This window comes from Acinetobacter junii CIP 64.5, assembly GCF_000368765.1.
Classification (GTDB): Bacteria; Pseudomonadota; Gammaproteobacteria; order Pseudomonadales; family Moraxellaceae; genus Acinetobacter; species Acinetobacter junii.
Window position 1 is genome coordinate 750,400 of record NZ_KB849654.1, and the last position, 57,671, is coordinate 808,070.

Genomic DNA, 57,671 nt, shown 5'->3' on the forward strand with positions numbered 1-57,671 from the left:
AGTGCCAATCATCCATCTGATTTGGCATAAAGTGGCTCAATCCAATCCATCCCGATTGATTTAAGCCAAACATTAATCCAAATCCAAACAACCAAAATACTAAGCCCCCGATACAGGTATCCATATAGTTCTTCATCAGTACATTGACGGTATTTTTACTACGCACTGAACCACTTTCGATCAATGCAAATCCTGCCTGCATGAAAAACACCAAGATCCCCCCAATAACCACCCAAACACTATCGAGTGAAATACGAATTTCTTGAATATTCGGTGCTGTTGAGGCGGATACTGATGTTGAGAGAAATATTAAAAATGTAGAAATCAAAATTATATTTTTCATTAAATTCCCCTTAAAAGATCATTCAATCCAATGCAAGGAGAATGCCAAGATAAACATATATTTCTTTTTAGATTTTCAAGTATTTATATTTATTCAATGTAAAAAATAAAAACTTAGATATGCCATAGATATCTTGTAGAAATCACATTGAATATCAGTCTCTTCATTGACAAATACGCATCTCAAATAAATATGAATCACCTTACGCACAAAATTGACATGACAAATTGTCAAAATTAAAGCAATATAACAATGCTTTAAAGTTTTAGAAATATAAGTATTGCTGGAGCATAGAAATGAAAATTTTAATTACAGGTGCAAATACTGGGATTGGTTTCGCTACCGCTGAACAACTTGTGAAAAATGGACAACATGTCATTTTGGCTTGTCGTAACCCTCTAAAGGCACAGGCTGCACTGAAAAAGTTACGTGCATTAGACCAAGGGCAAGTGGATTTTATTTCTCTAGATTTAAATAGCCTAGAACATACACGAAAAGCAGCGGATGAAATTTCGGATCGTTATGGTGATTTAGATGTATTAATTAATAATGCAGGATTGTTTGCTAAGACCAAACAACTCACTCAAGATGGCTTTGAACAACAATTTGGTGTGAATTATCTCGGTCACTTCTTGTTGACCCAAAAGCTTCTCCCAGTTTTAGAAAAAGCACCTAAAGCTCGCATCATCCACCTTGCTTCAATTGCACATTGGGCAGGTTCAATCAAACCTAATAAATTTCGCGCAGAAGGTTTCTACAATCCGCTGTTTTATTATGGGCAATCTAAGTTAGCGAATCTTTTATTCAGTAATGCTTTAGCTGAACGTATGGCCAATAGCACCATTACCAATAATGCTTTGCATCCAGGTGGCGTTGCATCAGACATCTATCGCGAACTACCAAAGCCTGTTTATGAAGTAATGAAAATCGGTTTAGTATCCACTTCTGTTCCTGCTAAGTTAATTACAGATATGGCTATTGCAGATCATTGGGCAAATCGTAATGGTGAATATGTCAGTGCACATATGCCAGACTGGAAATCACCACACGCAAAAAATCAACAACTCGCTCGTGAACTATATGATCAATCCATGGATCTTGTTGAAAATTTTCTTTAATTGATGAGAACGAAATAAAAAAGCCACCCGAGGGTGGCTTTTACAATCTTGAGCGAGGTCAGATTAGTGACCACCACCATTGATTGCTTTCGTCATATCTTCAACAACTTTCTTCGCATCACCGAAGATCATCATTGTTTTTTCATTGTAGAACAAGTCATTGTCTAAGCCAGCATAACCTGTTGCCATAGAACGTTTGATTACCATGATTGTACGAGCTTTGTGAGCTTCAAGAATCGGCATACCATAGATTGGTGAACTTGGATCATCTTTCGCCGCTGGGTTCACTACGTCATTCGCACCAATCACAAGTACTACGTCTGTTGCAGGGAAGTCTGAGTTAATCTCATCCATCTCTAAAATGTCTTCATACGGTACATCAGCTTCTGCAAGCAATACGTTCATGTGACCAGGCATACGACCCGCAACTGGGTGAATCGCAAAGCGAACTTTTACGCCCTGTTCTTTTAAGATTTCACATAATTCTTTAACTGCATTTTGTGCACGACCTTGCGCCATACCATAACCAGGTACAATCACAACGCTGTCAGCATTTGACATCAGGAAGCCTGCGTCATCTGCTGAACCAGAACGATAGTTACGTTGAACTTGTTCGCCTTTGTCCGCTGTAGCAACTGCTGCACCACCCATTGCACCACCAAACAATACGTTGATGATTGAACGGTTCATCGCCTTACACATGATGTAAGAAAGAATCGCACCAGAAGAACCTACAAGTGAACCAGCAACGATTAACATATTGTTTTCTAGTGTGAAACCAATACCAGCTGCAGCCCAACCAGAGAATGAGTTAAGAAGCGACACCACAACTGGCATATCACCGCCACCAACTGGCGCAATCCAAACCCAACCAAATGCAAGTGCAAGTGCTGTCATCGCCCAGAAAGCAGTCATGTTATTCGTCAAGAAGAACATGATGCCTGCCGCAAGCATTGCAGCAAAGATAAGCGCTTGAACAGGTTTAACCCATGCACCAGAAATCGTTTTTGCCCATTTCTTAGCAGCTAATTTACCGTAAGCAAATACTGATGCTGTAAATGTAATCGCACCAACGAAGCAACCTACAAACAATTCAAATAAATGAACTTTGCTCATATGAGCATGCTGTACGCCAGCAGCAGTCAAAGCAGCTTCATTTTCAGCAAACAATGCTGTTAATTGATTGTTGTGTAAAATCGCAGCAATCGCAATTAATACCGCAGCCAAACCAACCAATGAGTGCATTAAAGCAACCGTTTCAGGCATTTGTGTCATCGGAACAGTTCGCGCACGAGCGATACCAACCACACCACCAAGTACCATCGCACCAACGATCATCCAAACAACTGGATGTTCTGCAACAAAGAATGTTGTCACTACAGCAATCGCCATAGCGATCATGCCGTAACGGTTACCTGCGATTGCAGTTTTAGGACCTGACAAACCACGCAAAGTTAAGATAAAAAGGACGGCACCAATCAGGTAGAACCAATCCGCATAGTCTCGAATAAATTCCATCTATTAGCCCTCTTTTTTCTTTTGCTTCGGTTTGAACATTTCAAGCATACGAGCAGTTACAGCGAAGCCACCAAAAATGTTGATACTTGCCAAGAACACAGCAATTGCACCCAAGATGCTTACAACATTTATGCTTTGGAAAGCTACATTGGCATCAACACCAATCACAGGCATACCCACGGTTTGGATCATTGCCCCAACGATAATGATTGAAGACAATGCGTTCGTTACCGCCATAAGTGGTGTATGTAACGCAGGTGTTACTCCCCAAACTACGTAGTAACCTACGAAGATGGCAAGGACGAAAATTGTAATCGTTTCAACCATGAGAACTCTCCTTAACCGCGCTTGAGCAGTACTTGACCGCCATGAGTCACGAGTAACGCTTTTTGGATTTCATCTTCTTGATTGATCGCAAAGTTTTTGTCTTTGTCGAATAATGTTTCAAGGAAGTTGAAAACGTTACGTGCATACAATGCAGATGCTTCTGTTGCAACTGTGCCTGGAATATTTGGGATACCCAAAATTTTCACGCCATTTTCAGTAACAACAGTCTCGCCTTCTTTAGAACCTTCAACGTTACCACCAGTTTCAACAGCCATATCCAAAATAACAGAACCTGGTTTCATCTTGGCAACAGTTTCAGCCTTGATTAGACGTGGAGCATTACGACCTGGAATCAATGCAGTTGTGATTACGATGTCAGCATTTGATACCGCTTTATCTACAATCGCAGCTTGATCCTTGATGTATTGCTCACCTGGCTGCCAGCCATAACCGCTTTTCGCAGCTTCAGCAGCACGTTGCTTTTCTTCATCTGACATTGGTACGTCTAACCATTTACCGCCTAAAGACTCAACTTGTTCTTTAGCCGTTGGACGTAAGTCAGTTGCTTCTACAACTGCACCTAAACGTTTTGCAGTCGCAATCGCTTGAAGACCAGCAACACCAACACCCATGATCACGACACGCGCAGGTTTTACAGTACCCGCAGCCGTCATTAACATTGGGAACATACGTTGATATTCAGCCGCAGCTAACAATACAGATTTATAACCAGCCAGGTTTGCCTGAGAAGAAAGTACATCCATGTTTTGTGCGCGTGAAAGCGTACGAGGAAGTAACTCTAAAGCAAAAGCAGACACTTGCTGAGCAGCAAACTGGTCTAATTCTGGATTGCGGTAAGGGTCAAACATTGCTACTACAGTAGTGTTAGCCGCAAGCTTTTGAATCTCGTCACCTTTCGGAGCACGTACTTTCAAAATAATTTGGCTACCTGTATATGCATCGTCCGTAATGGTTGCGCCAACTTGTTCATAAGCACTGTCAATATACGCAGCTTTAACACCAGCACCACGTTCAATGACAACGCTATGACCTGCGTTAATCAACTTCTTTACTGTCTCAGGTGTAGCAGCTACACGACTTTCACCGACGACAGTTTCGGTTGGGATTCCGATCTGCATGAGCGTTCCTCAAGCTAGTTTTTCTTAAGTAAACATCGCTGATAGCAATGTTTCCCCCAGGAGTATTCTTTGTAGAATTTTGGATTCTAATGGAAGTTTTTTAAAATTCCACCCAATATTTATTTAATAAATACCTATATTTTGAACTGATGATTCATATTTGCATTTAGACCTTGTATGCTCAGCACGTTTGTCTTCCGGTTAAGCAACGATTCAAATTTATACAAACAAAATAATTCGATTTGATTATTATCAATACAGCTCAATTCTTGCCTAAGCTTTTATTGATATAAAAGCCTGTATAGCGATATCTCATAAATAAACTAAAACCCGCTCTCACTATCTCTGATACATAAAGATTGCAGATCGTCTCTGAATGATTCGATTCGCTTATGTAGGTATCAATTGATTAGGTCAATTTGCATCTTAATCATGCATTTAATGATAAGGATTGGCTTCTTTAAAAGTTTTACTGGTTTTAAATGCGACTTTTCTATCAATTTATCTGATAACAACAGCTTATTTCGCTTTCACTTGATTCATTTTTCTTAAGATTGGGTTGATCTCACTACGCAAAAAAAGATTGGAAAACTAAAAAAGAAATGTAAAAAGTTTAAATGGCATTTTCTCAAGTGATATTTATAGGTGATTGTCTTACTAAAAGCACCATATTGCACAATTTTAGTGCAAAAATAGACATTATGTTGAAATATCAATGTCATCTTGATTCATCAAAAACAAAATTTTTTGAAAATGTGCTCCCATTGCTTCTTCAGCAAGACAATCGTCAGGGTTTCGTAAAGGACATTGTTCCAGAGATAAGCACCCACATCCAATACATTGATCTAACTGCTGTCGCAATTGGAGTAACATCATAATTTGTTGATCCAGTTGTCCTTGCCACTGTTGAGACATGATTTGCCAATCTTTTTTTGTCGCACTGCGATGTTTAGGTAAAGTTTCGAAGGTTTGCTTGATTTGTTGTAATGATATTCCAACTTACTGCGCTATTTTAATAATAGCAATACGTCTCAGCATTGACCTTTGATAACGACGCTGATTACCTGTCGTTCGTATCCCCCAAATTAATTCTTTTTCCTCATAAAAGCGAATGGCAGGAACACTTACACCGCTTCGCTTTGAAAGCTCACCTATCGTTAGCCAACTTGGAGATTGTTGTTTTTTCAAAATCTGCTTGACCTCAAGTTAACTTGAGCTTTGATACTAACATTTTTAGAATTTCTACGAACGGTTTAGTCACGAAAGATTCAGATTCTCTCGCATTCAAACTCATTAATCCTAATGGGCTGTATGATCCTAGCCTAAATGGATATAGTCACATTGCTGTCGTTCAGCCTAATATGAAGATCATTCATATCTCAGGACAAGGCGGAGAAAATAATAAAGGTGAACTTTCACAGAATTTTGACCAACAGGTACAACAAGTCTTTTATAATATTCAAACAGCACTCAATTCAGTACAAGCACAGCTCAAAGATATTGCTGTTTTGCGCGTGTTAATTGTCAATCACAATGCTGAAAAACTACATTTGCTCACACAGACTATCCAACACTTTTGGAGAAATGATTCATTTCCTGCATGTACGCTCATTCCGGTGTCGTGTTTAGCGTTGGAAGGTATGCAAATTGAAATCGAAGCAACTGCATATACTGTGTAAACCAGTTTAAGAGAACATTATGCCTAACACTCAAGATATTAGTGAAAATAAAGCCTTACTCTGGTTTATGGCGGCTGCATGTGGTCTATGTGCCGGTGCAAACTATTATAGTCAACCACTGATCCACTCCATACAGCAGTATTTCTCTGTTAGTCAAAGCCAAGCTGCTCTTACAGTTACCTTTGCGCAAGTTTCTTATGCTTTCGGTTTACTTTTTATTGTCCCTATGGGCGATGTGGTGAATAAAACCAAATTTATTCCACTCTTAATGAGCTTATGTGCAGCGGGATTGTTTATCAGTGCATTCTCTGTGAACTTACCGATGCTTTGGGTCGGTACCATTATGGCCGGATTATTTTCTGTAGCAGCACAAGTATTGATACCGTTGGCAACGATGACTGTTCAACCTGAGAAAACAGGTGAAGTTGTAGGTTTTTTAATGAGTGGGCTATTGGTCGGCATCCTTTTGTCGACCAGCTTAGCTGGCTTATTCTCGAACTTGTTTCACTGGAAGGTAATTTATATCGTCAGTGGAATTTTGATGCTGTTTCTTGCCTTTGCACTTAAAAGCCGTCTGCCATACGTCATGAAGATGAAACTGAATTATGGGCAAGTATTTGTTTCAATGGGGCAACTATTAAAACAAGAAAAACGTTTAGTGCTGAGAGCGCTGACAGGTGGTTTTGCTTTTGCAGCAGTGAGTATCTTGTACTCAACGATTGCTTTACTACTTAGCTCTGCACATCAATTACCTGATTTATTTATTGGTATGGTGACTTTAGTTGGTATTTTTGGTGCTTTATCAACCCAATATATTGGTAAATATGCGGATCAGGGATTTACCAATCAACTCACTTGGATGGGTTGTGGATTGTTTATCTTAAGTTGGATATTTTTTTATTTTGGTCAGCTCTATTTATTTAGCTATATCTTGGGTTTTGCACTGATTCAGTTGGCGCTTGCATTGGTCCACACAAGCAATCAAAGCATAATCTTTCGCTTACGCCCTGATGCAAAATCACGTATTAATGCCATTTATATGACTGCTTATTTTACCGGTGGCGCGTGCGGTTCTGCTTTAGGAATTTTTGCATGGAACCATGGTGGTTGGACGATGACTTGCTTTGCAGGTATTGGCTTAGTGCTAGCATGTATGATCTTTAGCTTATTAGATTTACTACTCACTCGAAAAACACTGCAATGCATCAACTTTAGATAAACCAATATTTAGATTTCTCAAGGATGAAGATGATTGGTGAATTTTTCGTAAAAATCGTATAATGCTGCCCTTTCTTTTCTTGTCCACATCCGAGAATATTTTATGCAACCACTTGAATCATTAAAGCCACGTATTTCCGTTGCCCCAATGATGGATTGGACACTTAAAATAAAATAACAAATTAATATCAACAACTTAAATTGTATAAAATAATTTATGGTGTAAATTTGGCGTAAATTCTATTTTATGTACCAAAACTTAACTCTTCAACATTCTCACTTCCAAAAAGATTACTCACTGTAAGAAGTGCAGTGTCTGACAATGACTGAGTTGCCAGCACAGCAAGTCTCGTCATTGGGCGAGATATAGATACATAGAAAAGATTCCGAGCACGATAGAAACCTTTCATATTTGTCTTAGTCAGCTTTTTAGTTTCAAGTAGCTCAAGAAGCTGAGGCCAATTATAATGATTCCACCCTCCACCTAAGATTACCAATACATTATCAAACTCAGCACCCTTAACACTATGCTGGGTTGCAAAAGGGGTTAACTTTTCAATAAATCTTGTAACCTCGATAACTTCTTTATACGGGATTTCTCTTAATTTTTTATAACGTTGTGATCTTGAAGACATTTCAACTTCAGGTATGCCCATCAATGAAATAAGCTCTTCCTCTCTTCTAAGTATACGATCAGGCAGAGATGGACGTTTAGTAATCTTTAAATGGTCTATAATTTGACCAATAGTCCCTTCTATTCTCAACTTTAGCAATCGATCCATATCTCTACGCCACAACATTTTATCTTCATGTTTTGTAATAGCAGGTCTAGCACCCAATATCTTAAACATATCTCCGTAATGTGATGAACTATAAGCCATGCACATTGGCTCTATTACTTCAGCAAAGAACCTAATGACCGGATCTTCCTTTTTTGTAAACTGTTCTGTACGACCTCTAAATAATTCAACAATTTTCGGATAACCTTGTTCAACTGCCAAAACATTGTGACTAAGCATTAATACTTTTGTCTTTTTTAAGTCCCACCCCTCTACTCTTAACCTAGCCATCAACTCTTCACGACAACTACGTGCTATGTCAGAAGGTAAATCTTCCTTTGAATGTGCTGTATTCGTTCTAGGCCCATTATAACTGTTAGTATGGAAAAACCGAGCTTCACCTTTGGCTTCTGGTAAGCTAACAACTTGTGGAAGCTCTGGGCGTAAAGCGTTTAGAACATTTACTACAGCAGGAACTGATCGAAAATTTGAACCCTTTGCAATTTCTTCAATTGGGTATTCAGCTAATTCATACTCACTACTATAAATAGTCTGCCAATGATCTCCGAAAAGACCTATGATTGGTCCAGTCTTCGACTTTAAAAAATAATCAGTAATAGCATCCATAAATTGACGATGAGTATCTTGATATTCATCAATAAAAATTACTGGAAATTGCTGACTAAATAACATCCGAAACTTTTCCTTAGCTAAAAGCATTGCCATCAATTCAGGAATATCATCATGATTAAGTGTAATGCGCATCTCATCTACACTAAAGAATCCCAGATCATATTCTACTAACTGTGATCCAATCCCCCCACTTTGTTCAACTTTCTCTTTTTTATCCTTTAGTTCAATTACCAAATCACGTATTGCCTTCTGAAATTGACGAATGAATGCCCAACAGAAGCCATGAATTGTGCCAACAAGAATTGCCGGATGATCTTCAATTTCTTGAGCAATCTCATTGCGTGCAACTTCTGTATAAGTAATACAAGCAACTTTTTTGCCTGACTGTACTAACGTTGAACCACGTTCGTCGATTAGTCTCTTGAGTGCAGCTACCAAAGAATATGTCTTACCTGCTCCCGCACCTGCTTCAAGTCTAAAACTATAACCCGCATCTAGAGCCTGATTGATCTTTCTCTGAGCTTCTTGTGCAGCAACTAGTGCAGGATTTTCTTTAATCTGACTCATGCTGCTCCTCCTTTGTCTAATGGTTCTAAATTTTGTATAGGAACATCAGATTCAGAAAGCCAAATCAGGCCTTCTCGAATATATCGAGGTACAACCCATTCTTTTACACGAATTGCATATTCTAAAGCGAAATCCGCTTTAGTAAGTCCCTGCGCATATTCCCAAGCTTCTGTAGCAACATCGTCTTCACTTGGTAATGGAAATTGATTAAGGTTCGCTAAAATAAGAGCATCTTCATAGCTTCTTGCACAAATATTAGTTTTTGGATCTTCAGGGATTTGGTAGGCAATTCGACGAAAGTTAACCTGCTTTTCTATGGCATTTTTAGCAATTAAATCAGCTGGAGATATTTGCCAAATTACTTTTTCATCTAAATCTTTAGGACGAAACCAATCCTTGATAGCCGCATTAGAGGTTCTCTCACCTTGAGCTACTGGACATTTTTCCCATATTTTGGTTTTTACTTTCTTCTTATTTTCTTTTTCCACCATTTTAGTTGAGTCTAAATCGGTAATGACTAGAGTCTTAAGTTCAAGAAAGTCGAGGAGTGGATAAAAAAGATGAGCATGAGCCCCTCCAGCTTCAATACAAGTTACATACTGGCTTGCTAATTTTTGATGTTCTGGTAAGGATATATCAACTAATTCTCTGAGGCGAGGCATTAATAACCGTTCAGTTGTCCCTTCAACCATAATCACTTTATCTGCAAAATAAAGATCACACTTAGTCAGAGTCATGTATTTATGCAAGAACCCTTTATCAGCAGAAGATATTGTTTGCATGCCCTTTTTAAAATCTTTAACTTTAGTATTTCTAATACTTTTCACTGAATCTTTCTGGTTATAGAAATATCTTACTGCATCAAAACATGCCGCATTAGCAACATGAGAAGAATGTGTAGTAATAATAAACTGAACATTCCAAACGTCTTCTGCTGGATAGGCACTCGAAAGCTTTTGAATAGCAGCATTTAATTGATTAATGAAAACTTCCTGCATCTGTGGATGCAAATGAGCTTCAGGTTCTTCAATGAATATCAAATGGGCTGAAGGGCGAGTAATTTGAGATCGGTAAATTTTGTGATAGCTTTCAAGTTGTAGCAGCATATAGATTAAATTTCGCGTACCAAGACCATTATATCCCTCAGGTAAATGCACACCATCTGTACCGCTATAAACAACTTTTGTATGCCCAGACAAAAGTGCCTCTACATTTAATGAAGTTTCAGGCCTTAATTCAGTATCATTAAGACTTGGAAAACCCATCACCCCCATAACAGGTAATAACTTTTTGAGCATTTTGTCAAAATCACTTTGAACATTAAGCTCAATATCTTCAACAGATTTCTTTAATTTCGCAGCTAACTCTTGATCAGATTCTGTAGCCGTTGGTGCAGCAGCTGTTTTAAACAATTCACTAAGTAATTTTCCGATAACATCAGCCTCACCAAGCTTTGTCTTATCAAGAGTTCTTTGTGCTTGAACAAAGTTACATTGTAATAATGCTGCGAATGCTGAAGTACCCTCGAAATTTCTCTTATTAGACTTATCCGTCGGATCTATCGCACTAACATGCACTTCGTAAATTTTTGATAAGTTATTACGTAAACACTTAAAAAAATGTATTTGAGGTTCCATACCTACTGGTGGTTGAGGTAAATCAAACAACAAATGCATTTTTGCTAAGACAGGCCTATATTCAATACAAGCAATCGCTGTTGTAGAGTCCATATCTAAATCAATGATAAATGGTGAAAGAGGTCCTAAAGTCGGGGCATCACTATCGTATCGAAATGTCAAAGAAAGAGTGATTATAGGCAGTGTATTATATATCTGCTCTGGACTTGCCCCCTCTTCTTTCAATTTTCTTGCATTTAAAAACTTCTCACGAGACAAACTAGAAAAATCTTCCAACCTAAAACGGGCTCCTGACTCACCACAAAAACAATCAAATATGCTAGTAAAAGATGTTTTTCCGCTATTATTTCGCCCAACAATCACAGTTGAATTCTTTTCTAATACAATCTCAATATCTTCAAGAAGTCTATACCCCTCAACTCTAACTTTTTCGATACGCATTGTTCCCCCCAAAATACATTGGTTATTGTAACTTTATCTATTTTTTCAAAGGTTTCGCCCAAGAAGAGCATGTAAATTATTTTGTGTAAATTACGTTCTTTATAAATGATTTTTTAGCTAGTCGTCCACGCATTCGACAACTGCTCAGCTTGCTTCATCACCAACTCAATCGCTTCAGCTGCTTTATCAGGCGGGTACTTCCAACGCTGCAATGTACGACGCACAAGAATTTTAAGCTGAGCACGCACACTATCCCGAACCTGCCAATCGACCGTCGTTGATTTCCGTAGCTTCTCTGTAATCTCTCGTGCGATCTGTTTCAGCGTATCGTCTCCAAGCTCTCTGACCGCACTTTCATTGTTTGCCAAAGCATCATAGAAAGCGATTTCATCTGGATTTAACCCAAGTGAAGCTTCACGCTGCATCTCTGCCTGAAATTCTTTTGCCATTTGAATGAGTTCTTCAATGACCTGAGAAGTTTCAATCGCTCGGTTATTGTATTTCCTCAAGGTTTCCTGCAAACGGTCAGAGAAGCGTTTTTCCTGTACCACATTGTTTCGTGTCTTTGCCTTAATGCCATCATTGAGTAACTTTTCCAACAGTTCAACTGCCAAGTTACGGTATGGCATCTGCCTTACATCTTCTAAGAACTCATCTGAAAGCAAGCCAATGTTAGGTTTATCCAAACCACACATTGCAAAGACATCTGTTACGCCATCAGCAATGACAGCATTGTCCAGAATCTGTTTTAGCGCACTGTCCTTTTCAGCTTGCGACAGTTTACGATCTACAGAGGTATGCTTGCTAATGACCGCTTTAATGGCTGAGTAAAAGGCAATTTCTTTGTGCAGGTTCTTCGCTTCATCCAAGGTGCTGCATAAAGAGAAGGCTTTATTGATTGCTAAGACTAAATCAAGAAAACGCTTTTTACCATCCTTCAAGCTCAGCACATAGTTAGCTGCGGGGATAATCAGTCGGTGTGCCTGAGTTTCGTAAGCACTCAAATCCATACCTGCCTGTTCGTTGGTTTTGGCGAACATTCCTCGTATTACATCCATCTTTTCAGCAAGAACTGCATATGCTTCTTCTGCACGTAAAGTCGGCTCACCTTTCCCTTTGGCATCGGTATAGGTTTTTAAGGCCTGCTTCAATTCATTAGCAATGCCGATATAGTCAACAACTAGTCCACCCTGCTTATCTTTAAAGACACGGTTCACACGTGCAATTGCCTGCATGAGATTGTGCCCCTTCATCGGTTTGTCGATATACATGGTATGCGTGCATGGTGCATCAAAACCTGTAAGCCACATATCTCGGACAATCACTAGCTGCAAAGGATCTTTGACATCCTTAAAGCGTTTCTCAAGACGTTTTTTAGTTTGCTTATTGTAGATATGCGGCTGTAATAATGGTTTATCTGAAGCTGAACCCGTCATCACAATTTTGATTTTGCCTTTTTCAGGATCAGGGTCATGCCAATCTGGACGTAAGGCAATAATCTCATTGTAAAGGTGGACACAGATCTCGCGGCTCATGGTCACAATCATGCCTTTACCCGCCGTGGCTTCGGTACGGGCTTCAAAGTGTGCAACCAAATCGGCAGCTATCTGTTTCAGCCGTGGTGAGGCACCCACCAGCTTTTCTAGTCGGCTCCACTCACTTTTAGTCTTTTCTCTGTTACCAACATCTTCTTCATCTTCTACAACCTCATCGACTTGATCAGATAGCTCTTCGATTTCAGCCTGATTAATATCTAGCTTTGCCAAACGTGATTCGTAATAGATGGGTACAGTTGCACCATCATCAACGGCATCCTGAATGTCATAGATGGAAACATAATCACCAAAGACAGCTCGGGTGTCTTTATCCTCACTCGAAATCGGCGTTCCAGTAAAGCCAATAAAAGCAGCATTCTTTAAAGCATCACGCATGTGCTTGGCATATCCAAACTTGTACGTGCCATCATTGCTTAGTTTTGCTTTCAAACCATATTGGCTACGATGTGCTTCATCTGACATCACAACAATATTGTGGCGTCCATTCAATAATGGATGCTCACTCTCACCTTCCAATAATGCAAACTTTTGTACTGTGGTAAAGATGATGCCACCAGACTCACGCTCAGCTAAAAGCTGTCTCAGCTCATCACGGGTATTGGCTTGTACTGGGGTTTGTTTTAATAGTTCTTGAGCATTGCTAAAGGTTTCAAAGAGCTGTCCATCCAAGTCATTACGGTCGGTTACGATTAACAAGGTTGGGTTGTGCATGGCAGGCTGCTGTAAGAGTTTGCCTGCATAGCAGCACATGGAAATACTTTTACCCGAGCCTTGGGTATGCCACACAACGCCTGCCTTCTTATCCCCATTCGGATTGGCTGCTGCAATGGTCGCCTGTACCGCTGCCCGAACCGCATGGAACTGATGATAGCCAGCAATTTTCTTAATGGTCTTTTCGCCATCTGTTTCAAATAACACAAAGAATCGGATGTAATCTAAAAACAATTCTCGGTCAAAGAAGCCCCGAACAACTGTTTCTAGCTCCCATTCTAAAGCAGGTTTATCATCTTCATGCTTAATTGTACGCCACGGCAAAAAACGTTCCTGATTCGCTGTGAGTGAACCTACACGTGCTGTTACGCCATCACTCACCACCAAGGCTTCATTAAAAACAAACAGATCCGAGATTTCTTCTTTGTAGGTTTGCAGTTGGTTAAAAGCATCCCAAATATCCGCGTTTTCATCGGTTGGGCTTTTTAGCTCCAACACCGCAAAGGGAATACCGTTAATAAAGCAGATGATGTCAGGGCGTCGCGGCTGCTTCACACCTAGAATGGTAAATTGATTGACCGCAACAAAACGGTTTTGCTGCACATGGTTGAAGTCCACCAAGAAGGCATGGTCATGTACCCAATCGTCCTGTTTCTTATAGGTGACAGGTACACCTTCCAATAACATACGGTGGAAAGCACGGTTATTAATGACTAAATCCAAACTTTCAGGCTTGCTCAGTTTTAGCCAAACCTGTTCAAAACAGCTTGCAGGCAAATGTGGATTTAAGCGTTCAAAAGCCGCCTGTAAATCAGCTTCGATTAAAATCTGTTTATAGTCGTTGCGTAAAGGGTTACTGCTATCGGGCGCAATATCAATACCATGAACGACTCCCCAGCCATTTTCGGTGAACCAGTCGAGGCAGAGATTTTCGAGTTGCGTTTCGTTCATGGATTCCCCCTATTCATTTAAACTTTAAATTCTGGTCTCTAATTACTATTTATATAGACATTATCTTTTGTAACTGCTATTGCGACCCTATATCAGTTTACTTATAATGTGCCTAGCTCATCTACCTAGTGTAGAAGGAGTATACGAAGTCCTTATATAGCAATATATCGGGGCTTTAGCCTTTTTTAGGGGTATGAAAACTTTCATATTCTTTTCTAAGTTTCCGTTTTGTATGCTCTCTTAGGCAATACGCTGTTTTCAATAAATAATATTTTTCATCTAAATCTGTTTTACGCTTAGCTAAAATAACAACAAAATCCAGATGTTCCGCCCAAATAACAACATGTGTTTCTCTACCGCGCTGATTTTCCCAATATAGAAAACCTGCTTGATGTGCATTCGTTATACACCAAGCCACCCACCGAATTCTCTCACAACGCTTTAGATCTGGAAGTCTGTCCTCTTCATTTTTATTATTTTGATCTGCAGCTTCAGAAATCAAATGCCAAAAGCCAAAAGCTTTATCTTTTGTTGTCGGACGAAATCTGACTTTTACGGGTGTATTTAGAAACAATAAGTTGGCATTGACGACTGTTTCTAAATAAACAGCATAGATTTCATTTTCATAGTCATTCCAGCTATCAAATCCCGCAAAAGCAATCAGTTCAGGAGGAGTATTCAATATTGAGGACTCCATATAAACAAATTAAACTTTTCCGCTTTAAGCAATGTGCTTATCTGCAAGCTCAACTGTGAACGATTTTGTAAATAATGAATGAGTTCAAGCTTCGCTTCACTCGTCTTTAGCCCTCTATGCAAATACGATAAGGCACCTATAAACAAGTCTGCTAGCTGTAGCAACAAAACATCATGTGATTGCACCAAATCTATTGAATGGATAATAGTGCGATCGAAATCATAATTCGCATTGCATAAAACCTCACGCAACTTTGTTACTTTCTCTTGTCCCTTAGTATCTTTGATATCTAAATAGATTTTGTAATTATGATTTGGTGCAATTAAACGATTCAGCAGTAAGTACCATTGCTTATAATAAAAATCATCGTGACTCTGCATAAAGTTTGCATGATTTAATTTACTTTTATCTGGAATCACAACGCCTCTAAAATAAAGAAGAGGTTCATCAAAAAATAAATCTACGAGTGCTTTATAAAATGGGAGTTTGCTTTTAGAAACTTTCGTCCATTTAATTTCATTATTTGCAGAGATCTCAAATTCTTTTTTGAGTTGCTTAACTTTTCTTGCTAAATACTTATGATGTGAATCTGGGCACCATATTGCACCAAGTACCATTGCAGCAAAACCATCATTTTCGAGATGACAGCTTTCATCACAATAAATATTAAAAATACTCACGCTCAAGCCACCTCGTCCTGCACACCTGACACATCTAACTCACCCGACAATAATTTGGGTAATAAGGTATCCCTTAAAGCTATTAAGCTATTATTTTCATATAAATTATTTTTTATATGCCCCATAATTTTTTCAACTTTAGACTCAAACAAGTCCATCATTTCTATGCTTGGTTTAATAGAAGTAACAGTATCAAATGTTGATTGAGTAATGGTATCAAATACAGCACCATGAGTATTTTTCTTTAAAACCTCTACTGCATTTTTTATCAAATAGTAGGTCATAAATTGCCTTACACCATTTATTCCTTGAACACCATAACAAGATTGGTTCATAGCCATTTCATAACCAACCAATGCTATTTTTCCTACAGTGCCTCTAGCAGTTATAATTGTAGTTCCTACAGGGAGTAATTTCGTTGAACTTTTATTTAAACCAAGTTCTGAAATTTTTTCTTGTGTAGTAATAACAAAAACTTCACCTTCATTTGGAACATCTTTTACAGAGAACCAGAAAATATCACCATTCCAATAATTTGGCTCAGATCTTTTAGGCGTTCCCCCACCAATTAGTGTGATCATTTTTGATAGCGAATATTTATCCCACCCCTTCGGCACTTCCCCTAGCTCACTTTCTACCAACTCATCAGGAAACAGTGTAGCTGTCGCTTGTAACTCTGCAAAATCTTCCTTTGCCATCTGTTCAACCTCAGCTTCGCTTTTACCGCTAATCGCACACATCGCAGCAAGTTCAGCGTCTTTTCCTTCTTGTTTTGCTGCAATTTTGGCACGAACAGGGTCAAAGTCGATAAACCAACTTTTAAAAATGGTTTGAGCAATAGATTCAAGGGTTTGGTTGATTTGGTTATTTAGATGGATTTTGTCGTCTAGTGATTTTAAAATTTTACCTATTTTTTTCCGTTTACCTTTCTCTGGTAATCGTAGATTAAATTCTGCCAATGCTTGCCAAGAAACTCTTTGTCTTCCAGAAGTTCCTTCCATTCTTGAAATTGCGTAACTTCTAAAATCAGGTAATCGTGCGAGATAGTAAACAAAATCTTCGTCGTCTTTTGACTTTGCTGACAAAACTATAAACTCTGTTGAACCGTGGGCGATACAACCTACTGGTAAATTTTCGACTTTAGCTGTTTTACCATTTTCTAAGCATGGAGTGATTCGTGCAAATAAGGTATCACCATTTTTAAATTTTGCTCCGCCACCATTAAAAACTTTATTCGAAACTTCATTAATATCTCTGCCATTTACAGGTAAAGATGCCATATCAATAAAAGGAAATTCCTTACCTTTAGATAACGGACGGCTGGGATTAAAATCCACAATATCCTTTATTGTCTCAAAACTCACACCTCACCCCCAAATTCTTTCTTAATCGCCCAATAGCCACGTGTTCCACCCACACGCTCAAGCCAACCTGCATCTTTTAAACTCTCTAAATGCTTCTGTATGGCTGACTTATGAATGCCCAATTGCTCAGTCATTTGACGATAAGAAATTTTCGGCTGTTGTTGGATTAAGCCTAATATCTGGATTTGCCGTTCAGTTAAAATATAGCTTTCGGTTGTACCACCTGACTCCGCGATTGTACCACTGACTGTACCACCTAAATCCTCGATTGTACTACTGACTGTACCATCTACCATATCACTGACAGATTCGATTACAGGGCGATACAACTTCACATCGAAGAAATCACCCGTTTCCGAAAACTCAGGTGTTGTGAGTCCTTCCACTTCACACATTTGTATAATACGCTGCAAGCCACTGCCCCAGTGCTCAATGTAGCCCAACTCTCTAAACACACGTGCCAATACCCTATTACGAATTTCCGAACGACCATACAGCAAATCATCTTCAGTTAAACCATTAGGTAAACCACCTGGGGAGACGATATTGACCAAATCATCATAAACTGCGACTTTAATATTACGTCCAAAGTTACTGTAATCTCGATGTACATAAGCATTAATCAGTGCTTCACGAATGGCACTTTCGGGGATTTCCAAATAGTCGTAACGCTTTAAGCCACGAATTTCGGCACGCAAAGATAAATGATTTTTAATAAAAATTTCTGTTTGTTCAATTTGTGAAAACAAATCACCTATGTATTCTTTACGGTCTAAAAACACACTCATATTGGTGCCTTTAAATCGGGCGCATTGAGTCATCACATGCTCATATTGACCGAGCAAGATCAATAAACCATGACTGGCATAACGCTGTCCTTGCTCTTCAATCACCAGTTTCAGATTCAACATCTTTTCTAAAGTCAGTGTTTTATCAGCAGCTTTGAACGCTGCTTCCAAAACTGTTAAATCGAGCTTTTCCAAAGGGTATTGATAATTGGCTAAAGCATCGAAACTTACATTCAGACGCTGCAATTCTAATTGCTGAATGTTTTCTGGTGAAGCAACACGATTGCTAGCACCTATGCGTATATACGTACCTTGCTCACGTCCCATGGGTTTAAGGTAATATGGAAATAAACTTCCTCGAGCAACCTCGACCACCAACAACTCGATACCATCTATATTCTCAACATAAATTTGTACAGCAAGTTGCGGAACGCATAACTCATAAATCATCGAGGTGATTTTATCTTGCAGGTCAAAAATATCTTCTTGAATACCTACTAATTGTCGATCATCAGTCACCCCAATAATTAACTTTCCGCCACTACTATTCGCAAAAGCAATTAATGTTTTGGCAATCTGCTGACCTTTAGGTAACTGCTGCTTAAATTCTAACGTTTTACTTTCGCCTTTCTGAATCTCAAGCAGCAAGGGTTGCTCAGAATTCATAACCTAAGCCCTTTAAATTCTTATTAATCTCTGCTTCTAAAACAGCACTTTCAGCAAACTGCTGTTTAAGTTGTCCTGTTAAGCGTGCCATTTTCTCAGCAAATGGCTCGCCATCATCTTCCTGCTCGACTGCACCGACATAACGCCCCGGAGTCAGTACGTAGTCGTGCTTTTGTATATCTTTGAGCTCAGCAGAGAAACAGAACCCTTTCTCATTTTGATACGCTTCGCCTTCAAAATTTTCGCCTTGTTGCCAAGCATGTAAAGCATTGGTGATTTTAGCAATATCTGCATCGGTAAAGTCACGCAGTACGCGATCTTTCATATAGCCCAAATTACGGGCATCGATGAACAGAGTCTTGCCTTCACGGTTGGCTTTCTTTTTATCTAAAGACAAGCCATTCTTTTTGTCCTTGGTTAGAAACCAGATACAGGCTGGAATTTGCGTGTTGGTAAACAGTTGTCCCGGTAACGCGACAATACATTCCACCAGATCGGCTTCAATCAGGTTCTTACGGATCTCACCTTCATTATTGGTATTTGAGCTCATCGAACCATTGGCAAGTAGCAATGCCATACTGCCTGTAGGTGACAAATGGTGCAGCATGTGTTGCATCCAAGCAAAGTTAGCATTACCTTGTGGCGGTGTACCATACTTCCAGCGCACATCATTTTCTAGAGAAGCATGCCACCAATCCTTGATATTAAAAGGCGGATTGGCCATAACAAAGTCAGCACGCAAGTCTGGATGCTGATCCTCTAAAAAGCTGTCTGCATTCTTTTTACCGAAATTAAAATCAATCCCGCGAATCGCCATGTTCATGGCAGCCAATTTCCATGTGGTCGGATTGCTTTCCTGCCCATAAATAGAAATATGCTTTTTCTGTTCGGAGGCTTTGTAATGCTTTTCCTGAGCATGCTGTTCAATGAACTTTTCACTGGATACGAAGAATCCACCTGAACCCATTGCAGGGTCATACACACGACCTTTATAAGGCTGCAACATTTCAACAATCAAGGTGACGATACTTTTAGGCGTGTAGTACTGCCCACCCTGCTTGCCTTCAGCCAAGGCAAACTGTCCCAAAAAGTATTCGTAAACATGCCCGAGAATATCTTTACTGTGTAGACTGAGTTGCTCACCGTTATATTCTGGATTAGTAAAACTGGTGTCAGAAAAAGTATTGATCAGATCAAGTAACTTGTCATTGTCCAGCTGGTACTGTCCAATACGATTCAGAATGCCCTTAAGTTTTGGATTGGCTTTTTCAATTTCATCAAAGGCATTATCAATCAGCCAGGATACAGAGCGTAGTTTGACGTCTGCACCTTGTTCATCCTGCCAAATGACTGAGCCAATTGGTAAAGCGGCTGCATCACGGATATTTGACCAGCGGCCTGCTTTTGGCACCCAAAACACGTTTTTTTCTTGGTAGTAATCCAGTATTTCTAGTTCGTCAGCAATAGCCTGTTGGTATTCTTCTTCACTGTCGTACTGATCGCGCGGCATGTAATAGATGTTGTGATCGTCTTTTTGTGCAAACAATTCTTTGAGTTCAGATTGCCGTTCATCAAAAGCATCTGATACGTACTTTAAGAAAATCAGTCCTAAAACAATATGCTTATAGTTGGCTGCATCTAGACTGCTGCGTAATTTGTCGGCGGCTTTCCAAAGCTTGTCATCTAAGTCATTTAGAAATTTTTGTTCCAATGAATGCATTTTATTTCCTCAATCTAAGATCAACCGCTTTGGTTTTATACTTAATGTTAAACAATGTTGCTAAGTTAGCATATCTACGACCTATTAAAAGTCATGCACTTAACAAAAAAAAATAGAGATTAATTAAGTCTTGTTATTTTAACGGGATAACTATAGCTAAAATAGTACTTTGACGACTCCCACGACTAATACTGTCGTAAAAAAGAGCAAACTAGAAAGCTGCTCTTTTCCAACCAACCGATTAGTTGACGGGTCTGACTGATTGCTGCAACCCCTGCTGAATATCCTGCACAAACCCTTCATGCGAAGCTTGTTGCTCCACCGTTCGGTTTTGTTCTTGTTCAGGGTAGTATTCCTCCAGCACCTCTAACCCTTCCTCTATATCCGTTTCAAACCGCGCATTGGCAAAACCCTTCCTTGCCGTAAAGTCCAAAGCCTCCTGATAAAACCCAGCTTGTTTACTCTGTTCATCAATTTGCTTCGCCTGAATAATCGCCTCATTCAGACTAATGCCCTCCCGTAAAGTCAGATCCACGTAGTACACCGGCTGACGATAACTTTGCGTTGTACTTTTACCTCGTAACATCAATTGCAGTGGCAAGCATGAAAGCAATCCATTCGATGCTGCATGGTAATAGCTCAAGCGTGCTGCCAAAGTCCGTATGCTGTTAAAGCCTGTTGTTCTAAAAATGAATGTGCCAAATTCATCCGACTCATCTAAATTTACATGCAAACGTCCATAGGGCTTGCAATGCCCACCCTGAGCCAATGGACACAAATCAGGTGAAGGACACGGATGCTGTTCAACGCCTTGATTGGTTAACCGCTGGCAGGTTTCTCCATTGCCGACACAGATCGGACGGCCAGTCTGTCGATCAAACAGACTATATTCTGCACGTAGGTTTAAGTCAGGATCATTGAAAATCATTCTGACGGGTATTGAGCGCAGCTTTTGATTGGGGGTATTGGCTCGAAGCTGTTCATCCAGTGGATGTTTCACCCATCCTTCTTTGCTTTGAATTTGGGACGTAATGGTGAACTGATCATCTTTTTCCGGTAGGCGTTTGCCGTTCTTTTCTACTACCCGACCAATACTGATACGCCCCAAGATGGGTGGTGTGATTGCTAGACCTTTAATCATATTGAAATTCCTCTGTCGTTGAGATGTTTAGATGTGTTGCACTGTTTGCTTAAATTAAAATCGGCATAAAAAAATCCCATGCAGGGCTGCACGGGATTTCAGATTGCTTCTTGCTGAGTGATTAACTCTAAACTTTGAGCTAATCGTGATAAATGTTGAAACGACGGCTGCCTGCTTTCTGCAATGGGTATTGTTGGATGAGTTCAGGTTGGTGCTGAAGTAAGGACTTGGTATCTAGGCTGATACTGTCCTTGCTCTTCTTCCATGTCACTGAACCTTGCTGAAATACAGCACGCTCATGCTCCTGCATCAGTGCCTGAACACGGTGTTTGAGTAGATCAAACTGACTTTGGTGTTGTTCAATCTGCTTCTTTTCTTCAATCAGTTGATCAAACAGTTCATTAGCAAGTTTCACCTCCGTTAGATCAACACAGCTCAGTGGGGTATGTTCAGGATAGAGCTGCTGTAAAGCTTTGGCTGCCGATTCACTGGCATCCACTGCTGGTGGAACGTCATTTTCAACACATTCCCAAAATAATCGTTCTGCCTGAATGATTTGTTCAATCAGGGCTTCATTACGACTGACTTTGTAGATTTTGGTTTCCTGCCCACACAGCAACACACAAATATGTGCCGCTTGTTTACCTGTCACCGCCAGTTGATGTTGTACCTGACACAGTACATACAGAGGTACACCCAACTTCCACAACTTGGCTCCATATTCACCTGCGGTTTTGCATTCTAGGATTTGCACGTCTTCATTGCCCACCACGGCATAATCCAAGTTTGCCAACATAAAGGCTTTATCAGGATCAGGGTGCTGTAACACCGCATTGACCCGACGGACTTTATTATTGGTGTGCATGCTGTAGTATTCTGCGACCAAGGGTTCTAACTGCTTGCCCCAATATAAAGGTGCATGTCCTGAGCTTTCATCTTCAATATTTTGCTGTACCCGTCCTGTTTTAATCATCCACAGTTCCAGCATCGACATATAGGGATTCAAGCCACAGGCAGCTGCGGCATCACTGCTGCCTATTCCCTGTTTACGCACTTCCAGCCATGCCTGATAGTCCAGTTGTTTGGTGTTGATCAGACGTTTGGCATTTAAGCTGCGTTTTGAACCTAATTGACTTTGTTTAGGCTTGTTATTGGCTATAGTTGGTAAATACTGAGATTGAGACGTTACTGTTGGGTTTATAATCTGATTCATGGGTTTATCCTTCTATCATTGATTTTAAAACGGCATAAAAAAAGCCACATCCGAAGATGTGGCAAAGAGGGATACAAGATAAAATTTAGGCTGCAAGATATAATGCTTGCTCTAATCCACGTTGCTTTAATGCTGCCCCTGCACCAAACCAAGCAGAGTCAAGGCGGTGATCAGTACTCATCGCACGACGTTCATGGTCGACAAACTCGGTGATCGCACAAAGTAGTCCATAGGCGGTGTCTTTGGCTGAAGATAAGTCTGCTCCACGTCCCTGCCCATTAAACATATTCATGACTTTGGTCATGGCACGTCCATTCGGTTCAGTTTTATTGGGTTGTGGATTGGCTTGAGACGCGACATTACGGTAGTACTGAATAATGTTATCCTCCTGTTCCATCGCACTTAGGCTATTGTTGTTAAATACCGCATCAAAATAAGCCGCTGCTTCTTTCTGGGTGACTTTACGTTGGGTGAGTTGTTTCATTTCATACATGTGGTCGTACCATGTTTTCACTGAAATACCGAGTTGATCTTTGACTTTGTCGGCATCAAACTTAGTACTGTGCGGTACTTTGACCACGCCTGCATTGGAACTCTGCCCTCGTAAGGCAATCGCTAAGGTGTTGTTGCACACCACACGGATATTGGTGAATTGTGCTGTGGTCGCCAACGTACCGTCACATGCGGTTGCTAGCAGAATATAGCCATTGCTGACATCTCCACCTTTCAATTCTGCAGTTTGTCCTGTACGCGCCAAGGCCCAGAACTTTTTCCCGCCTTTTAGGACACCTGCGGTTTCCAGTTCAAAGCCGGATTGCTCAGTCAGATCACGGTAGAACTCCAGAATTTCCATCGGTTGGACTTCTTGATAACGCTGACTCACCACCGATAAAGGAGCATGGGTATCTGAACGGTACAGTACCCGTTGTTCTTCATACGGCATGATGATGCTTTGTCCACGCGCGTTTTGAGCCATGTAGCTGACATTAGATGATTCAATGCGCCAGTCCATACCTGCTTGCTTGGCCCAGACTTCAATCGGTTGGTTTTGGCTAAGTTGATTGCCCAGACCATGCCACGGGGTTTGTCCGACATACGCCATTTGTTCAATTTGATGTGCCATTTTGATTATTCCTTAAATAAAAGTGAAAGATGTAAAAATGCAGAAATGCGCTGTAAGGGTTTAAACAATCCATCTATTCAAAGATGTAACCGTGTAAAGTCAGAGATGCGATTACGGCACCCATGCAAACGCTTGTTGGCAATCCAAACAGAGATACTGCTCGGCATTGCTGTAATATTTTTCATAGCAGTACTGACTGACAATAACCAATACACCACCCACCACAACACCGATGGCTGCGCCTGTAAAAGGCGGGAATCCTGCCTTTTTGGCAAGCTGCATGCCGAACAGCGCCATCTGTGTCGGTGAAATACAGCGTTGCAGTTGTTCGAAATAGTTGGCGTTTGCATGACTTGAATCAGTCTGTCTGACATGGGTGGACTGACAATAGGGGCATTGAATTAAGGACATTGAATATTCCTTGTTAAATGAATTGGGTACGAAAAGCTGAATTGAGGGCATAAAAAAACCGTGCCCATTGAGGACACGGTTTGATTTGGTGTTTCATCTAAATTTAAATGCTGTGTTTTAACATTTAGAATGCAAGACGGTTATTGAAAGCTATAGCTTGCAGTGCCTTTATCTGTTTCGACATCAACCTGCACCACATTACTGTAGCTACAGTCTGTTAATTTCAGTCTTAAACGTTGCCCCATCTTAAAATGCTGCGGATATTCCAATGATCGACGATAGCCTTCATAACGACATTGTCCATGATTGACAGAAACATGGCTGACATCGATAGGCTCTGCAATATTGGAACGGATGGTCAATACCGTAGCGGATTGATTTTGGGCATACCAGTTACTGGTATCAATTACATCGAGTTCGACTGTAAACGTGTTTGGATCAAGGCCAGCATTACAGCCACTCAACATGATGCCTGTCGTTGTAGTCACTGCGAGGAGTAAGGGTTTTAAAAGTTGTTTCATCAAGTTCATCCTTAGCAGTAGTTATAGCTCACGCCATAATCACCTGTATTTAAATCAATGCTGGCCAGATGGATTTCACAGTCTGTGCCGTTATCAAATTTATAGACGTAGTAGCGATTACCCGCTTGCTCCGACTCCAGTGCGCCATGTTCTTGCAAGCTAAAGTCTTGCACTGATTTGCCTGTATCTTTTGCGGCTTTGGCAAAGATATAGCGCTGATACTTGTCTATATTGTCCTGCTCAAATTCAGGCAGTTCATCATAAGGCAGCATCGACAGTAAGGTATCCACTGCCTTAAGGTTTTGATCAAACTCAAAACTCAGCAATTCAGGTTCATGATCTGATGGACTCAAACGCTTGCTTCCCATGGTCAATTCTTTGACATCGATCCCATCCACTTCTGCTGCTGCAATCTCAGTGGATACTGCTTCTGAATTGGCAGATTCTAAAGGTTGTGCAGAGCTGACCTCAGAAGTGTTGGCTGGAACCGTTTTTTCAGTTGCGTGTTTAGGGCTAAAGAAGTAGAAGCCTGCGATGCTGATCAAGGTCAGGGCTAAGATTGCCGCCAAGCCCAATATGGTTTTTTGGGTCATTTGAATGTTCCCCTCATTTAGTTGGGCACAGTGACTTGACCATTCTGCGCATTAAAGTGAACAAAACGTGGACAACCACCTTGAAAGTTCACCGTGAAATTACGCCAACCACGGTTGCCAGGATTGGTTTTATAAAGACATTGATAAACCCCACCGCCTGTATGACGTGCTTGAACAAGGTAGGATTCACTGGCTTGTGCAAACCAGCCTGCCTGCGCCAATGATGCGCCTGCAAGTAGGGATGAAATCAGGGCAGTTTTTAGGAAAGTTTTAAACATCATCATTTTCTCTTTTTTTATAGGCATCACTGGTCTTGGTCTTAATCAGACACAGTGTTCCCCATGTCATAAATGTTGGAATGAATATCTATGTTTTTTTGAAGTGTTATAGACGATAAAGCACACAAATCTATGCCCCTCAAAACAGCATGAGAGATTCATCTTCATATCGGTAATATGTACTTGAAAAAGTTTTATTCTTATAAAGTGATCGACACAGCAATGCATGAAATACACAGCATCAGGTCACATTACCCCTGTGGTGTAGATCGGGCACACATAAAAAAGAGAAATATAAAAGACGGTCTTGATGTAAGCGCATGGCGTACTCCTAGATGATTTAGAAGTTCTACCAAAATCACTGTCAAATAATGGTGGTAGAACGAGAAAGGGTTGACAGACCAGTCATCTAGGAACCGGCACGCACAAGGCGTCCCTCCCTCGCCCTACCGCAACGAAGGGGGACGAACGAGTTCGCCACCAAAAAATTACTTTTTTGATGTGCTAGATGATAACGGTCTGTCAAAACCGACTGACGATGTAGGTCAGCAGGCTAAGGATAATCTGCACGCTGTAGAGCGTCAAGCAAGTGCAGGACTCTGATATAAATTTTCAGCGCCGTACAGGTGCTCCATCAAACCATTTAAATCCTTTAGGGTAAATGCAAATTCTATTCGGAAGCCCAAACTGACCCGTTTGATTCTCCGGCATGCTATTTAATGCACCCAAAGGACAGCCCCCTTCTTCTTGCATAGTCCGCTCAACCCTCAGCGCTTTTTGTGCATCAGCATCGGAAAGCTCATGATGCATTTCTGGATAAACGCATGTGCCCAGATATCCAGTGCTCTCTGCTATCATTGCAATATCCCAAAGGATCAGCATAGAGTGATCGGTTAAAGCTCAGATAAAAGTGGATCACATACCGCTGCTGAACATCATCACGCACAATCCGATAAAAACGATAGACCACCTGCGTTCGATACCAAAATACTGTGGCTAAACTATTTTGGAAATTTGATAAAAATCGCTCTAACTGTCGCAAATCGATAATTTCATTTCCACCCTCATTTAGACTTAGTTCCAGTTTTAAATCCGCTGCATCAGGATAGATCTGGCTTGTATTACGGTAGGATTCTCTCAGCTTTTCAATCCGCTTCTCGTAGCGCTCAGCGCGCACAATAAACACAATCCAAGACACTGATTTTTAATAAATTTCATTAATTCTTGTTCTACATTTACCGTAAAAACTACCGCAAAAAAGATCTGTACACTACCCGAAAATTTCTTAGATATAGTGATGATCCATACGTATATCAGCAAACAATATATCAGATTTCCTGAATAACAAATTCAGTATAAAAATTACCACAATTAAATAAATTGTTATAACCTATACAAAACTTGTAAAGTTTATAACATGAATATAAGCATCCTCATTTCTAGCCTTTCCACACAAAACTCTTCTGCTCGAATGAGAATTTGGCGTTCCATCAAAAGCTGTGGTGCAGCAACTCTGCGTGATGGTGTATATGTTCTACCTAATGAACAAAAGCAGCGCTTTGACCCCATTATTGACGAACATCAAAGTGCCGATGGCATTGCCTATCTATTCGATTCCGTTAGCAACAATAATTTAGACTTAATTCAACTATTTAATAGAAAAAGTGAATACTCTGAATTTTTGCTACAACTGAATGAAATAGAGAGTTCACTGAATGTTGAGCAAAAAAATGAACATTTAAAAAGCATTAGAAAATTAAGAAAGCAACTTTCATCTCTCATCGATATTGATTTCTTTCCTAATGAATTACAAAACACAGCCTTAAACGCGATATCAAAACTCGAACTTAAAATTCATCACCTAGGGGAATCAAATGAGCCCTCTTCTATAAATAGTGATCTACCTTCTCTTAATCTTCATGACTTCCAATCTAAAACTTGGGCTACGCGAAAACGACCTTGGGTGGATCGTTTAGCTTGTACGTGGCTCATTCAAAAATTTATTGATAAAGACCCTACTTTTATTTGGCTACAAGATATTAAAGATTGTCCAGCAGATGCTTATGGTTTTGATTTTGACGGTGCAACGTTTACCCATGTTGGTGAGCTTGTGTCATTCGAAGTACTTTTACACAGCTTTAATTTAGCCGATAAATCACTTCTGAAAATCGCTGAAATTGTCCATTACCTAGATATTGGCGGAAATGAGCCACCAGAAGCACTTGGGCTAGAAAAAATATTACAAGGACTAAGAAGCAGTATTCATGCTGATCAACAGTTGGTGGAATTATCCAATCACATTTTTGATGGTCTATATACCAATTTTAAAGGCGAGAATTCATGAATCAATTGCAAGAAAACGATTTCGAGCCCAATCCAGAGGTTAGCTTTAAAGAGGCCATACTGTTTTGGTTAAAACTCGGATTTATCAGCTTTGGCGGGCCTGCAGGCCAAATCTCTGTCATGCACCAAGAATTGGTAGAACAAAAAAAATGGATCTCTGAAAAGCGATTTATGCATGCGCTCAATTACTGCATGTTGCTTCCGGGGCCTGAAGCACAACAATTAGCAACCTATATTGGCTGGCTAATGCACAAAACAAAAGGCGGTATCATAGCCGGACTATTTTTCATTTTACCTTCCCTTTTTATTCTCATCGGTCTTTCATGGGTCTATGCAAAATTTGGAAATGTACCTGTCATTGCAGGGCTTTTTTATGGCATTAAACCTGCTGTCACCGCTATCGTCTTTCATGCAACCTATCGTATTGGCAGTAAGTCACTGAAGAATAAATATATGTATGCTATTGCATGTGCCGCATTTATTCTCATTTTTGCCTTTAATGTTCCGTTCCCCCTTATTGTGCTGCTGGCTGCTTTAAGTGGTTATCTCTTAAGTAAATTTGACCCAAAATTATTCACTAGCAATGTTCACGCATCAAGTCTCAAAGACTACGGGAAAGCAATTATTGATGATGATACTCCCACACCTGAACATGCCATTTTCAAATGGTCTCGCTTGATTAAATTGCTGGTTGTTGCAATTATTTTGTGGTGTCTCCCTATAGCATTACTGACAGTAGCTTATGGCTGGTCTCACGCTTATACACAAATGGCTTGGTTTTTCACTAAAGCAGCCTTAATGACATTTGGTGGAGCTTATGCGGTTTTACCTTATGTATATCAAGGTGCTGTTAACTTCTATGAGTGGCTTAAACCAACCCAAATGATCGATGGTTTAGCGTTGGGTGAAAGCACACCCGGCCCACTCATTATGGTCGTTGCTTTCGTTGGGTTTATGGGCGGGTACAACCTTGACCTATTAGGGCCTGAACATAAGTTTTTAGCTGGTGCTTTTGGAGCAACAATTGTTACTTGGTTCACCTTCCTATTTTCGTTTGTGTTTATTCTCGGTGGAGCACCCGTAATCGAATCCACTCACAATCAAATCAAATTTACTGCACCACTGACAGCAATTACCGCAGCCGTTGTCGGCGTAATTCTTAATTTGGCCCTCTTCTTTGCTTACCATGTACTATGGCCAAAAGGGTTTGAGGGGCAATTTGACTACATAGCTGCAGTAATAACCATACTCGCTTGTATTGCTCTCTTTAAATTCAATCAAAGTGTATTAAGAGTCATCGGTGCTGCTGCAATTTTAGGGCTTATCATTAAACTAAGCATATAAAAAAAGAGCAGCTCAAATGAGCTGCTCCTTTTTATCTATTTTTATACTGCAGCTTGGAGTCTAGAACTTGTATTAATTTCTACTGAAACGTGCACAATTTCCTCATGAATAGATAAGGCTTTTCTGACTTCATCTGCCGTGATATTTAAACTGCTTACATCTAGTGACAAGATACAAGAAAACTTACCTTTACCTACCTTCCATACATGAATATCAGTAATTACGATTCGGCTATCTAAGTCATCAATGACTTCCTGAATTTCTTGAACAACTGGATGTTCCATTTCAGCATCCAGTAAAGTTTTGCCTGTCTCGCGAATAAGCCCCCAAGACCAATGTGCGACTAGAAATGCACCTACAATACCCAAAACTGCATCTAAGAAATCCCAGCCAAAAAATTTACCTGCAAATAATGCAATGATCGCTAATACAGAAGTCACAGCATCTGCAACGACATGTAAGAAAGCCGCTTTCTGGTTTAAATCATGTTCATGATGCCCATCTTCATCATGGTGATGGTGTCCATGATCATGATGGTGATCATGTTCGTGGTGATGATGGTGATGATGCCCACTATCGTGTAGTAACCAAGCACAAATAAAGTTCACAGCAAGACCAATCACTGCAATTGATATTGCTTCGTTATAGTGAATATTGACGGGATTAAATAGGCGCTCCACCGATTGTATTCCCATAAACAATGCCACAACCATGAGTAAGATCGCACTAGAGTATCCAGCTAAAATTTCTATCTTCCATGTACCAAAACAGAATCGCTGATCTTGTGAATATTTACGTGCCATTCGGTATGCGAAATATGCTAAGCCCAATGCCAGCATATGTGAACTCATGTGCCAGCCATCTGCAAGTAAAGCCATCGAATTAAAGAACCAACCTCCAAAAATTTCAAAGACCATCATGACGCCCGTCAGGATTGTCGCAATTAAAATTTTCTTCTGCGCTAGCGGATTTCCTTCATCGAATTGATGCGTATGGTTGCTTTTAACATTACTTAGATATTGCATTTTTTTATGCCATCAATAATACTCCCCTACAGTATATTTAGTTTGGACAGAAATGCTATGTCTCATTTGCATCAAGACAAAAAAATTTTAAATCGGGTTAAGCGTATTCAAGGACAAATTGATGTGGTTCTAGGATTTTAGACCACGCCTATAAGTGATAATCTACTCCCCAATAAGCATGGGAAATGCTTGTTTTTGGAGTCAACCATGACACGAAGAAAACGTCGTAATCATTCAGCAGAGTTTAAAGTTAAAGTTGCTCTCGCAGCAATTAAAGGCGACCACACACTCGCTGAACTTTCTACTCAATTCGATTTACATCAAAACCAAATCATCGATTGGAAAAATCAACTGCTTGAGCAATCAGTCAATATTTTTTCACGACCAACAGCACAACAAGAACCAGAGATTGACCTCAAAGCTCTACATGCCAAGATAGGACATCAGGCATTGCAAATTGATTTTTTAGAAGGTGCGCTCAGAAAAATAGGGCAGCTGAGCGGCAAAAAATGATCGATAAGACCCATCAACTTTCGGTACGACAACAATCGCAATTGATTCAAATCAATCGCAGTACGTTGTATTACAAGTCCAAAGAGATTTCATCAACTGATTTGAGTTTGATGCGCCTGATCGATGAAATTCATCTCGACTACCCCTTTATGGGCAGTCGAATGATACGAGATATGCTACAGCGTCAAGGGCATCAAATAGGTCGGCGTAAAGTCCGACGTTTAATGCGCTTGATGGGAATACATGCCTTGTATCCAAAACCCAATACCAGTAAGCCTAATCTTGCACACCGTATTTTCCCATATCTGTTGAAAAACATGGTCATCGATCACTCTAATCAAGTCTGGTGTACAGATATAACGTACATTCCTATGGCTAAAGGCTTTGTCTATCTGTGTGCAATTATAGATTGGCATAGTCGTAAAGTACTGGCTCATCGTGTATCGATCAGTATGGAAACAGGCTTTTGCATAGATGCGTTGCAAGAAGCAATTGTGAAATATGGTTGTCCTGAGGTGTTTAATACAGACCAAGGCAGTCAATTCACAAGCGAGGCATTTTTGAATGAGTTAAAATTGCGAAATATCCGTATCAGTATGGATGGGAAAGGACGATGGATGGATAATGTAATGATTGAGCGTTTATGGCGCAGCGTGAAGCATGAGGAAGTCTATTTGAAGGCTTACGATACGGTTAAACAAGCGAAACAATCAATTGCTGAATATTTGGATTTTTATAACATGATACGTCCTCATTCAAGTTTGAATAAGGCAACACCGGATGAATTTTATGATCAACATTTACTAAAAGTAATGGCAGCATAATTTAAATATTTAGAGCGGATTTATCACTTATAAAACTGAATTGAGTGGTCTAATTAACGGAACCACATTAAAATCAACGCCGTTGAGCAGAGTTTGGCCGACCCTAACAAATCATGCATAGAAGTACTGCAACAGGTCGCTGCAGTCCGTGGTGCTGTGAATGGATTAATGAATCAATTGATTGAAGCACATCTAAAAGAGCATGTAATCAAAGATAAAGATGCGATTAATAAAGAAGAGTTAAAAGAGTTTTTAGCATTACTCAGCCGCTATCAATAAAATGACATGATAAAAAATCTCTTTTCAATTTTTATAGACTTGATATGATGAGTACATCTTTATTGCTTAATAGTTTATATGCGACCCCGAATACGTAAGTTTTTAACTTCTCTTTATTCAACTCCAGATTCAAAAGCGCTCGAAATAAAGTTCAATTTAAGTCATCACTGTGACTTTGAACTTTTTAAAAGGTTTAAAAAAACCAACTGCCAAAGCATAAAAAATGCGATTCACAGTATCCTTTATGAGCGAGGCTATACAACTGCCGAAATCTCCGTATTAACAAACTAATTTTTAAAGTTAGCCTCATACTTTGTATGGGGCTTTTGCATTAATGATTACATTACTATTTTATTTCAACTCATAAAAAAGAGGTCTTTTGACCTCTTGTAGACTTTAATGACAGTGGTAATCACCTGTTTTGCTGTTAGTATGGCAACCTTGTTTATTTGTACCACCCGAATGCGCATTTGTATAAGTTACAAACATTCCCAGCACACAAACTAAAACTATTTTTTTCATTTTTGTATCTTCCCCGAGTTGAATAAAACTTTTAGATTATAGAATAACCAAGTTCCTTTTTTTATTAGAATATATTTCAAGCAACCTCTAAATAGATCATGTAAACAACGATATATCTTAAAAATTTAGCCGTGAAAACCAAAATTATAAATATAGTAAATTTTTCCTTTAAAACTCCACTGACTAACGTAATTGGATCACCAATCACAGGCACCCAACTGAGTAATAACATGGGTGAACCATACTTTGCATATAAGATTTGAGCCTTTAATAAATGCTTCTCTGATACTGGAAACCAACGCTTGTCTTTATAGACTTCTAGCTTGATACCCAACCACCAGTTCACACAAGAACCAAGTACATTCCCAACTGTTGCTACAAGTATGAGCAACAGCTCAGAATGCCGACCTAACAGAAAAAAGCCTGCTAACACTGTCTCAGATTGCAGGGGCAATAGTGTTGCTGCACCAAAGGCACTTAAAAATAATAAAACATAGGCCATCATTTATTTCGGCCATCTTTGATGGTTTTCATCTATCACATAGTCATGTGAATGCTTTCCATCATGGTTGTGACTGAGTAGATGTTCATGATCCACAGGTAAATCATCATGTGAATGTACGATTACGGATTCATCTTGTTTTGGCCAAATCATAAAGGCAATACTCATTGCTACTAGAGCAATGACCGCCATAGGCACAAATGTAAAGAGTGTTCCAAAATTGGTACTCAGCCAACCCACTAAAGGGTAAGCTATCAACCAGCATGCGTGTGAAAAAGCGAACTGCGCGGCAAATAATGAAGTTCTATTTTCAATAGATGCAGATTTACGAATTAACCGGCCTGTAGGTGTTTGAGATACTGAGTAACCTATTCCCAAGACAAACCATAAAACTAATAGTCCGTTGTATGAGTTAATAAAAAACCCACAGAATAAGCCAACGACTAGTACAGCTGTGCCGCTCAGCATCACAGCTCGATCGTTAAATTTATCCAGAACATTAGGCAATATAAATGCCGAGAGCATAGACCCTAAGCCAAACAAGCCAAAGGCCCAAGTGGTGGCATGTTCATTTAGCTTAAAGGTTGATTGAACGAGTACAACCGTATTTACAATCACTACAGCACTGGCTGACGCAATCGCAAGGTTTAACGCTAGGAGTGCCTTTAAACGCGGAGTATTAAAATAAATTTTTGTCCCCTGCTTTATTCTGTAATACACCCCTTTAAATACAGGTACTTTAGCAGCAGGCAATTTTGCACTGACAACAAAAAGTGCTGAACCAATAAAGCCAATGACTGTGCCTAAAAATAGATTGTGATAGCTTATAAATCCAAGTAAAAATCCTGCCAACATTGGGCTAATAATATTCTCTAAATCATAAGCCAAACGAGAAAGAGACAAGGCATTGGTATAATCTTTTTCTTCAGGCAATACATCAGGAATCATGGCCTGAAAAGTAGGTGTGAATGCAGCTGATGCAGATTGCAGAATAAAAATTAGAATATAGATTTGCCAAATTTGGGTCACAAAAGGCAGGCATAAAGCAGTTAAAGCACGGATGATATCCAACCCCACTAAAACTTTTTTACGTGGCAGCCTTTCTGCAAATGCTGAAGCAATAGGTGCTACCCCAATATAAGCAATCATCTTTATCGCCAATGCTATGCCTAAGACCTGAGCAGCCTCCCCTTTAGCAATATCATACGCCTGTAAAGCCAAAGCAATCGTAATCAGCCCAGTTCCAATAAGCGCAATGACTTGAGCTAAGAACAAATGCCTATACGTTGTATTTTTTAAAACTTCTAGCATTTTTGGGACCCCTTTTAGAACCTATTTTTTATTTCTAAAATCAATGCCAATTAAAATCTCCTTGGATTTTATTCCAAGGAGATTTTTTTAAAGCTTAAAAGACTTTCTTCATATCACTGAATTGGCCTTCAACTTCCAATGTCACTGAAACAGGACTTTCAGTTCTATTACGCCAGAACCAGCCGTGTTTACCATCAAAAGCTGCTGTTAATGTACCTGTTTGCTGAGTTTCATTACGTCCTTTGCCATAACCATGGTAAAAGCCCTTAGGAGCGCTCACTGGATCACCATGCGTGTCATAATTTAGACCACCGCCTGATGTTGTCCATTTAAAATTCACGCTAGCACTTTCCGGCATCGCCAACTTAATTTCAGTGGCTTGTCCGGGCTTCAACTCAACTGTCATCTGTTGCTTTTGAATTGCAGGCATTAGCATTTTTTCTGCTTCACCAATTGGCATAGATGATTGAATATTAGGGTCACTTGCAGCTTCACTCGATATCGTGTTTGAAACTGCCTCTCCCATACCATTTTCAGACTCTTGAGCCAAAGATTGCTTAATTTCACCCATCGTTGTTAAGCCTAGAACTTTACCAACCCCAGTAGGATCAATATTGTATTCAGCTGGCATAACAACTGTAACTAAGACAACTGCAGCACTCACTGCAGCGATAATGGTTGATTTAACAAGTTTCTTTGCAGAAGGTAATTCAACATCTTGTGGAATTTGAGCGTTGTACATATTTGAAAATCCTTATTGAGTAACGAAGCCAGTAAGCTGAAAGCCCACAAGTAAAAAGCCAAGGAACATTAAAAAAACGTTGCTTTGATAAGCTGTTTTGAAGAAATACGGCGTTTTTCGCCACATTGTCATCAACAGCAAAATCATCGCTAAAGCCATAAATTGACCAAGCTCTACCCCGACATTAAATGCAATGAGGTTTGCCAATAGACCATCTGCCGAAACTTCATACTCTTGAATTTTTACCGCTAAACCGAAGCCATGAATCAGACCAAAAATTAACGTCGCTGCTTTAGTGTTGGGCTGGAAACCAAACCAACGCTGATATGCACCTAAATTATCCAAAGCTTTATAAACAATAGAAAAACCAATAATTGCATCAATAATGTATGCATTCATGGAAATGTTGTAATACACCCCAATCAGCATTGTCACAGAGTGACCAATCGCAAAAAGGCTGACATATAAGCCAATATCTTTCATGCGATATAAGAAAAAGATAATCCCGACGAGGAACAGCAAATGGTCATAACCTGTAACCATGTGCTTTGCACCAAGGTAAATAAAGGGAATGATGTGTACCCCATAAATTTCTTGAATATAGCCTTTGTCACCTTCTGCCACGCCATGGGCAAAAAGTGCAGGACTCATCAAAACAGCACTTAAAGTAATCAATAACTTTAAAAATGCCTTGAGTCTCACCCATTGTGAAAAAATAAATTGCATGTAAATCAAACTCCAAAGTTAACTAAAAAGAAAAGTTTCTAGCGATGTTTTGGGAGGTTTGAAAATACGACTGATCATGAGATAGAGATAATTTTTCACTCTATCTAGGATCAAAATAAAGGCTAAAGTAAATAACAAAGTCATCGATTGACCAGACTGATATTCACCAAAATGCTCATGAAAATTATCATGATGAATATGGTTTTGCTTTTGATGCACATCATGAAAATGTACACTTTCAAACTCATAAACCGCATGTTCTTGGTATGCAGTCTCTGCATTGTGCGTATTAAAATGCAGGCATAGTGCAAGACTGATGATGCAGACGAACCACATCATCAAATTTCTAAACTTTTTATCTCTCACTATGCCTATCATTGTTTCACCTAGGCTTCTTGCTGCTCAGAAAAATCATCTGATTGCTTTTTACGTCCTTGGTTAAACCAAACGTATAGCGTAGGCAAAATAATCAACGTCAATAAGGTCGAAGATAAGATTCCGCCAATCACAACAGTCGCAATTGGTCGTTGCACTTCAGAGCCAATCCCAACATTCAATGCCATAGGGATGAAACCTAAAGATGCCACTAAAGCCGTAATTAATACTGGGCGAAGTCGTTCCAATGCACCGTGTCTAACAGCTTCGAGTAGTCCTTCACCTTGATCTCTCAATCTCTGGATTGCAGACACTAGAACTAAGCCATTCAGTACAGCTACACCCGACAGTGCAATAAAACCAACGGCTGCAGAGATAGAGAATGGGATATCACGTAAGGCTAAGGCAATCACACCGCCCGTTAAGGCAAATGGCACACCCGTAAAGACCAGCACGCTATTTCTGACATTTCCTAATGCCATATAGATCATGGCAAAAATTAAGATCAAAGCGAGAGGTACAACAATCATTAGACGATTTGAAGCTGATTCCATTTGTTCAAATGTACCGCCCCATGTCAGCCAATAGCCTTCAGGTAATTTAAAGTCAGCATTCAACTTAGTCTGTGCTTCTTCGATATAGCTACCAATATCTGTACCACGGACGTTCGCTGTAATCACAATTCGGCGTTTACCGTTTTCACGTGAAATTTGGTTTGGACCCTGAACATTTTTCAATTCGATCAGTTCAGATAAAAGTACGCTTGAACCATCAGGCAAATTCACTGGAACTTGATAAAGCTTTTCTAAATCCGTAACAGAGTTTTGGTCCATTCGAACCACAATATCGAACTTACGATCTCCCTCAAAAACCTTACCTGCTGTTTGCCCCGTAATCAGACTGGATACTTGCTTTTGTACATCTTCAGCATCAAGACCGTAGTTGGCGATCAGGTCTTTTTTAAGTTCAACAGAGACCATTGGAAGCCCACTCATCTGTTCAACTTTTAAGTCGGCTGTTCCATTCACACCTTCTAAAATTTTCGCTGCAGCATTTGCAGATTCAAGCAACTGATCTAAATCATCACCATAAATCTTCACTGCAACATCTGTACGGACACCTGAAATCAGTTCGTTAAAACGCATTTGAATCGGCTGAGTGAACTCATAGTTGTTGCCATAAACGCCTTTTGCCACACGTTCAATATCGGCAACGATAGCTGATTTTTCCTTGTCAGGATTCGGCCATTCGCTACGTGGTTTCAATATCACAAAATTATCAGCGACGTTTGGTGGAACTGGGTCAGTCGCAATTTCAGCTGTCCCCACTTTGGCAAACATGGTTTTCACTTCAGGAATTTTGACGATTTCTTTTTCAAGCGCATACTGCATTTCAACAGCTTGAGTTAAAGAAGTTCCAGGAATTCGAAGTGCATGTAATGCCACATCACCTTCATCTAATGAGGGAATAAATTCGGAACCTAAACGAGTTGAAAGACTCGCACTGAATACAAAGAAAATTGCTACGAACGCGATCAGCTTATAACGATGACTCAAAGACCAATCTAAAATTGGGCTATAAACTTTCTTAATGAAATGAACAATCTTCGATTCCTCTTCCTTAATTTCGCCTGTCGTGACCAAAGCCACCATTGCAGGAACAAAAGTAATCGAAAGAACCATTGCAGCCACGAGAGCCATAACAACTGTAGCTGCCATCGGTGTAAACATCTTGCCTTCAACACCAGTAAGCGTCATGACAGGCAGATACACTAAGATAATGATCAATTGACCATAAAGAATCGCTTTTCGAGATTCTCTAGTTGCTTCAAATACGGTAATAAAACGTTCTTTACGCGTCAGAATCCGACCCAACTCTTTTTGCTTCATCGCTAATTTTGCAAGTGAAGCTTCAACAATAACGACAGCACCATCGACAATGATCCCGAAATCTAGCGCCCCTAAACTCATTAAGTTTGCACTTATTCGTTGATTCACCATGCCAGTAATGGTCATGAGCATAGATAAAGGAATCACCATCGCAGTGATGAGCGCTGCACGGAAATGTCCAAGGAATAAGAAGAGAACAACAATAACGAGGATTGCACCTTCAAGAAGGTTTTTCTTTACTGTGTCTATCGTTGCATCAACCAAAGTTGTACGGTTATAAACGGCTTTCGCCTCAACACCGTCTGGCAATGACTCTTGGACTTTTTGTAACTTTTGATCTACTGCGTGAGCAACATTTCGCGAGTTTTCACCAATCAGCATAAATGCAGTACCTAGGACAATTTCTTGCCCATCTTTAGTTGCTGCACCTGTACGTAGCTCGTGACCAATTGATATTTTTGCCACATCCTTCAATCGAAGAATGTAACCGCTACTTGCCGTAATCGGGATATTTTGAATTTGCTCAATTGAGTTAATTTGAGAATCCGAGCGAATCAAATACTGCTCACCATTCTTCTCAATATAACCAGACCCTTTGTTCATGCTATTTTTAGAAATAGCATCCAAGATATCCTGCTGATCTAAGCCAATGCTGCGTAAATATGCATAATCCGGCTGTACCACGAATTGTTTTAAATAACCGCCAATGGTATTGATTTCATTCACACCTTCAACATTTCGAAGCTGTGGTTTAATCACCCAATCTTGCAAGGTTCTTAATTCAGTCGGTGATAATGGGTTTGGATTATCTTTTGCGTTCTCAACGGTGTACATAAAGATTTCGCCAAGCCCTGTTGAAACAGGTCCCATTGAAGTCGATATGCCACCCGGAAGTGTTGATGTGACTCCTTGCAACTTTTCATTCACAAGTTGTCGAGCAAAATAGATATCCGTGCCTTCCTTGAAAATCGCCGTAACCTGAGATAAACCATATCTCGATACAGAACGTGTGTATTCCAGATTAGGAATACCAGCCAAAGCCGTTTCAATTGGATAGGTCACTTGTGACTCCATCTCCATTGGAGATAAGCCTTGCGCTTCACTATTGATTTGGACTTGTACATTGGTAATGTCAGGTACAGCATCAATCGGCAGTTTAAAATAGTTATAAACGCCAAATGCACCGATAAACAGAAAGACAATCAGTACAAGCCATCGATTCTTGATCGAGAGCTTAACAATTTGATCAAACATAGTCGCTACCCCTTAGTGATCATGAGTAGCGCCAGATTTACCCAGCTCTGCTTTTAATAAATAAGAATTACCTGCTGCATAAATCTGCCCTGCTTTTAGACCAGATTTAACTTCAACAAAACCATTAAATTTATCGCCTAACTCTAGAGGACGTGCTTCAAAGTCATTCCCGACACGAATAAACACCACATCCCAATCACGGAAGTTTTGCAAAGCATCTTCACGGACAACCATCGGTTTCATGCTCTGGTTTTCAAAGATTTGTGCAGTGATTAACTGTCCTGAACGCCATCTGAACTGGTTGGGAATTTCAATAAAAACTTGCGCAGTACGTGTTTTCGGATCAATCACATCACTAATGTATTTAATCTTACCCAGTGCTTCCTCCGTACTTTCCTGTACTTGAGGTTTAACGGTTACTTTTGCATTTGGATTAATTGCATTCAGCTTATCAGCCGGCACATTGACCACTGCAAGCAACTGTGAGGTATTGGCAATTTTAAAGAGTGGTGAAGCTGGTGTTACATTTGAACCAACCGCAGCAAGCACTTGTAAAACTGTGCCCGACATTGCTGCTCTTACCTCAATCGTTCCATTACCTGAACCACCGTAAGAGCTGATTAAGCTATTCAGCTCATTGGCCCTAGTCTGAGCATTTTCAAATTCACGTTTTGCATTGATATAGTCAATTTCAGGCGATACACGTTTTTGAAATAATGCGCGTTCCTGTTCCATTTTTTTGCGAGAAAACTGCAAATTATCCAAAGCAATAGATCGCTCAGCATTTAAACGGATCAGATCTTGGCTTTGAACAGTCGCTAACAGATCACCTTGGCTGACTTTATCACCAATCGTTCGATAAGTTTTGATTAGTGTTCCGCTTGCTTTAGGTGTAATAAAACTTTCAAAATTATCGGGAAATTTAAGCTCGCCTTTGAGCTCAAGCGCATTCTCAAAAGTCATAGGTTCAACTTTAAGAAGTTCTAAACCGCTGCTTTTGATACTGCTATCCAGCATCGTTACACGGCCTTCTTTGGTATCCCATTTCCAGCTGTGTTTCTTGCCTTGATAATCAACATTTATCACCATCAAGAACGAATGCGGTTCATAAACAATTTCATCGCCAATCAAGTAATCACTTTCAGGTTTGAAGTGAATGGTTTGCTCAGCATCTAAACGCTTAATAAAAATATTCGCGTTAATCTCACTCGGCTTTAAAGGCTGATCTTTGTAGTAGCCATAGACACGTAAATGCGGCTCTACACCTTCTTCAAAAATTTTTACCTCTGCCGAAAAGTCTCCATCACGATATAAGCGACCACCATGTGGACCTTTTTCATCACCTGCGACAGCAGCTTTTTCTTCGATAGCTTCACCATGTGCTGAAGACGTCTGTGATTTGTTTCCTGTTTTATACCAAGCCAGAGCACACAACATGACAAGTAAAGCTATAACGCCTGTAGCAATTACTGTATTCTTTGGTTTATTCATATTCTCTGCCCTTATTCTTGATCTAAATTCGTTACATAATTTCGTTCAACTTCTGCAATCTGATTTTGCAAAGCCAACCACAGATCAAATCGAGCGAGATGTTTGTCTAACCAAACTTGTTTAATGCTATTAAATTCCAATAATGAAATTTTTCCTGCCTGATAACCCATTTCTGCAATGCGTAAACTTTCTTTTGTTGCAGGTAAAACAGATTGGTCATATTGCTTGATTGCATCAATCAAACTGGATACCTCAATAGATTTGTTATCCAATTCAATCTTTGAATTTCGATTGATTAATTCTGAACGAGTTTCAGCATTGGTTTGCTGTGCTTGAGCGAGTGCAATATTTCCACTGTTGCGATTGAATATCGAAAGCGGAATAGAAGTGGAAACCAAAAAAACTTTGTCATCTGTTTCTTGATAATTACGTACACCAACGCCAAGCGTGATATCAGGAACCGCTTCTTTTCTTGCTAATTCAAATTGAGTTTTTGCCTGCTGCTTTTTTAGTAAAGCCTGCTTTTCAGATAAGCTAACCTTGTCAGTGAAGTTAATCGTTAAAGGAACATCTATAGCATTGGCTGGCAAATCAAAAGCAAATTTTGAACAGAGATTTTTCTGAAACTGAACCTTTTTCAGCTCATTTTGATAACGTAACTTGGACTCAGCAGATAAAGCTGAATTAAGCTGAACATCAGATGGAATCACACGTCCATACTTTAGCTTTTCATTTAGAACTGTTGCTTGTCTTGCACTCAGCTTGCTATCTGCAGCATAAATTTCTGCTCGCTGAGAAGCTGCATACCAATTAGACATACAGATTCGAAAATCAGCTTTTAACTCTGCTTGTCGTTGAGTAATCTCAAATTGGTTATTATTTCCTTGCAAACCTGCCAATTGCTTACGCAAAGCGAGTTTATTATTCAACGGAATTTCTTGGGACAAACCCATGAATGCAGTTGGGCCATCCAAATCTTTCAGCTTAGAATTACCCAAATTATCCAATTCGACATTGAAAGTTGGATTGTTCATCCGACCAGCATATTTTTGATTTACATCATAAGCTTGCTGAGATTGCTGCAAACTTTTTAGAACTGAATCATTTGCAATAGCTTGCTGCTGTAACTGTGCATAATTTGTTCCTGCTAATAACTGAGGAGCAATGATGACTAAGCCACAGGCGAAAATTACCTGACTTTTTTTAGACATGACTATACCTATACAAAAAATGAAAAATATTTTTGTATAGTTAAATCAATTCCTTAGAACAATGAGAGTTTTGGTAAATGCGTAGGTATTACAAAGAAAGGGAATCCTTTTCCTAAGCTTAAAAGAACGAATTGGGCGTTCAAATAAACCTAAAAATAAGAGGATTAAAGGTAAAGCAAAACTAAGGAAAAAGACTGGATCAATTGAGAAATGATCATCAGCTTGAATTGGTTTTACTGAATGATGAAATGCGGGTTCATCATAACTTGTCCAGTTATGATTTTTTTTATCTTGATCTGCTGTATTCAGAACTTCATCATGATGAACTAATGACCATTGGCTAGAATCTTCTGTTTCTACAGAAATACTCAGTTCATGATGATGACCTAGATTTTTTGCTATTACAGGCGCCCACGTATAAATCCCCGTCGTTGTTATAGCAAACAAAAACAGGACTGATACGAGAATAAGCTTAAAAAACTTATTAGCCAACATAGCAAGTCAGATCAAAATGAAACGTGAAAAGAATACTGAATAGCTTCTAGAAAGTAAATCCTATATGAAAATATATCTCAAATTTACAAGCTATCTCTTTATCAATGGATAGCTTATGGGTAATGAAGCTTTATTTAGTTATTTTCTGGAACTGTATTAAAAGGATTTAAGCTGTACCTAGTTTGAGTTAGTACAAAGTAAGCTTACTTATCTTAGAGGTGGTGGCAATTGAACTCATCCAAAATCTCCAATGAAATCTAGTCATTAAATGTGTGATTCATAGACATCATTTCAATATAATTGGTGTCTATGAACAGAGAAATTCAACAAAGACTCGTATGGGTTAAATTATTTGAAGAGACCAATGATGCTGGCCTAGTCTGTCGGAGATGTGGCATTTCTAGACCAACATTACGCAAGTGGTGGAAACGATATTCTGATCAAGGTATTGATGGATTAAGTAGTCAGAGTAAACGCCCATTAAAATCTCCAAATACTAAAATCAATACTGAGCTAGAGGCCTTAATATTGGAAATGCGCTCGGCTAGAAATCTGGGTGCTCGACGTTTGCAAACAGAATTGATGAGAAGGATAATCTGCGCAATCTAGAGCGTCAAGCAAGTGCAGGACACTCATATAAATTTTCAGCGCCGTACAGGTGCTCCATCAAACCATTTAAATCCTTTAGGGTAAATGCAGATTCTATTCGGAAGCCCAAACTGCCCTGTTTGATTCTCTGGCATGCTATTTAATGCACTCAGCGGACATTGGACGTCTTCTTGAATAATTCGATCAATCCGAAACATCTGTTCAGCATCAACCACACTATTTTGATCTGTCAGACTAAGGCAACTGCAGGTACCCATATAATTCGTGACCTGGGCCCAGCAACGCTCTATGACACTGCAATAAAATAATGGATCAGCATAGAGTGATCGGTTAAAGCTCAGATAAAAGTGGATCACATACCGCTGCTGAACATCATCCCGTACAATTTGATAAAAGCGGTAAATGGCTTGTGTTCTATACCAATACTCAGCTGCTAGACTTTTTTGGAAATTTGATAAAAATCGCTCTAACTGTCGCAAATCGATAATTTCATTTCCACCCTCATTTAGACTTAGTTCCAGTTTTAAATCCGCTGCATCAGGATAGATCTGGCTTGTATTACGGTAGGATTCTCTCAACTTTTCAATCCGCTTTTCGTAGCACTCATTCAGCTTATGCATTTCTTCAGTTAAGCTGGTGCTTTCAAACAGCACTCTCAGCCGCTTTACGATCTTATCGATATAAAAACCAGCGCTTCTTTGCGCCGTGACCTCAAAGAACCGAATCTGCTCTTCCTGTAATACACTGCAGTAAGCCTGAAAGAACTTGTCTGCCCAAAAGGAAAAAGACAAATGCTCATGAATGCCAACGGCCATCATTCTGCGCCATGCTGAAAAATAACCAGACAGTTTCCGCTTGAACTCCTGATCTATATTTTTTTGATGAGCATCGTAATCAGTACCTTCTGGAATTGGAGCAAAGCGAATCGTTTGGTAATGCTCTAAAACGTCTTGTTCTAATCGGGGTGCTGTAACAAACTCTAACTCTGAATGGCTCATGTGTTGTCCTATGAATGGATTGATTTCATAGAACTGGCATATTCATAATTTTTTAAACCAAATCTCCTCTTCCAGCTTTGCTAAAGCGGTCTGCGCATCCCATTCTTTGATTCTTCTATTTTCTTCTGTATCAGGTATTGGGCGACCATGATGCTGATAATCCCCCTTATAAAACGTTTTACGCCCTCGTGGTTTAACCAATAACGTCTGCTCGTATTTATCAGGGTCACTGAGATAAGCAACTGCACCCAAAGCATTGTTGCCTTGTTCGGGTGTCGTTCGACGAATATCTCCAATACCTAAACGACCTTGCTTCTCGTAGTTGTCTTTATTCGCTGTCGTGTTGATGTTCCGCCCAAAACCCTTATCGAATGTGATTTCCTTCCACTTATCGATCACTCCCTCAGCAATTTTATAATCACTCTGATGCTTCGATCTATTAATCACCAATGTTAAATGAGCATGAAAGCCTTTGGTTATACCCTGCTCCAGTGCGATCGCATAGGTCAAAAGTGCATCAAAATATCCATTTTTATCAGTGATCAAATCACGTAGTTTTCCGATATGCTGATAGAAGTCATTTACAGTAATTTCACTCATGCTGTCCTTGCTATAGCTCAAATCCACTCTGATCACTAGAACCGAATGATACCCCTTAATTGCGCCTTCGAACTCCTCAAGTAATGCCACTCGATTCAATTCTTTCCGTCTCACAAAGCTTTTGATCTCATCACGTATCAGCCCTCGATGCGCATGCAGGATTCGTCTTAATGCCTTAATTTCCCCTATTGAAAGCCCTGTCAGATATTCAGCAAAGCTAAGCATGCCACGTTGGCTATTGACGTATTCAGTAACTGCAATAAACGCCCTAAGCGATGCTGCATACTCAAGCCCTTCTTGTTTAAACGCTTCAAATGCGCAATACAAGCGTTCTAAGTTGAAAATGAATGCTTCGTCTGAAATATCAAAATTAAGACATACATCTACAAAGCGATGAATGGTATACATCACCCCTGCCTGATCATCTAAATCCAATGGGAACACGTTGAACTTCCTTAACTATGATTCACGTCATAGTTAAGCAATCGACTTATTTTTTTAAATAGTGTTTTTATCTAGAGTAAGAACAAGTCATCCACTATCCGCATATATCGAATAGTGCTCTCATTGTACATGGACTATTGGTCCCTATCATCATCCATATTGGGTATATATTCATATCTGCATGACATGTCTAACTGTTCTTGTTATCTGTATGAGTAACAGTGATTGTATTGATATATCTAGTATTTATAGTTCTATACGCTACAGTCATTAATCTATTATTAGTATTAATCTATATATTAATAATATATAAAACCGTCTTAGCGTAAAAGCAATAACCATAGCCTAGCCAATCAGCAGAATTTCCAGACCTTCGGCTAAGCTAGGCTTTTTATATATTTTAGCGTTACGATAGTTAGGTCAGAAAAATGGTTTTTTCAAAAAAAACTTAGCGCAAAAAAACTATTCGAATAATGACAAACAGTGATGATGCAGCAGTCCGTAATCTTTAAGTTCTGCCAGTGTTGGTGAAATTTCTGTTATTTGCTGTGTAGGAAAATCAAAGCGAGTTCCATCCTGAAAGGGTTCTTGAAACGCCAATTCACTTAAGACATACCTGTTAGCTTCCGCGTGCTGATCAGGGACAAAGCAACAGCTGTATGTATTCTGTATAAATGACCGAGGTAAAATCCTAAAAGGCGTCACTATTTCAGTTGCATTTACCAATGCCCTTCCCAAACTACTTTTAGTTGCACTGAGCTTTTGGTCAATATCAGAATGTTTCCGCATACATTGCTGAAAAAAATAAATTTGGTTATATGCAATCAGATCCATAAGGGCCATTAAAAACTGATGAATTCTGGACTGCTCAGCATTTAACTTGAAGGTGATCATTGATTCAATTTTATCAGACTCATTTTTTAGCGTCATATTCTCTTTGATTGTTTTGATTTGAGTGGCTTGCAATGAATACGGATAGAGAAAGTCTGTGCACCCTAAACGCTCAAAGCTTTCATCATCGATTACTACTGGGTTAGCTTCTTTCAGCATTTTAAAAAGCGATTTATTCTGACAGTATATTTGGCAGCACCACTGCTCAAGCAAGCTTTGAAAAAGACCTAAGCGGTTGTTCATCCCGCTGAGTTTAGTATGCTGGATAGATGCTAAATGATCCAAAACCGCCTCATCCTTCAAAATATTTTCATGCGGCTTTAAATAAAACGTCGCTGATAATGGGTTCTCTGGATGTAACCGCTTTAGCTCGACATAATGATCATACAACTTCATTATTTCCTGCTGTTGTAACACAACATAATTTGCATAACCTACAGCATCACGAGACCGAAGAATAAACGGTTTCATCCAGCACAAAGGATCATGTAACAAATAATAGTTTTTGCAATTCAACACCTTCAAGCCAACATCTGAATCTTCACTTTTAGTGTTTGACAACAAGTCGCTCTTTGGATTCAGCATAGTAAAAATAGAGGCCACTTTCTGAACTTCAAAAACATGCGGCTGGGGGTACTTCAAAATATAAAATTTGCCGTAGATCGCAGCATCCCCCCAAAACCTATGCGAAAGGTTTAAAGCGTATATTGGAGACTCTGTTTGAATAAAACTATTTCGAATTGCGCCATCCGCTTGGCAGCGGATAAATCCGTTTTTTTTAAGCTGCTGTATAGCGCGATAAATAGATTGTTTGCTTAAACCCGTGGCTCGCTCAATTTCACCAATTCCACACCCTATAACAATCCCAAACGAGTCTGCACCGTAAAGCAACCGTAATAAAACAAGATAACTTCGATAATCAAGATAGCAGTCGATCTCTATTTTTTTAGGTGAATTGCTAATACTTATGCCATCACTCTTTATAAATAAAGTCTGAAGTAATTTTAATAAAGGGATCTGCCTAACCACACGCTTATTACTATTTTCTAACCATTCAATAGACGTGGCTGAATCAAGCCTTATATAAGTAAGATTAAGTTGTAAATGACGAACTCTAGACCTTTTTCCAGTTTCAGGAAAATCTATTTTTAATATTCCCTGTTGTTCCAACTCATTCAATACACCCCGTAATTTTTTAATCTGTATGCCGATCACTTTTGATAATTCACCGAGTGGCAATGATGTACTTCCGACTCCAAAATTTCTGATAAACGTGATTAATGCCCAAAAAGCATAGGCTGAAATTTGCCCCTCCACCCTTTGATAGAAAGCCATAAATAGCGCCAAAAAGCGCTGTTCAGAATCGTGGATACTCATGCTAAAAAATCCCACTCATCAAGTTCTTATTTGTGTATAAGTATTTTACAGTAATAATGATAGGCATGAAATGATAATTGAAATTTGTTTTTTTAACAGTTAATGCATAATTAATATTTACTTAATATTTAATTACTGATATATAAATGTTAAGTAAATATTTATGAATTGTAAAATGGCACGACCACATTTAACCTTAGATAAATGGTTATCGACTGATACGGACTTAAAAAAAAATTTCTTGGATCAAGAGAGCTACATGAAGGAAAGTCTATTAACTAGGCTTGATAAACCTGGCCAAAAGATTGTTTACACATCTACAAATCACCCCCAACCTAGATCAAATGAGAATTTAATATCAGATTCTCTAGAAAATCTGGCTAGGCCATCCCACATAAACGAAATATTTACAAACCCTCTCATATGTGAGACAACAAATTTTATTATTAATACTAATAATGAACATTTTGCACTTTTAAAAAAGAAATTCCTTTTATTTAAATACCACTCTGAGAAAAAGAAAGCCAACCGTATCACCAAACAAATCACAATGGACGAAAATACATTAAAACAACTTGAGAAAATTAAAAAAAATTGTAAGTTTAAAAGTCTAGATAACTGCTTAGAATTTTTAATTGATGCACATAATTTTAAATTAAGTGAAAAAGATAAAATAATATCAAGACTCAAAAAAGAGCAAAATTTAAATCATGATTCTAATTTAAAGCAAGAATTGAAATTAAAGGATGAAAAAATTACACAACTCGAAAAAGAGCTCGTGCACCAAAAAAATATCATCCACGAAAACATGAGCAAATCTGCAAAAGAGTTTGAGGAATACCTAATTCAATTGGCTACAAATCAAACCATTGAATTAGAGAAAATTAAAGCTTTTTTAGGCGAGATTAACGAAGCAGATCAACAAAGCATTAACCAAACTCTTGCACCCGAAGCACTTAGCGAAATTGAAACTCAATTGAGAAACGAATGCGCAAAACAAAAGCAATTTTTAACAATCAAAAATCAACCAAATACCAATTATGCTTTAGGATTTGATCAGCATCATCAATATGGCAGTACCGTACAAAATGACGATGAAGTTATACCAGCTCAAACCTGAGCTAACAGGTAAGCATCCGGCTAACACAGCCTTACCAAGCGATCCTATAAGCCTTAATTTAGTTCCCACCTAAAAACAAGTGGGGACTTAATCCATGAACATGGATATATATTCAACAACACCTCCTGTTGCTAAAAAACGCAGAACATACAGCAAAGAATTCAAACTCAGTATTGTCAATGCCTGCAAAAATCCTAATACCTCGATCGCTTCGGTCGCACTGCAACATAGTATTAATGCCAACCTTGTCAGTCGTTGGATCAGGATCTTCAGCCATCATGAGGGTGCCGTGCAGGATCCTACTCATGTGAATCCAGCATTTATTGCTTTGCCTTACACTGCTGCAATCAGCCAACCTATTGATGAGAGGATCACGTTGTGTATCACCGTGCCTCATACGAATAATGATATTCAGCTAAAATGGCAGACATCAGAAATACCTGCCTTGGCAGAATTACTCAAGGCACTTGCAACATGATCCGCATTGATGAAATCTGGCTTTCTACCCAACCTCTGGATATGCGTGCAGGTATGGATACGACCATGGCTCAGGTGGTGAGAGCCTTTGGCTACATTAAACCGCATTGTGCTTACCTGTTCTGTAATAAACGTGGCCATCGCATGAAAGTGCTGGTACATGATGGACTGGGCATCTGGCTGTGTGCCCGGCGGCTGGAACAGGGAAAATTCCACTGGGCGCAGGTTCACCAGGGTGAAAGCATGGCGATCAGTCCGGAACAGTTACAGGCACTGATCCAGGGTTTACCTTGGCAGCGCATTGGACGACAGCAGGTGGTGACGATGCTCTAAACTGGTCCATTCTGCTATTCTCCAAACGTTCTATTTCCTCTGCGTCATGACCTCAGGCATACTGCGGTCATGAATACGCTGCCAGACTTAAGCCAACTGACCCATGAACAACTGCTGGAATTTACCAGACAGTTGGCAATGCAGCATCAGTCTCTGGCACAATCAAATCAAGAATTAGAAAAATCAAACCAGCAATTGGATGCCAAAGTTCAACATCTTTCCATTCTCACGCAAAAATACGAGCATGAGCTCGCACTATTTAAACAGCACAAATTTGGCAGTAAAAACGAACATCTCACCGCAAAACAAATCCATCTGTGGGACGAAGCGGTTGAAGAGGATATCGCAGCAGTTGATTTGGAACTGGAGCGGCTGAATGCAGATAAAACCGATGCAGCGACAGAGAAAGCCACAGTCAACAAACCTAAACGTCGACTGCTGCCGGATCATCTACACACCATTCGTATTGAGCATGAACCAACATCAACCCAATGTGCTTGTGGCTGCCAACTCCGTCGTATCGGCGAAGATATCAGTGAAAAACTGAATTTCAGACCGGCACAGTTCTATAAGGAACAGCATGTTCGTGGCAAATGGGTCTGTGATCAGTGCGACACCCTGACTCAGCAAGCGATGCCCGCCTATGTGATTGATAAAGGTATTGCCAGTCCTGAACTACTGAGCCATGTGCTGGTCTCGAAATACGCTGATCATTTGCCGCTGTACCGTCAACGTCAAATCTTTCTACGCGCAGGAATTGATCTATCCAGATCAACCCTGTCCGACTGGATAGGTCGCTGCGGTGTAGAACTGGAACCTCTGGCCAATGCTTTAAAAGAGGTGGTGCTGCAACAGCGGGTGCTGCATGCCGATGAAACACCAGTCACCATCATGCGGATGGGTGAGAATGATAAAAAACCGAAGAAAGGTTATGTCTGGGCCTATGCCACTACACAGTACAATCCAGTTCAAGCCGTGATCTATGACTTTCAGGATAGTCGTTCAGGTCAGCATGCTGAAGCGTTCCTGAAAGACTGGCAGGGCCATCTGGTCTGTGATGATTACAGTGGTTATAAAGCACGCTTTAAATCAGGCGATGTCATTGAGGTGGGCTGCATGGCGCATGCACGTCGTAAATTCCATGAGCTACATGTGACTGGGAAAAGTCAGATCGCTGAACAGGCCTTAGTGCTGATTCAGAAACTGTATGCGATAGAAGCAGAACTCAGGAAAAAGACCGATAGTACAGCAGAACACCGCCGCGAATACCGACAACAGCACAGCCAACCGGTGATGCAACAACTGTATGAATGGCTCAACCAACATTATCTGACGGTGCCATCGAGTTCTCCAACCGCCAAGGCCATCAATTACACTCTGAAGCGTTGGCCAGCTTTAAGCCGCTATCTGGATGATGGCAATCTACCTATTTGCAATAATTGGGTCGAGAATCAGATGTGTCCCTGGGCGTTGGGGCGCAAGAACTGGCTGTTTGCAGGTTCGCTGCGCAGTGGTCAGCGAGCGGCAAACATCATGACGTTAATCCAGTCAGCAAAGCTGAATGGGCTGGATGCGTATGCCTATTTAAGTGATGTGCTGAAAAGGTTACCGACACATAAAGTGACCCAGATTGAAGAGTTACTGCCACACTGCTGGAAACCTAAATTGAATTAAAAATTGGTATGGGATTCAGCGGACGCTTACGCTAACAGTTACTCATTTCTAGGAGCAAGCAGCAATAGTACACCTCATACACTTGCTGCCTAAGAACGAGCCCCCTCATCACCTCAATAATACTCATAATGAAACTTGGATAATCTCTTTCAATAAATCAGCACGACGCCTTAAGTGATTGACCAGCACTTCATCGCAATATGCTGTATTAAATGGGAGTTGCTTTTGCTGTGTAAAATACCGCTCTGGATGCTGTAGAAACTGTTCCCATTTTTTATTTTCATTCTGTAATTCCCTGATCTGGTTTAGATAGGTTCTATCCTGAATTTTAAATGACACACCAAAATCATCATCTTCACAGGTTTCTTTATTTTCGTTATTTTTTCTGGCTTCTGTTAAATCTAAAATTTTCTGTTTATTTGTCTCTAATCTGCATTGAACCCATTGCAAATCAAACTCTCTAAACTTGATTTGTAGCGTGGGTAAAATCAGTTGTACTGCCTGCGAAGCATTTTTAAATCTGCCATTTTTTTGAGCATAACCAGTTAATTCTGAATAGAATATTTCAAGCTTTTTATGCAACAGCGGCACATATCGTTTTCTTATATTCAAAATCCCATTGATTCTACGCTTCAAACTCGGGTTATAGGTGTAGACTCTCCCGCCTTCATCAACAACCAACTCAATATATTTATTTAATATTTCAGAATATTTCTCATTAATCTGCTGCTGCCTATAACCACGAATCCCCTCTATTACCGTATTAATTTGACCAAGCAAATTCAGCAAGTCCTGTACCGAATACGTTTCACCAAAGAACTGCATTTGGCTATGCTCTACCATCAGTTCAACCAACAATTTGCGTTCTGACGCTTCAAACTCAGTCTTTGGGTCAGGATCGCTTATTATTTTATGTTCTCTTAAAAAACGTCCAGCATGATCCAAAAAGCAATTCAGAATTTCGTCCTTCAATTGCTCAAAATCAAGAAGTGTGCAATTTTTCATTTTTGAATCTAAGTAATAGTTTTCAATATGTTATACCACAACTCTAGTAAAATATTATTTCTAATTATTAGTATTACATAAAGACCTACATCAAAAAAATAAGATTAAGACATAGGGATGGTCAGCCTTACTTCAAAGGTGACCCATTCAAATTAAAAAAGTTTTATGTATGGAATACCCACTTCATGAGTTGCTTTCAAATTAATACTACCGAACTACTTTTTATAAAGTATCGTTCTATGACCGTTGAACTAATGACAGTAGTTTCTGACTATTATCCCCACCTCAGCAAAGCCGAAGCACTGAGAAAAGCGAATAATCAACAATTCCCTTTCTCAGTATTCAAAATAGATAAAAGTAAACGTGCTCCATTTTTGGTACACATTAAGGATCTTGCTGCTGTCTTGGATAAGCAATATTCAGAGGCATCCAAAGATTTTGCTACGTTTCATCGATGAGGCGTAGCACCTCCTCCAACTGTAATATATTTCTTCTCGCTTTCACTGATACATAACGCTGTAAACTCCCCCAAGAATCGTGCAAACTTACTTTCTGAATTTCAGGAATAGTAAAACTCTGTTCAGCTAATCGAGTACAGCCTTCATGTCTCAAGTCATGAAATCGTAAATCTTCAATCCCCAAAATTTTACAAGCTTCTCTAAACTCTTTACCCAAACTTTTGGGATTCAAAGGCAATAACAAATTTTCATTATGTCCAAGCTTTAGCATCCGTTCTCGAACTTCTGAATGTTTCAGTCTTTTGATCAGCACCTTACAAGGATCAAGTACATCAAATGACTTATGATTACCTTTAGAACCATTAGGATTCTTTAAATCATGCACTTTCCACGTTGAATGATGTGGGTCATAATCTCGAAGATACAATCGTGTTAATTCAGCTTCACGTCTGCATGAGAAAATTGCAAACCACATAATCAAATGCATTGGGTATTTAGAGCCATAACGATTAAGCTTCCATCGTTCTGCAAAATACTTCGTCAATGCAATCAATTCATCTCTTGAAGGCAGTCGGTCTCTTTTTTGACTGGAGGATATTTGACGTGTTTTTCTTAGCTGAGCAGTAGCCTTATCAAAGCTATTTAAATCAATATCCACTTCCCACATAACAGCAGCATGAGAAAGAACACCTCTGATATGTAAAAGCTCATGTTGCAGTGTACTAGTCGCAATAGGTTCAAGATCGAGGTACGAAACTCCCCCCTTCCTTAAAGCCACATGCTCGGCCAAATGTACTGATTTTATTTTTGTGATAATATTGCGCGCAATTGGTAGCTTCTTAATTAAGAGCAGAGAATAGCGTTTCGTCCTTCCGTACTCGCTCCCGACTTCATCCAAATATTTATCTATGGCATCTGATAAGGTCAGATCAATCAACTTTTCTTTGCCAAGCAAAATATCAGGATTTTCTTGAATTTCGACTTCTCGTTTCTTAATCCAGTTTTCAGCTAATTTCTTTGAGTGAAATGTTTTACTTTCAGAAAAAGCAGGAAAGCCCTTTCGAGTGATTCGAATCGCAGCACGATAGTTAACTTTACCATCTGCACCTTTCCTTGCTGTAATTGACCCCATAATTTACACCAAAAGCTATTTTTCCTATTATGGTGTAAAATTTGGTGTAAATGCAAACGGATTCACCCACCTAAACACAGGTTCAAACAGATTCTCGCAGGTTGCAGAATATAGATTAAAGGTATGATTTTTAATGACTATTAACAAAAACATTGAAAACACTCAATCTCCGAGAATCAGTGTTGCCCCGATGATGGATTGGACAACAAAAGATTATCGTTTCTTTGCTCGTTTATTTAATCCAAATGTAGTGCTTTACACTGAGATGGTGACTACAGGTGCAATTATTTATGGCGGTGCAAATCGTCATTTGGATTTTAATCAGCAAGAACACCCAATCGTGTTACAGCTGGGTGGTTCAAATCCACAGGAGCTAGCAACTTGCACTAAAATGGCTGAAGATTGGGGATATAACGAAGTCAATCTAAATGTCGGCTGTCCGAGTGATCGTGTTCAAAATAATAAAATTGGTGCCTGTCTAATGGCAGAACCAAATCTAGTTGCAGAATGCATTCACAGTATGCAAAAAGCCGTCTCAATTCCTGTCACGGTAAAACATCGTATTGGAATTGATGATATGCAGTCTTATGAAGAAATGCTGCACTTCGTCGATACTGTAGCAGCTACAGGATGTACACATTTTATCGTGCATGCACGCATTGCGATCTTGCAAGGTTTGTCACCCAAAGAAAATCGTGAAGTTCCGCCTCTGCGTTACGAGGACGTGTATCGTCTCAAGCTAGAACGCCCGCACCTCACTATTGAAATCAATGGTGGCATCAAAACTTTTGAAGAAACCAAACAACACTTACAACATGTTGATGGTGTAATGATTGGTCGCGAGGCATATCACAACCCTTATTTACTGGCTGAGTTGGGACAACTTTGGAATTTGGATGCACCCGATCGTTTTGACATCATGCAACAAATGATGCCTTATATTCATCAACGTGTTGCTGAAGGTGCTCCACTTTCTATTATCACTCGCCATATTTTAGGATTATTTCAAAATCTTCCTGGTGCGCGTAAGTGGCGCCAATCTCTCAGTGGTGGTAATGCAAAGACCATAACTGATATCGAAAATGCGATTCAAAATATTCAAGCAGCAATGCAAAGGACTGAAGATTATCTTCGAGAGCATCAAGTTTGATTGATGCTCAAAAAACGCCAACTTCATCACATTAAGAAACATCATTTTACAAATATTAAAATTTAAATTTTCGCTTTTATAAACCACTTAAAATTAAGAAAATCTTCATTAAGTTTTTTTCGTAAGTTCATTATCAACAGCTTAAATTGTTATATTATTACATTACATTTTAGTCTTTTTGAGATTTATCGCTTACTATGTGCCGCGTACAGATTCTGGCACACGTTCAGTTGTTTTGAAAATGCGGTAGAGATTTACAATGATTTATGATGTTCCCTCAGTTGACCACAGCATGATGCACCCACCTGCACAACAGTTGGTCATCCCTTATCGAGAAATGCCAAAACCAGCATTAATACACACAATTGATGTCGACAAATTTTCTCAAAAGCTCACCAAACGAGCATCTTATCGAAGTTCATCTCAATGTGCTAAATTCGTTAGAATTGCATTGCAATCCGCAGGAGCTAAAATTGTTCAGCATCCTGTAGCAGCATCGGATTGGGGACGTACTCTTCAACAAATTGGCTATCAAAAAATCAAACCAGAGTTTAACAACCCGCAACCTGGCGATATCTATATTATCCATCGCACTAAAAAACATCGTTATGGACATATTGCAGGCTTTACAGGTTCACAATGGGTCTCAGACTTCAAGCAAACCAGTTATGATGTTTATAAAGACCCTAACGTGACTTATAGCTATTACCGTTTAGCACCGCAATACCCGCAAGTTTAAATTTTAGGGCTTTCCTAAGCCCTCGTCTTATCGAGTTTTTTCAGTACTTCAGCCACAGCAACCATTGCAAAACTCGATGTTACTACAACCGCCGAACCATAACCGCCACAGCGCAGTCCTGAGCCTGGATTAAACAAAGCACCGCTTTGTCCAGGCGCAAGATGAGGGCTCTGCCCGAGTGACGTAGGACAGACATCAGCACTTGAAAACGGATTGTCAATAGAATAGACGCAAGTTATTCCAAATTTTTCTTTTGGCTTTTTGCAAATACCTTTTGAACGAAGTTGAGCACGTAACTTAGCAAGCATTGGATCTTGTTCTGTTTTCGATAAGTCTGCAACGCGTATTTTAAGTGGATCAAGCTTACCACCAGCTCCACCAGACACGATTAACGGAATCTTGTTAAAACGACAATGTAGCATTAACGCCAGCTTGGCTTTGACATCATCAATACAATCTAAAATGATATCAGGAACGGGATCTAGAACTTCTTTGACATTCTCAGGTGTCAAATAGTCATCAATTACATTCACTTTAATACGTGGATTGATCTGTCTGCAACGCTCTGCCATGACTTCAATTTTTTCTTGTCCTAAAGTAGAAGTCATCGCAGGCAATTGACGATTGATATTTGATGCAGCAACGACATCCATATCCACTAAAGTTAGCTCACCAATTCCTGAACGAGCGAGAGCTTCCACTGCCCAACTGCCTACACCACCTATACCAATCACCATGATATGACTAGTTTCATAATGACTAAATGAACTTTCTCCATAAATTTTAGCCACACCAGCGAAACGGCGGTCATATTCATCATTTTGGAGATCAGTCATCGTAAAAATTCTACAGCTAAGAGTTAAGCAGCTATTTTAGCGTGTTTATCCAAATTTAGGCTACATTGATGATACTTGTGCATGCTGTCGACGACTCAAACCAATCAAGACTAAAAGCACAACAAAGGTGAGTGAAAGCGCCAATAAATTTGCATTATTCCATCCCAGACTAGTGAGGATTGGTGCAGGTAAAAAAGCACCTAAAGTGGCGAATAATGCAATCACCGTTTCATTGATTCCTTGAACACGATGCTTTTGTTGTTCTTCCAATCCAGCCAATAATGTCGAAGCACCAGAATAAGCAAAGTTCCATCCCACACCTAAAACAATCAAAGCGATATTAATAAAGATACCTGCTTGTCCCATCATCGGTATAAATGCAGACAACATTAATAAAATAAAACCCGTATAAATAATCGTATGGGTTCCCCAACGTTGAATTAGCTTTGACACAAAGAATGATGGGACAAACATTGCCAAAACATGCAACTGAATTGAAATTGATGCGTAATGAAAAGAGTGATGCTCTTTTAAATGCAAAGACGACATAATCATCATCACATTCATAATATAGTATGCAAGTGCTCCACTAATAATCGCAGCAACAACCAGATGCTTTGACATTTTTACTCGATTCAGCGATTCAACCTTTGGCTGTGGAGTTTGTTGTAATTTGTGTTTTGAATGCCATATATACAAAATCGGCGATAACAACAAAGCCAATCCGCAGAAGATCAAATAAATTGCTGTGAAATCTGGCAATCCCTTCACTTTCTGAAATTGAATGGCTAATACAGGTGCGATTACAGCTGCCACTACACCACCTGAAATCACCAATGCAGTCGCTTTGGGGATTAATTCAGATGACAAACGATCAGATGCTGCAAAACGATAAAAACTCGCTGTAGATAGAAAAAGCCCAAGCGAAAAATGTGTAAGACACAGCAGCCAAAAATCTTGTTTTAATAAGGCTTGATATCCCAAAAAACCAGCGGCAAATAAGCAGAGTACACCAAACTGAAATACTACATGGCGCCCCCATCGTTTCATCAGAAATGAAAAAATAAAGGTTGTTAATAGCATCGCCAAAAATTGCAAACCATATGGAACTGTCGCTAAAGCCTGCGTAGGTGCAAGCTTTAAACCGACGATAGCAGAAACCGTAACCGA

Annotated in this window: 52 protein-coding genes and 3 pseudogenes (2 of these 55 only partly in view); 16 read left to right on the forward strand and 39 right to left on the reverse strand. The window is 39.6% G+C overall.

Annotated features, from left to right (window positions below; genetic code table 11):
• A protein-coding gene (locus F948_RS05155) for an ammonium transporter (RefSeq protein ID WP_004960748.1) crosses the window boundary here: on the reverse strand, positions 1-343 show its beginning. 980 nt of this gene lie to the left of the window's left edge; only the first 343 of its 1,323 coding nucleotides appear in the window; the start codon lies at positions 341-343; its stop codon lies beyond the left edge, outside the window.
• A 296-nt stretch (positions 344-639) separates the two neighbouring features.
• On the opposite strand from F948_RS05155, the gene F948_RS05160 reads away from it, so the two are divergent.
• Positions 640-1,461 (forward strand): SDR family NAD(P)-dependent oxidoreductase, encoded by an 822-nt coding sequence (locus F948_RS05160; protein ID WP_004960751.1) that lies wholly within the window; start codon positions 640-642, stop codon positions 1,459-1,461.
• Positions 1,462-1,524: 63 nt separating this feature from the next.
• Here the strand turns inward: F948_RS05160 and F948_RS05165 are convergent, their stop codons facing one another.
• From F948_RS05165 to soxR, 4 genes and pseudogenes are all read right to left on the reverse strand, one after another.
• Positions 1,525-2,979: an NAD(P)(+) transhydrogenase (Re/Si-specific) subunit beta gene (locus F948_RS05165; protein ID WP_004960756.1), complete on the reverse strand. Its 1,455-nt coding sequence runs from the start codon at positions 2,977-2,979 to the stop codon at positions 1,525-1,527.
• Between the two features lie 3 nt (positions 2,980-2,982).
• On the reverse strand, positions 2,983-3,306 hold the full coding sequence (locus tag F948_RS05170; RefSeq protein WP_004960758.1) for a proton-translocating transhydrogenase family protein: 324 nt from the start codon (positions 3,304-3,306) through the stop codon (positions 2,983-2,985).
• An 11-nt stretch (positions 3,307-3,317) separates the two neighbouring features.
• Positions 3,318-4,445, reverse strand: a complete 1,128-nt coding sequence (locus F948_RS05175) for a Re/Si-specific NAD(P)(+) transhydrogenase subunit alpha (RefSeq protein WP_004681732.1) — start codon at positions 4,443-4,445, stop codon at positions 3,318-3,320.
• Positions 4,446-5,144: 699 nt separating this feature from the next.
• Positions 5,145-5,633, reverse strand: a pseudogene (gene soxR, locus F948_RS05180) (redox-sensitive transcriptional activator SoxR).
• Between the two features lie 50 nt (positions 5,634-5,683).
• On the opposite strand from soxR, the gene F948_RS05185 reads away from it, so the two are divergent.
• A complete protein-coding gene (locus tag F948_RS05185; protein ID WP_051006044.1) occupies positions 5,684-6,124 on the forward strand; it encodes a RidA family protein in 441 nt (146 codons plus the stop codon).
• Positions 6,125-6,143: 19 nt separating this feature from the next.
• Positions 6,144-7,343 carry an MFS transporter gene (locus tag F948_RS05190; protein WP_004960767.1) on the forward strand — a complete coding sequence of 400 codons (1,200 nt, stop codon included), beginning with the start codon at positions 6,144-6,146 and terminating at the stop codon, positions 7,341-7,343.
• 244 nt (positions 7,344-7,587) lie between these two features.
• Here the strand turns inward: F948_RS05190 and F948_RS05195 are convergent, their stop codons facing one another.
• The 16 genes from F948_RS05195 to F948_RS05275 all read right to left on the reverse strand — a co-directional run bounded on the left by F948_RS05195 (position 7,588) and on the right by F948_RS05275 (position 26,989).
• Positions 7,588-9,321, reverse strand: a complete 1,734-nt coding sequence (locus F948_RS05195; protein WP_004960770.1) for a UvrD-helicase domain-containing protein — start codon at positions 9,319-9,321, stop codon at positions 7,588-7,590.
• Positions 9,318-11,399 carry an ATP-dependent nuclease gene (locus F948_RS05200; RefSeq protein ID WP_004960773.1) on the reverse strand — a complete coding sequence of 694 codons (2,082 nt, stop codon included), beginning with the start codon at positions 11,397-11,399 and terminating at the stop codon, positions 9,318-9,320. The genes F948_RS05195 and F948_RS05200 overlap by 4 nt, the downstream gene beginning before the upstream one ends.
• A gap of 113 nt (positions 11,400-11,512) precedes the next feature.
• Entirely contained in the window at positions 11,513-14,617 is a 3,105-nt protein-coding gene (locus F948_RS05205; RefSeq protein WP_004960776.1) for a type I restriction endonuclease subunit R, read from the reverse strand.
• 175 nt (positions 14,618-14,792) lie between these two features.
• Positions 14,793-15,299, reverse strand: coding sequence for a hypothetical protein (locus F948_RS05210; protein WP_004281636.1), 507 nt, complete (start codon positions 15,297-15,299; stop codon positions 14,793-14,795).
• Positions 15,296-15,994 (reverse strand): DUF3800 domain-containing protein, encoded by a 699-nt coding sequence (locus F948_RS05215; RefSeq protein ID WP_004960779.1) that lies wholly within the window; start codon positions 15,992-15,994, stop codon positions 15,296-15,298. Before F948_RS05215 ends, F948_RS05210 begins: the two co-directional genes overlap by 4 nt.
• A 2-nt stretch (positions 15,995-15,996) precedes the next feature.
• The gene (locus F948_RS05220) at positions 15,997-17,358 is read right to left on the reverse strand and encodes a restriction endonuclease subunit S (protein WP_017397399.1); all 1,362 of its coding nucleotides are present in this window, start codon (positions 17,356-17,358) and stop codon (positions 15,997-15,999) included.
• Positions 17,355-18,812, reverse strand: a complete 1,458-nt coding sequence (locus F948_RS05225; protein WP_004960785.1) for an AlbA family DNA-binding domain-containing protein — start codon at positions 18,810-18,812, stop codon at positions 17,355-17,357. Before F948_RS05225 ends, F948_RS05220 begins: the two co-directional genes overlap by 4 nt.
• Positions 18,802-20,532 (reverse strand): class I SAM-dependent DNA methyltransferase, encoded by a 1,731-nt coding sequence (locus F948_RS05230; protein ID WP_004960788.1) that lies wholly within the window; start codon positions 20,530-20,532, stop codon positions 18,802-18,804. Before F948_RS05230 ends, F948_RS05225 begins: the two co-directional genes overlap by 11 nt.
• Positions 20,533-20,773: 241 nt before the next feature.
• Positions 20,774-21,673, reverse strand: coding sequence for a recombination directionality factor (locus tag F948_RS05235; RefSeq protein WP_004960791.1), 900 nt, complete (start codon positions 21,671-21,673; stop codon positions 20,774-20,776).
• Between the two features lie 139 nt (positions 21,674-21,812).
• Complete coding sequence (locus tag F948_RS05240) at positions 21,813-22,886, reverse strand: YqaJ viral recombinase family nuclease (RefSeq protein WP_004960794.1); 1,074 nt, start codon at positions 22,884-22,886, stop codon at positions 21,813-21,815.
• Between the two features lie 85 nt (positions 22,887-22,971).
• Positions 22,972-24,009 carry a DUF932 domain-containing protein gene (locus F948_RS05245; RefSeq protein WP_004960797.1) on the reverse strand — a complete coding sequence of 346 codons (1,038 nt, stop codon included), beginning with the start codon at positions 24,007-24,009 and terminating at the stop codon, positions 22,972-22,974.
• A 111-nt stretch (positions 24,010-24,120) separates the two neighbouring features.
• Positions 24,121-24,420 carry a hypothetical protein gene (locus tag F948_RS05250; protein ID WP_004960801.1) on the reverse strand — a complete coding sequence of 100 codons (300 nt, stop codon included), beginning with the start codon at positions 24,418-24,420 and terminating at the stop codon, positions 24,121-24,123.
• Between the two features lie 140 nt (positions 24,421-24,560).
• The gene (locus F948_RS05255; RefSeq protein ID WP_004960803.1) at positions 24,561-24,941 is read right to left on the reverse strand and encodes a hypothetical protein; all 381 of its coding nucleotides are present in this window, start codon (positions 24,939-24,941) and stop codon (positions 24,561-24,563) included.
• Between the two features lie 11 nt (positions 24,942-24,952).
• Entirely contained in the window at positions 24,953-25,534 is a 582-nt protein-coding gene (locus F948_RS05260; RefSeq protein WP_004960804.1) for a hypothetical protein, read from the reverse strand.
• Positions 25,535-25,551: 17 nt separating this feature from the next.
• A complete protein-coding gene (locus F948_RS05265) occupies positions 25,552-25,812 on the reverse strand; it encodes a hypothetical protein (RefSeq protein ID WP_002126044.1) in 261 nt (86 codons plus the stop codon).
• Between the two features lie 799 nt (positions 25,813-26,611).
• Positions 26,612-26,989 (reverse strand): hypothetical protein, encoded by a 378-nt coding sequence (locus F948_RS05275; RefSeq protein ID WP_004960814.1) that lies wholly within the window; start codon positions 26,987-26,989, stop codon positions 26,612-26,614.
• A gap of 240 nt (positions 26,990-27,229) precedes the next feature.
• On the opposite strand from F948_RS05275, the gene F948_RS05280 reads away from it, so the two are divergent.
• Positions 27,230-28,156, forward strand: coding sequence for a chromate resistance protein ChrB domain-containing protein (locus F948_RS05280; protein ID WP_002123395.1), 927 nt, complete (start codon positions 27,230-27,232; stop codon positions 28,154-28,156).
• Entirely contained in the window at positions 28,153-29,499 is a 1,347-nt protein-coding gene (gene chrA, locus F948_RS05285) for a chromate efflux transporter (RefSeq protein WP_002123392.1), read from the forward strand. The genes F948_RS05280 and chrA overlap by 4 nt, the downstream gene beginning before the upstream one ends.
• Positions 29,500-29,540: 41 nt before the next feature.
• Here the strand turns inward: chrA and dmeF are convergent, their stop codons facing one another.
• Positions 29,541-30,524 carry a CDF family Co(II)/Ni(II) efflux transporter DmeF gene (gene dmeF / locus F948_RS05290; protein WP_002123401.1) on the reverse strand — a complete coding sequence of 328 codons (984 nt, stop codon included), beginning with the start codon at positions 30,522-30,524 and terminating at the stop codon, positions 29,541-29,543.
• A 57-nt stretch (positions 30,525-30,581) separates the two neighbouring features.
• Between dmeF and F948_RS16340 the strand changes: the two are divergent.
• The 3 genes and pseudogenes from F948_RS16340 to F948_RS05305 form a co-directional block, all read left to right on the forward strand.
• Positions 30,582-30,653: pseudogene (locus F948_RS16340) on the forward strand (transcriptional repressor RcnR to maintain nickel and cobalt homeostasis); the annotation flags it as partial.
• Between the two features lie 78 nt (positions 30,654-30,731).
• A protein-coding gene (locus F948_RS05300) for an IS3-like element ISAcsp5 family transposase (RefSeq protein WP_100222370.1) occupies positions 30,732-31,861 on the forward strand; the annotation gives its coding sequence in 2 pieces (ribosomal slippage) (positions 30,732-30,984 and positions 30,984-31,861; 1,131 coding nt in all).
• A 66-nt stretch (positions 31,862-31,927) separates the two neighbouring features.
• Positions 31,928-32,140, forward strand: coding sequence for a metal-sensing transcriptional repressor (locus F948_RS05305; RefSeq protein WP_051006043.1), 213 nt, complete (start codon positions 31,928-31,930; stop codon positions 32,138-32,140).
• A 396-nt stretch (positions 32,141-32,536) separates the two neighbouring features.
• Here the strand turns inward: F948_RS05305 and F948_RS16345 are convergent, their stop codons facing one another.
• The 10 genes from F948_RS16345 to F948_RS05350 all read right to left on the reverse strand — a co-directional run bounded on the left by F948_RS16345 (position 32,537) and on the right by F948_RS05350 (position 42,658).
• Positions 32,537-32,662, reverse strand: coding sequence for a YHYH domain-containing protein (locus F948_RS16345; RefSeq protein WP_004644597.1), 126 nt, complete (start codon positions 32,660-32,662; stop codon positions 32,537-32,539).
• Between the two features lie 76 nt (positions 32,663-32,738).
• Positions 32,739-33,167 carry a YqaA family protein gene (locus F948_RS05310; RefSeq protein WP_002123402.1) on the reverse strand — a complete coding sequence of 143 codons (429 nt, stop codon included), beginning with the start codon at positions 33,165-33,167 and terminating at the stop codon, positions 32,739-32,741.
• Entirely contained in the window at positions 33,168-34,475 is a 1,308-nt protein-coding gene (locus tag F948_RS05315; protein WP_004960825.1) for an MFS transporter, read from the reverse strand.
• Positions 34,476-34,569: 94 nt separating this feature from the next.
• The gene (locus tag F948_RS05320) at positions 34,570-35,217 is read right to left on the reverse strand and encodes a hypothetical protein (RefSeq protein WP_002123386.1); all 648 of its coding nucleotides are present in this window, start codon (positions 35,215-35,217) and stop codon (positions 34,570-34,572) included.
• A gap of 12 nt (positions 35,218-35,229) precedes the next feature.
• Positions 35,230-35,943 carry a HupE/UreJ family protein gene (locus F948_RS05325; RefSeq protein WP_004960828.1) on the reverse strand — a complete coding sequence of 238 codons (714 nt, stop codon included), beginning with the start codon at positions 35,941-35,943 and terminating at the stop codon, positions 35,230-35,232.
• 18 nt (positions 35,944-35,961) lie between these two features.
• On the reverse strand, positions 35,962-36,321 hold the full coding sequence (locus F948_RS05330; RefSeq protein WP_002123399.1) for a hypothetical protein: 360 nt from the start codon (positions 36,319-36,321) through the stop codon (positions 35,962-35,964).
• 8 nt (positions 36,322-36,329) lie between these two features.
• A complete protein-coding gene (locus F948_RS05335) occupies positions 36,330-39,461 on the reverse strand; it encodes an efflux RND transporter permease subunit (protein ID WP_004960831.1) in 3,132 nt (1,043 codons plus the stop codon).
• Between the two features lie 12 nt (positions 39,462-39,473).
• On the reverse strand, positions 39,474-40,952 hold the full coding sequence (locus tag F948_RS05340; RefSeq protein WP_004960834.1) for an efflux RND transporter periplasmic adaptor subunit: 1,479 nt from the start codon (positions 40,950-40,952) through the stop codon (positions 39,474-39,476).
• An 11-nt stretch (positions 40,953-40,963) separates the two neighbouring features.
• Positions 40,964-42,163: a TolC family protein gene (locus tag F948_RS05345; RefSeq protein ID WP_004960838.1), complete on the reverse strand. Its 1,200-nt coding sequence runs from the start codon at positions 42,161-42,163 to the stop codon at positions 40,964-40,966.
• A 45-nt stretch (positions 42,164-42,208) separates the two neighbouring features.
• Positions 42,209-42,658, reverse strand: a complete 450-nt coding sequence (locus F948_RS05350; protein ID WP_002124903.1) for a hypothetical protein — start codon at positions 42,656-42,658, stop codon at positions 42,209-42,211.
• 309 nt (positions 42,659-42,967) lie between these two features.
• Here F948_RS05350 and F948_RS05355 point away from each other — a divergent pair.
• Positions 42,968-43,246 (forward strand): annotated as a pseudogene (locus F948_RS05355) (helix-turn-helix domain-containing protein); the annotation flags it as partial.
• Between the two features lie 56 nt (positions 43,247-43,302).
• On the opposite strand, the gene F948_RS05360 reads toward F948_RS05355, so the two are convergent.
• The 3 genes from F948_RS05360 to F948_RS05370 form a co-directional block, all read right to left on the reverse strand.
• Positions 43,303-44,265 carry a hypothetical protein gene (locus F948_RS05360; protein WP_002117006.1) on the reverse strand — a complete coding sequence of 321 codons (963 nt, stop codon included), beginning with the start codon at positions 44,263-44,265 and terminating at the stop codon, positions 43,303-43,305.
• A 42-nt stretch (positions 44,266-44,307) separates the two neighbouring features.
• Positions 44,308-45,309 (reverse strand): YagK/YfjJ domain-containing protein, encoded by a 1,002-nt coding sequence (locus F948_RS05365; RefSeq protein ID WP_002124900.1) that lies wholly within the window; start codon positions 45,307-45,309, stop codon positions 44,308-44,310.
• A 462-nt stretch (positions 45,310-45,771) separates the two neighbouring features.
• Positions 45,772-47,577 (reverse strand): helix-turn-helix domain-containing protein, encoded by a 1,806-nt coding sequence (locus tag F948_RS05370; protein ID WP_004960848.1) that lies wholly within the window; start codon positions 47,575-47,577, stop codon positions 45,772-45,774.
• Positions 47,578-47,752: 175 nt separating this feature from the next.
• On the opposite strand from F948_RS05370, the gene F948_RS05375 reads away from it, so the two are divergent.
• The 4 genes from F948_RS05375 (at position 47,753) to tnpC (ending at position 51,181) form a co-directional block, all read left to right on the forward strand.
• On the forward strand, positions 47,753-48,697 hold the full coding sequence (locus F948_RS05375) for a hypothetical protein (protein WP_002124895.1): 945 nt from the start codon (positions 47,753-47,755) through the stop codon (positions 48,695-48,697).
• 94 nt (positions 48,698-48,791) lie between these two features.
• Positions 48,792-49,175, forward strand: coding sequence for a transposase (locus F948_RS05380; RefSeq protein WP_004960853.1), 384 nt, complete (start codon positions 48,792-48,794; stop codon positions 49,173-49,175).
• Positions 49,172-49,507: an IS66 family insertion sequence element accessory protein TnpB gene (tnpB, locus tag F948_RS05385; RefSeq protein WP_004960858.1), complete on the forward strand. Its 336-nt coding sequence runs from the start codon at positions 49,172-49,174 to the stop codon at positions 49,505-49,507. The genes F948_RS05380 and tnpB overlap by 4 nt, the downstream gene beginning before the upstream one ends.
• 69 nt (positions 49,508-49,576) lie before the next feature.
• The gene (gene tnpC, locus F948_RS05390; RefSeq protein WP_004960861.1) at positions 49,577-51,181 is read left to right on the forward strand and encodes an IS66 family transposase; all 1,605 of its coding nucleotides are present in this window, start codon (positions 49,577-49,579) and stop codon (positions 51,179-51,181) included.
• Positions 51,182-51,304: 123 nt separating this feature from the next.
• On the opposite strand, the gene F948_RS05395 is transcribed toward tnpC, so the two are convergent.
• Complete coding sequence (locus F948_RS05395; protein WP_002124898.1) at positions 51,305-52,186, reverse strand: hypothetical protein; 882 nt, start codon at positions 52,184-52,186, stop codon at positions 51,305-51,307.
• 185 nt (positions 52,187-52,371) lie between these two features.
• Here F948_RS05395 and F948_RS05400 point away from each other — a divergent pair, with 185 nt between their 5' ends.
• Positions 52,372-52,644, forward strand: coding sequence for a pyocin activator PrtN family protein (locus tag F948_RS05400; RefSeq protein ID WP_004692381.1), 273 nt, complete (start codon positions 52,372-52,374; stop codon positions 52,642-52,644).
• On the opposite strand, the gene F948_RS05405 is transcribed toward F948_RS05400, so the two are convergent.
• Complete coding sequence (locus F948_RS05405; RefSeq protein WP_004960866.1) at positions 52,628-53,776, reverse strand: tyrosine-type recombinase/integrase; 1,149 nt, start codon at positions 53,774-53,776, stop codon at positions 52,628-52,630. The genes F948_RS05400 and F948_RS05405 overlap by 17 nt on opposite strands.
• Positions 53,777-53,909: 133 nt before the next feature.
• Between F948_RS05405 and dusA the strand changes: the two genes are divergently transcribed.
• Both dusA and F948_RS05415 read left to right on the forward strand, forming a co-directional pair.
• Positions 53,910-54,926, forward strand: coding sequence for a tRNA dihydrouridine(20/20a) synthase DusA (gene dusA, locus F948_RS05410; protein ID WP_004960869.1), 1,017 nt, complete (start codon positions 53,910-53,912; stop codon positions 54,924-54,926).
• A gap of 259 nt (positions 54,927-55,185) precedes the next feature.
• On the forward strand, positions 55,186-55,665 hold the full coding sequence (locus F948_RS05415; protein WP_004960871.1) for a CHAP domain-containing protein: 480 nt from the start codon (positions 55,186-55,188) through the stop codon (positions 55,663-55,665).
• A gap of 14 nt (positions 55,666-55,679) precedes the next feature.
• On the opposite strand, the gene F948_RS05420 is transcribed toward F948_RS05415, so the two are convergent.
• On the reverse strand, positions 55,680-56,501 hold the full coding sequence (locus F948_RS05420) for a tRNA threonylcarbamoyladenosine dehydratase (protein ID WP_004960873.1): 822 nt from the start codon (positions 56,499-56,501) through the stop codon (positions 55,680-55,682).
• Positions 56,502-56,561: 60 nt separating this feature from the next.
• A protein-coding gene (locus tag F948_RS05425; RefSeq protein WP_171057526.1) for an MFS transporter crosses the window boundary here: on the reverse strand, positions 56,562-57,671 show its 3' portion. 78 nt of this gene lie beyond the right edge of the window; only the last 1,110 of its 1,188 coding nucleotides appear in the window; its start codon lies off the right edge, out of view — the gene reads right to left on this strand; the stop codon is at positions 56,562-56,564.

Bases quoted from the DNA above. Each gene is read 5' to 3' on its own strand.
- F948_RS05420 (WP_004960873.1), bottom strand. From the start codon at position 56,501: ATGACTGATCTCCAAAATGATGAATATGACCGCCGTTTCGCTGGTGTG.
- chrA (WP_002123392.1), top strand. From the start codon at position 28,153: ATGAATCAATTGCAAGAAAACGATTTCGAGCCCAATCCAGAGGTTAGC.
- F948_RS05405 (WP_004960866.1), bottom strand. From the start codon at position 53,776: ATGGGGTCAATTACAGCAAGGAAAGGTGCAGATGGTAAAGTTAACTAT.
- F948_RS05310 (WP_002123402.1), bottom strand. From the start codon at position 33,167: ATGATGGCCTATGTTTTATTATTTTTAAGTGCCTTTGGTGCAGCAACA.
- F948_RS05250 (WP_004960801.1), bottom strand. From the start codon at position 24,420: ATGTCCTTAATTCAATGCCCCTATTGTCAGTCCACCCATGTCAGACAG.
- F948_RS05400 (WP_004692381.1), top strand. From the start codon at position 52,372: ATGAGTTGCTTTCAAATTAATACTACCGAACTACTTTTTATAAAGTAT.
- dmeF (WP_002123401.1), bottom strand. From the start codon at position 30,524: ATGCAATATCTAAGTAATGTTAAAAGCAACCATACGCATCAATTCGAT.
- F948_RS05415 (WP_004960871.1), top strand. From the start codon at position 55,186: ATGATTTATGATGTTCCCTCAGTTGACCACAGCATGATGCACCCACCT.
- F948_RS05375 (WP_002124895.1), top strand. From the start codon at position 47,753: ATGGCACGACCACATTTAACCTTAGATAAATGGTTATCGACTGATACG.
- F948_RS05340 (WP_004960834.1), bottom strand. From the start codon at position 40,952: ATGAATAAACCAAAGAATACAGTAATTGCTACAGGCGTTATAGCTTTA.
- F948_RS05280 (WP_002123395.1), top strand. From the start codon at position 27,230: ATGAATATAAGCATCCTCATTTCTAGCCTTTCCACACAAAACTCTTCT.
- F948_RS05380 (WP_004960853.1), top strand. From the start codon at position 48,792: ATGAACATGGATATATATTCAACAACACCTCCTGTTGCTAAAAAACGC.
- tnpB (WP_004960858.1), top strand. From the start codon at position 49,172: ATGATCCGCATTGATGAAATCTGGCTTTCTACCCAACCTCTGGATATG.
- F948_RS05225 (WP_004960785.1), bottom strand. From the start codon at position 18,812: ATGAATTCTGAGCAACCCTTGCTGCTTGAGATTCAGAAAGGCGAAAGT.
- F948_RS05265 (WP_002126044.1), bottom strand. From the start codon at position 25,812: ATGTTTAAAACTTTCCTAAAAACTGCCCTGATTTCATCCCTACTTGCA.
- F948_RS05200 (WP_004960773.1), bottom strand. From the start codon at position 11,399: ATGCGTATCGAAAAAGTTAGAGTTGAGGGGTATAGACTTCTTGAAGAT.
- F948_RS05255 (WP_004960803.1), bottom strand. From the start codon at position 24,941: ATGAAACAACTTTTAAAACCCTTACTCCTCGCAGTGACTACAACGACA.
- F948_RS05360 (WP_002117006.1), bottom strand. From the start codon at position 44,265: ATGAGCCATTCAGAGTTAGAGTTTGTTACAGCACCCCGATTAGAACAA.
- F948_RS05395 (WP_002124898.1), bottom strand. From the start codon at position 52,186: ATGAAAAATTGCACACTTCTTGATTTTGAGCAATTGAAGGACGAAATT.
- F948_RS05245 (WP_004960797.1), bottom strand. From the start codon at position 24,009: ATGGCACATCAAATTGAACAAATGGCGTATGTCGGACAAACCCCGTGG.
- F948_RS05325 (WP_004960828.1), bottom strand. From the start codon at position 35,943: ATGCAATTTATTTTTTCACAATGGGTGAGACTCAAGGCATTTTTAAAG.
- F948_RS05195 (WP_004960770.1), bottom strand. From the start codon at position 9,321: ATGAGTCAGATTAAAGAAAATCCTGCACTAGTTGCTGCACAAGAAGCT.
- F948_RS05350 (WP_002124903.1), bottom strand. From the start codon at position 42,658: ATGTTGGCTAATAAGTTTTTTAAGCTTATTCTCGTATCAGTCCTGTTT.
- F948_RS05345 (WP_004960838.1), bottom strand. From the start codon at position 42,163: ATGTCTAAAAAAAGTCAGGTAATTTTCGCCTGTGGCTTAGTCATCATT.
- F948_RS05160 (WP_004960751.1), top strand. From the start codon at position 640: ATGAAAATTTTAATTACAGGTGCAAATACTGGGATTGGTTTCGCTACC.
- F948_RS05335 (WP_004960831.1), bottom strand. From the start codon at position 39,461: ATGTTTGATCAAATTGTTAAGCTCTCGATCAAGAATCGATGGCTTGTA.
- F948_RS05165 (WP_004960756.1), bottom strand. From the start codon at position 2,979: ATGGAATTTATTCGAGACTATGCGGATTGGTTCTACCTGATTGGTGCC.
- F948_RS05315 (WP_004960825.1), bottom strand. From the start codon at position 34,475: ATGCTAGAAGTTTTAAAAAATACAACGTATAGGCATTTGTTCTTAGCT.
- F948_RS05175 (WP_004681732.1), bottom strand. From the start codon at position 4,445: ATGCAGATCGGAATCCCAACCGAAACTGTCGTCGGTGAAAGTCGTGTA.
- F948_RS05260 (WP_004960804.1), bottom strand. From the start codon at position 25,534: ATGACCCAAAAAACCATATTGGGCTTGGCGGCAATCTTAGCCCTGACC.
- F948_RS05170 (WP_004960758.1), bottom strand. From the start codon at position 3,306: ATGGTTGAAACGATTACAATTTTCGTCCTTGCCATCTTCGTAGGTTAC.
- F948_RS05205 (WP_004960776.1), bottom strand. From the start codon at position 14,617: ATGAACGAAACGCAACTCGAAAATCTCTGCCTCGACTGGTTCACCGAA.
- F948_RS05235 (WP_004960791.1), bottom strand. From the start codon at position 21,673: ATGATTAAAGGTCTAGCAATCACACCACCCATCTTGGGGCGTATCAGT.
- F948_RS05240 (WP_004960794.1), bottom strand. From the start codon at position 22,886: ATGAATCAGATTATAAACCCAACAGTAACGTCTCAATCTCAGTATTTA.
- F948_RS05320 (WP_002123386.1), bottom strand. From the start codon at position 35,217: ATGTACAACGCTCAAATTCCACAAGATGTTGAATTACCTTCTGCAAAG.
- F948_RS05330 (WP_002123399.1), bottom strand. From the start codon at position 36,321: ATGATAGGCATAGTGAGAGATAAAAAGTTTAGAAATTTGATGATGTGG.
- F948_RS05370 (WP_004960848.1), bottom strand. From the start codon at position 47,577: ATGAGTATCCACGATTCTGAACAGCGCTTTTTGGCGCTATTTATGGCT.
- tnpC (WP_004960861.1), top strand. From the start codon at position 49,577: ATGAATACGCTGCCAGACTTAAGCCAACTGACCCATGAACAACTGCTG.
- F948_RS05230 (WP_004960788.1), bottom strand. From the start codon at position 20,532: ATGCATTCATTGGAACAAAAATTTCTAAATGACTTAGATGACAAGCTT.
- F948_RS16345 (WP_004644597.1), bottom strand. From the start codon at position 32,662: ATGAAAAAAATAGTTTTAGTTTGTGTGCTGGGAATGTTTGTAACTTAT.
- F948_RS05190 (WP_004960767.1), top strand. From the start codon at position 6,144: ATGCCTAACACTCAAGATATTAGTGAAAATAAAGCCTTACTCTGGTTT.
- dusA (WP_004960869.1), top strand. From the start codon at position 53,910: ATGACTATTAACAAAAACATTGAAAACACTCAATCTCCGAGAATCAGT.